General features: G+C 70.3%; 42 protein-coding genes and 6 pseudogenes. 26 read left to right on the top strand and 22 right to left on the bottom strand.

Going from position 1 to position 41357, the window contains the following annotated elements; all coding sequences use genetic code 11:
- Positions 1–118 precede the first annotated feature (118 nt).
- A pseudogene (locus tag GGG17_RS14030) lies at positions 119–403 on the bottom strand (heavy metal-responsive transcriptional regulator); the annotation flags it as partial.
- Positions 404–507: 104 nt separating this feature from the next.
- On the opposite strand from GGG17_RS14030, the pseudogene GGG17_RS14025 reads away from it, so the two are divergent.
- Positions 508–864, top strand: a pseudogene (locus GGG17_RS14025) (FAD-dependent oxidoreductase); the annotation flags it as partial.
- A 34-nt stretch (positions 865–898) separates the two neighbouring features.
- Here the strand turns inward: GGG17_RS14025 and GGG17_RS14020 are convergent.
- Positions 899–1384 (bottom strand): annotated as a pseudogene (locus GGG17_RS14020) (ISL3 family transposase); the annotation flags it as partial.
- Between the two features lie 44 nt (positions 1385–1428).
- A pseudogene (locus GGG17_RS14015) lies at positions 1429–1828 on the bottom strand (transposase); the annotation flags it as partial.
- A gap of 70 nt (positions 1829–1898) precedes the next feature.
- On the opposite strand from GGG17_RS14015, the gene GGG17_RS14010 reads away from it, so the two are divergent.
- Both GGG17_RS14010 and GGG17_RS14005 read left to right on the top strand, forming a co-directional pair.
- Positions 1899–3160, top strand: a protein-coding gene (locus GGG17_RS14010) for an IS3 family transposase (protein ID WP_154594329.1) whose coding sequence is annotated in 2 segments (ribosomal slippage) — positions 1899–2250 and positions 2250–3160 — 1263 coding nt in all. Because the reading frame shifts where the segments join, the coding sequence is not laid out codon by codon here.
- 35 nt (positions 3161–3195) lie between these two features.
- Positions 3196–4341 carry a glycerol-3-phosphate dehydrogenase/oxidase gene (locus tag GGG17_RS14005; protein ID WP_019310328.1) on the top strand — a complete coding sequence of 382 codons (1146 nt, stop codon included), beginning with the start codon at positions 3196–3198 and terminating at the stop codon, positions 4339–4341.
- A gap of 241 nt (positions 4342–4582) precedes the next feature.
- Here GGG17_RS14005 and GGG17_RS14000 read toward each other — a convergent pair whose 3' ends face one another.
- The 4 genes from GGG17_RS14000 to GGG17_RS13985 form a co-directional block, all read right to left on the bottom strand.
- Entirely contained in the window at positions 4583–5968 is a 1386-nt protein-coding gene (locus GGG17_RS14000; RefSeq protein ID WP_044496630.1) for a Dyp-type peroxidase, read from the bottom strand.
- Positions 5968–6684, bottom strand: a complete 717-nt coding sequence (locus tag GGG17_RS13995) for a hypothetical protein (protein ID WP_154594328.1) — start codon at positions 6682–6684, stop codon at positions 5968–5970. Before GGG17_RS13995 ends, GGG17_RS14000 begins: the two co-directional genes overlap by 1 nt.
- 24 nt (positions 6685–6708) lie before the next feature.
- Positions 6709–7788: a catalase family protein gene (locus GGG17_RS13990; RefSeq protein WP_154594327.1), complete on the bottom strand. Its 1080-nt coding sequence runs from the start codon at positions 7786–7788 to the stop codon at positions 6709–6711.
- 82 nt (positions 7789–7870) lie between these two features.
- On the bottom strand, positions 7871–9160 hold the full coding sequence (locus GGG17_RS13985; protein WP_311966712.1) for an ISL3 family transposase: 1290 nt from the start codon (positions 9158–9160) through the stop codon (positions 7871–7873).
- Positions 9161–9257: 97 nt separating this feature from the next.
- Between GGG17_RS13985 and GGG17_RS13980 the strand changes: the two are divergent.
- The 5 genes and pseudogenes from GGG17_RS13980 to GGG17_RS13965 all read left to right on the top strand — a co-directional run.
- Positions 9258–10334 (top strand): annotated as a pseudogene (locus tag GGG17_RS13980) (FAD-dependent oxidoreductase); the annotation flags it as partial.
- Between the two features lie 51 nt (positions 10335–10385).
- Entirely contained in the window at positions 10386–11042 is a 657-nt protein-coding gene (merB, locus tag GGG17_RS13975; RefSeq protein ID WP_115922097.1) for an organomercurial lyase MerB, read from the top strand.
- Positions 11043–11135: 93 nt separating this feature from the next.
- A complete protein-coding gene (merT, locus tag GGG17_RS17435) occupies positions 11136–11363 on the top strand; it encodes a mercuric ion transporter MerT (RefSeq protein ID WP_512698688.1) in 228 nt (75 codons plus the stop codon).
- On the top strand, positions 11360–11884 hold the full coding sequence (locus GGG17_RS13970; RefSeq protein ID WP_154594326.1) for a TlpA family protein disulfide reductase: 525 nt from the start codon (positions 11360–11362) through the stop codon (positions 11882–11884). The genes merT and GGG17_RS13970 overlap by 4 nt, the downstream gene beginning before the upstream one ends.
- A gap of 3 nt (positions 11885–11887) precedes the next feature.
- A complete protein-coding gene (locus tag GGG17_RS13965; protein WP_115922100.1) occupies positions 11888–12754 on the top strand; it encodes a cytochrome c biogenesis CcdA family protein in 867 nt (288 codons plus the stop codon).
- Positions 12755–12776: 22 nt separating this feature from the next.
- On the opposite strand, the gene istB is transcribed toward GGG17_RS13965, so the two are convergent.
- Together istB and istA are read right to left on the bottom strand one after the other, a co-directional pair.
- The gene (gene istB / locus GGG17_RS13960; protein ID WP_115922101.1) at positions 12777–13574 is read right to left on the bottom strand and encodes an IS21-like element helper ATPase IstB; all 798 of its coding nucleotides are present in this window, start codon (positions 13572–13574) and stop codon (positions 12777–12779) included.
- On the bottom strand, positions 13571–15286 hold the full coding sequence (istA, locus tag GGG17_RS13955; protein WP_115922102.1) for an IS21 family transposase: 1716 nt from the start codon (positions 15284–15286) through the stop codon (positions 13571–13573). The genes istB and istA overlap by 4 nt, the downstream gene beginning before the upstream one ends.
- 426 nt (positions 15287–15712) lie before the next feature.
- Here istA and GGG17_RS13950 point away from each other — a divergent pair.
- From GGG17_RS13950 to GGG17_RS13910, 9 genes and pseudogenes are all read left to right on the top strand, one after another.
- Positions 15713–16692: pseudogene (locus tag GGG17_RS13950) on the top strand (ISL3 family transposase); the annotation flags it as partial.
- Between the two features lie 152 nt (positions 16693–16844).
- Positions 16845–17207 (top strand): YciI family protein, encoded by a 363-nt coding sequence (locus GGG17_RS13945; protein WP_154594325.1) that lies wholly within the window; start codon positions 16845–16847, stop codon positions 17205–17207.
- On the top strand, positions 17204–17551 hold the full coding sequence (locus GGG17_RS13940; protein WP_288798695.1) for a YciI family protein: 348 nt from the start codon (positions 17204–17206) through the stop codon (positions 17549–17551). Before GGG17_RS13945 ends, GGG17_RS13940 begins: the two co-directional genes overlap by 4 nt.
- 4 nt (positions 17552–17555) lie before the next feature.
- Positions 17556–18848: an RNA polymerase sigma factor gene (locus GGG17_RS13935; protein ID WP_311966711.1), complete on the top strand. Its 1293-nt coding sequence runs from the start codon at positions 17556–17558 to the stop codon at positions 18846–18848.
- 51 nt (positions 18849–18899) lie between these two features.
- A complete protein-coding gene (locus GGG17_RS13930; RefSeq protein ID WP_154594324.1) occupies positions 18900–19760 on the top strand; it encodes an FkbM family methyltransferase in 861 nt (286 codons plus the stop codon).
- A complete protein-coding gene (locus GGG17_RS13925) occupies positions 19757–20248 on the top strand; it encodes a GNAT family N-acetyltransferase (protein WP_311966710.1) in 492 nt (163 codons plus the stop codon). Before GGG17_RS13930 ends, GGG17_RS13925 begins: the two co-directional genes overlap by 4 nt.
- A complete protein-coding gene (locus GGG17_RS13920; RefSeq protein WP_154594323.1) occupies positions 20245–21051 on the top strand; it encodes an NAD-dependent epimerase/dehydratase family protein in 807 nt (268 codons plus the stop codon). The genes GGG17_RS13925 and GGG17_RS13920 overlap by 4 nt, the downstream gene beginning before the upstream one ends.
- A gap of 288 nt (positions 21052–21339) precedes the next feature.
- Positions 21340–21732: a DUF2237 family protein gene (locus GGG17_RS13915; protein WP_154594322.1), complete on the top strand. Its 393-nt coding sequence runs from the start codon at positions 21340–21342 to the stop codon at positions 21730–21732.
- On the top strand, positions 21725–22588 hold the full coding sequence (locus tag GGG17_RS13910) for an NAD(P)H-binding protein (RefSeq protein ID WP_154594321.1): 864 nt from the start codon (positions 21725–21727) through the stop codon (positions 22586–22588). The genes GGG17_RS13915 and GGG17_RS13910 overlap by 8 nt, the downstream gene beginning before the upstream one ends.
- An 82-nt stretch (positions 22589–22670) precedes the next feature.
- Here GGG17_RS13910 and GGG17_RS13905 read toward each other — a convergent pair whose 3' ends face one another.
- The 4 genes from GGG17_RS13905 to GGG17_RS13890 all read right to left on the bottom strand — a co-directional run bounded on the left by GGG17_RS13905 (position 22671) and on the right by GGG17_RS13890 (position 24300).
- Positions 22671–23180 (bottom strand): metallophosphoesterase family protein, encoded by a 510-nt coding sequence (locus tag GGG17_RS13905; RefSeq protein WP_311966709.1) that lies wholly within the window; start codon positions 23178–23180, stop codon positions 22671–22673.
- 24 nt (positions 23181–23204) lie between these two features.
- On the bottom strand, positions 23205–23486 hold the full coding sequence (locus tag GGG17_RS13900) for a mycoredoxin (RefSeq protein WP_154594320.1): 282 nt from the start codon (positions 23484–23486) through the stop codon (positions 23205–23207).
- Positions 23487–23551: 65 nt separating this feature from the next.
- A complete protein-coding gene (locus GGG17_RS13895) occupies positions 23552–23779 on the bottom strand; it encodes a hypothetical protein (protein WP_154594319.1) in 228 nt (75 codons plus the stop codon).
- The gene (locus tag GGG17_RS13890; RefSeq protein ID WP_154594318.1) at positions 23770–24300 is read right to left on the bottom strand and encodes a DUF1697 domain-containing protein; all 531 of its coding nucleotides are present in this window, start codon (positions 24298–24300) and stop codon (positions 23770–23772) included. Before GGG17_RS13890 ends, GGG17_RS13895 begins: the two co-directional genes overlap by 10 nt.
- Positions 24301–24436: 136 nt before the next feature.
- Between GGG17_RS13890 and GGG17_RS13885 the strand changes: the two genes are divergently transcribed.
- Positions 24437–25474 (top strand): alcohol dehydrogenase catalytic domain-containing protein, encoded by a 1038-nt coding sequence (locus GGG17_RS13885; RefSeq protein ID WP_311966708.1) that lies wholly within the window; start codon positions 24437–24439, stop codon positions 25472–25474.
- 41 nt (positions 25475–25515) lie between these two features.
- Here GGG17_RS13885 and GGG17_RS13880 read toward each other — a convergent pair whose 3' ends face one another.
- The 4 genes from GGG17_RS13880 to GGG17_RS13865 form a co-directional block, all read right to left on the bottom strand.
- Positions 25516–25923 (bottom strand): VOC family protein, encoded by a 408-nt coding sequence (locus tag GGG17_RS13880; protein WP_154594317.1) that lies wholly within the window; start codon positions 25921–25923, stop codon positions 25516–25518.
- Between the two features lie 19 nt (positions 25924–25942).
- Positions 25943–26752, bottom strand: coding sequence for a helix-turn-helix domain-containing protein (locus tag GGG17_RS13875; protein ID WP_154594316.1), 810 nt, complete (start codon positions 26750–26752; stop codon positions 25943–25945).
- Positions 26753–27143: 391 nt separating this feature from the next.
- A complete protein-coding gene (locus GGG17_RS13870; protein WP_019286808.1) occupies positions 27144–27506 on the bottom strand; it encodes a DsrE family protein in 363 nt (120 codons plus the stop codon).
- Positions 27507–27659: 153 nt separating this feature from the next.
- Positions 27660–28748, bottom strand: a complete 1089-nt coding sequence (locus tag GGG17_RS13865) for an alpha/beta fold hydrolase (RefSeq protein WP_154594315.1) — start codon at positions 28746–28748, stop codon at positions 27660–27662.
- A 66-nt stretch (positions 28749–28814) separates the two neighbouring features.
- On the opposite strand from GGG17_RS13865, the gene GGG17_RS13860 reads away from it, so the two are divergent.
- The 3 genes from GGG17_RS13860 to GGG17_RS13850 all read left to right on the top strand — a co-directional run bounded on the left by GGG17_RS13860 (position 28815) and on the right by GGG17_RS13850 (position 33341).
- Positions 28815–30431: a molybdopterin-dependent oxidoreductase gene (locus tag GGG17_RS13860; RefSeq protein WP_311966707.1), complete on the top strand. Its 1617-nt coding sequence runs from the start codon at positions 28815–28817 to the stop codon at positions 30429–30431.
- Between the two features lie 240 nt (positions 30432–30671).
- Positions 30672–32606: a pectate lyase-like domain-containing protein gene (locus GGG17_RS13855; RefSeq protein WP_230083026.1), complete on the top strand. Its 1935-nt coding sequence runs from the start codon at positions 30672–30674 to the stop codon at positions 32604–32606.
- A 243-nt stretch (positions 32607–32849) separates the two neighbouring features.
- Positions 32850–33341: a GNAT family N-acetyltransferase gene (locus GGG17_RS13850; RefSeq protein WP_154594312.1), complete on the top strand. Its 492-nt coding sequence runs from the start codon at positions 32850–32852 to the stop codon at positions 33339–33341.
- Between the two features lie 57 nt (positions 33342–33398).
- On the opposite strand, the gene GGG17_RS13845 is transcribed toward GGG17_RS13850, so the two are convergent.
- The 4 genes from GGG17_RS13845 to GGG17_RS13835 all read right to left on the bottom strand — a co-directional run bounded on the left by GGG17_RS13845 (position 33399) and on the right by GGG17_RS13835 (position 36918).
- On the bottom strand, positions 33399–34355 hold the full coding sequence (locus GGG17_RS13845; RefSeq protein ID WP_154594311.1) for a hypothetical protein: 957 nt from the start codon (positions 34353–34355) through the stop codon (positions 33399–33401).
- Positions 34356–34482: 127 nt separating this feature from the next.
- A complete protein-coding gene (locus GGG17_RS13840) occupies positions 34483–35733 on the bottom strand; it encodes a hypothetical protein (protein ID WP_154594310.1) in 1251 nt (416 codons plus the stop codon).
- Positions 35675–36148: a DUF8821 family protein gene (locus tag GGG17_RS17430; protein ID WP_512698690.1), complete on the bottom strand. Its 474-nt coding sequence runs from the start codon at positions 36146–36148 to the stop codon at positions 35675–35677. The genes GGG17_RS13840 and GGG17_RS17430 overlap by 59 nt, the downstream gene beginning before the upstream one ends.
- A gap of 113 nt (positions 36149–36261) precedes the next feature.
- Positions 36262–36918 carry a FadR/GntR family transcriptional regulator gene (locus GGG17_RS13835; protein ID WP_154594309.1) on the bottom strand — a complete coding sequence of 219 codons (657 nt, stop codon included), beginning with the start codon at positions 36916–36918 and terminating at the stop codon, positions 36262–36264.
- Positions 36919–37076: 158 nt separating this feature from the next.
- Between GGG17_RS13835 and GGG17_RS13830 the strand changes: the two genes are divergently transcribed.
- Together GGG17_RS13830 and GGG17_RS13825 are read left to right on the top strand one after the other, a co-directional pair.
- On the top strand, positions 37077–37958 hold the full coding sequence (locus tag GGG17_RS13830) for a fumarylacetoacetate hydrolase family protein (protein WP_230083025.1): 882 nt from the start codon (positions 37077–37079) through the stop codon (positions 37956–37958).
- 39 nt (positions 37959–37997) lie between these two features.
- Positions 37998–38387 carry an alpha/beta fold hydrolase gene (locus GGG17_RS13825; RefSeq protein WP_154594307.1) on the top strand — a complete coding sequence of 130 codons (390 nt, stop codon included), beginning with the start codon at positions 37998–38000 and terminating at the stop codon, positions 38385–38387.
- Position 38388: 1 nt separating this feature from the next.
- On the opposite strand, the gene GGG17_RS13820 is transcribed toward GGG17_RS13825, so the two are convergent.
- Complete coding sequence (locus GGG17_RS13820) at positions 38389–38823, bottom strand: MarR family winged helix-turn-helix transcriptional regulator (RefSeq protein WP_115923189.1); 435 nt, start codon at positions 38821–38823, stop codon at positions 38389–38391.
- Between GGG17_RS13820 and GGG17_RS13815 the strand changes: the two genes are divergently transcribed.
- The 3 genes from GGG17_RS13815 to GGG17_RS13805 are packed head-to-tail and all read left to right on the top strand — an operon-like array spanning position 38799 to position 41187.
- Positions 38799–39953, top strand: a complete 1155-nt coding sequence (locus GGG17_RS13815; protein WP_311966706.1) for an alpha/beta fold hydrolase — start codon at positions 38799–38801, stop codon at positions 39951–39953. The two genes, GGG17_RS13820 and GGG17_RS13815, sit on opposite strands and share 25 nt — an antisense overlap.
- On the top strand, positions 39950–40660 hold the full coding sequence (locus tag GGG17_RS13810; protein WP_115923187.1) for an alpha/beta fold hydrolase: 711 nt from the start codon (positions 39950–39952) through the stop codon (positions 40658–40660). The genes GGG17_RS13815 and GGG17_RS13810 overlap by 4 nt, the downstream gene beginning before the upstream one ends.
- On the top strand, positions 40657–41187 hold the full coding sequence (locus GGG17_RS13805; RefSeq protein ID WP_115923186.1) for a DUF1697 domain-containing protein: 531 nt from the start codon (positions 40657–40659) through the stop codon (positions 41185–41187). Before GGG17_RS13810 ends, GGG17_RS13805 begins: the two co-directional genes overlap by 4 nt.
- The last annotated feature ends 170 nt before the right edge of the window (positions 41188–41357 follow it).

Raw genomic sequence — 41357 nt, 5'->3', positions numbered from 1 at the left:
AAGGGTCATCGGTGAGATCTCCTCTGGTGAGTACTTGGCGGTACACACCGAGCATCTCGCCGATGACCCCTCTACGTCAGGGAGCCACACCCACTCCCCAAACCCCACCACTCCACGGGACTCTTACCTCGATGTCGGCCAGGCGGGCATCAAGCAGGTCGCGCACGTGGCCACACGGCGCCTGGCCGCGGTCGCGGATGTCGAGGATCTGCTTGATCTGGGCGAGGGTCAATCCTGCGGCTTGGCCGCGGTGGATGAAGTCGATCCGGCTAACGGCCTCGGTGGTGTAGTCCCGGTAACCGGACATGGTGCGCTCGGTGGGTGGCAGCAGCCCCTGCTCCTCGTAGAACCGCAGGGTCTTCGTGGTCGTCCCCGACGCCTCGGCGAGTTCCCCGATCCGCATCCAACCTCCCGTGTGTCACAGGTCTCGCTTGACCTTCCCCTGTACTGGAAGGTCCATTGTTGCTGCATCAGGAGCTTTTCCCAACACTCCGGGGAGGAATCGGGATGCAGAGCAGGTACGACCTCGCGATCATCGGGTCCGGTGGAGGCGCGTTCGCCGCCGCCATCCATGCGACCGCACTCGGCAAGTCGGTGGTGATGGTCGAGCGCGACACGTTCGGCGGCACGTGCGTGAACACCGGCTGTGTGCCGTCGAAGGCGCTCATCGCCGCTGCCGAGGCCCGCCAGACCGCCGCCGACGCGGGCAGCCGATTCCCGGGGATCGCCACCACCGCGGACGCCGTGGACATGCCGGCTCTGATCGGCGGCAAGCAGGACCTCGTCGAGGAACTGCGCGGCGAGAAGTACGTCGACGTCGCCGATGCCTACGGCTGGCAGATCCGACACGGGAACGCTGCGTTCGCGGCTCTTCAACTTTGAGCGTGGTGCTGGGTGTTCACGCCGCGATCGGTCGGGGCGCATAGCCAATGATGCGGCATCTGTAGTTCCGATGGTTGCGGTACCCGCGCCCGACCCTCTTGATCGTCTTGGCGGTCAGGTTCGCCGCCTCGGTGCGAGCGTTCGTGACCCTGGTTCGGCAGAAGGTGAGCAGCTCACGACGCCAGGCCAGCAGGGTCCGGAACAGCGCGGCCGGCTCGGGCAGGTGGGTGGCTCGCACGGCGCTCTCAAGGCGGGCCCAGTGCCGCTGGAAGGAGGGCGTGTCGGTGGCGGTGAGGACCTGGCGGACGTGTTCCTTGATGCCCCACGCGACGGCCAGCTCGACGTCCTCGGCCAGGATCTGCTGCAGCTTGGTGCGCTGCCGGACGGTGAGCCGGTCACCGGCGCAGGTGAGCAGCTTGCGGTACTTCCACGGGGTGTCGGTCGCCCGCCCTCGGCGCTCGCGCAGCTCCCACACCCGGCGCCTCCTCACCTTGGTGACCATCTCGTGGGACTGTCCGCCTAACGGTGTAAGTGGCGTTTTCATGGTCAGCGGTCTTCGGCGGCCGGCATGCGGTCGGCGAAGGTGATAGCAAAGGCGTTCAACGCTGGCTTCCAGCGCATGGTCCATCGTGTCTGTCCGGTGCCCTTGGGGTCCAGACTCCGAGTGACGAGGTACAGGGTCTTCATCGCGGCCTGCTCGTTGGGGAAGTGGCCCCGGGCGCGGATCGCCCGGCGGTAGCGGGCGTTGAGGGACTCGATCGCGTTGGTCGAGCAGATCACCTTGCGGATCTCGATGTCGTAGTCCAGGAACGGGATGAACTCCCGCCCAGGCGTTCTCCCACAGCCGCACGATCGCCGGGTAGGGCTTGCCCCATTTCTCGGCGAACTCCTCGAACCGGTCCCTGGCCGCGGCCGCGGTCGGGGCGGTGTAGATCGGGCGCACGTCGGGGCTTGACCCCGGTTCTTGGACACGCTGAATCCAGCACCTGCTGGGGAAGCGAGATGATCCAGGAATCATGGCCAGGAAGAACTACTCCGAGGAGTTCCGTCGTCAGGCCGTCGACTTGTACGAGTCCACCCCGGGCGCCACGGTCCGCGGCATCGCCGAGGATCTCGGCATCGTGCGCGGCACGCTGCGGCACTGGCTCGCGGTCTACGGGACCGGCAAGAAGACCGCCGCTGACGGGACATTGACCTCCAGCCCACTGCAGTCCAAGCCGTCGCCGACAAGCCCTACGGGTCCCGCCGGTGAGACGCCTGAGCAGAAGATCGCCCGGCTCGAGGCCCGGGTCAACGAGCTCGAGGTCGAGACGACGAAGCTGACCACCGAGCGGGAGATCCTCCAGCGGGCGGCCAAGTATTTCGCTGGGGAGACGGGCTGATGAGTCGCTTCCAGTTCGTCGCCGACAACTCCGCCACCTTCGAGGTGAAGCGACTGTGTGAGCCCGTCGAGATCGAGCGCTCGTCCTACTACGCCTGGCTCAAGGCTGCCCCGGCCCGAGAAGCCAGGGCAGCTGACGACGCGGCGCTGGCAGAGCGGATCAGGGCTGTCCATGCCGAGGACAACACCCAGGGTGCGCCACGGATCACCGCCGAGCTCAACGACAGCGCGCCTGCCGGTGAGCGGGTAAACCACAAGCGCGTCGCCAGGGTGATGCGGCTGCAAGGAATCCGGGGCTATGTGAAGAAGCGGCGGGTGCGGACCACGATCCCCGAACCGTCTGGCCAGAAGTACCCCGACCTGGTCAAGCGCGACTTCACCGCCCCGGCGCCAGGGCTGCGCTACGTCGGCGACATCACCTATCTGCCGATCGCCGACGGCACGAACCTCTACCTGGCGACCGTGATCGACTGCTACAGCCGTCGGCTTGTCGGGTGGGCCATCGCTGACCACATGCGTACCGATCTCGTCGAGGACGCGTTGAAGGCCGCCGCCGCAACCCGGGGCACCCTCAAGGGCAGCGTATTTCACAGCGACCACGGGTCGGTCTACTGCTCGAAGGACTACGCCAAGCTCTGTCGCAAGCTCGGCGTCACCCAGTCCATGGGCGCCGTCGGGTCCAGCGCGGACAACGCGTTGGCCGAGTCGTTCAACGCCACCATGAAGCGCGAGGTTCTCCAAGACGCCGCCTGCTGGAGCAACGAACTGGTCTGCCGCCGGCAGGTCTTCAGGTGGCTCGTCCGCTACAACACCAAGCGACGCCATTCGTGGTGCCGCTACGTCCCGCCGGTCCTCTACGAGACCGGCAACACCGCTACGCTGCCGACGGCTGCGTAATCACACCCCGTGTCCAAGATCCGGGGGTAGGGCCCTTGCGCGGTGCCGTCTACTACACCGACGGTCAGCTCGAGGACGACGCCCGCCTCGTGATCGCGCTGGCCCGCACCGCCGCGGCGCACGGCGCGGACGTCCTCACCCGGTGCGCCGCGACCGACCTGCGTGAGGACCGACTCACCCTCACGGACGAGACGACGGGCGAGAGCGTCGAGGCTCGGGGCACGGTCGTCTCGGCGACCGGCGTGTGGGCCGGTGAACACGACCCGTCGTTGCGGATCTCGCCGAGCCGCGGATCCCACCTGGTCGTGCGGGCCGAGGCGCTCGGGTGTCCCAGCGCCGTGTTCACCGCGCCGGTGCCGGGTCACTTCGGCCGGTTCGTGTTCGCTCTGCCACAGAGCGACGGCCTCGTGCTCGTCGGCCTCACCGACGACGCCGCTCCCGGGGTCGACGGCATCGCTCCGCCGGTGCCGGAATCCGACGAGGACTTCCTCCTCGCCACGATCAACCGCGCGCTGGAGCGCCCCCTGACCAGGCAGGACGTGGTGGGCCGGTTCGCCGGGCTGCGGCCGTTGGTGCTGCCGACTCCGTCGGGCGGGTCGACGGGAGGGACGAAGAGGCGGATCGGGAGGCACGGGTTCGGGGAGAGGCGCGAGCACGGCGCGTCGGGGGATCTGTCGGAGGGCGCGGAGCGCGCACTCGTCGAGGCGGGCGCGACCGCCGACGTGTCCCGACGGCACCTGCTCATCGACGAACCTGGCCGGCCCCTGACGATCGCCGGGGGCAAGCTCACGACCTATCGCACGATGGCCGAGGACGCCGTGGACGCCGCCTGCCGTCGTCTCGGGACGGACCGGGAGTGCCGGACGAGGACGCTCCCGCTCGTGGGCGCGGCGCCGCGGGAGGTGCTGGCCCGTCTCGAGGAACCGACCCGTCTCGTGCGCCGTTACGGCACCGAGGCCGGTCGTGTCGCGGAGTTGGGCCGTCGGTACCCCCGGTTCGCGGGCCCCGTCGCCGAGGGCGTCGCCTACACCGGTGCGGAGATGCTCTTCGGCGTGCTGGCGGAGGGCGCCCTCACGGTGGAGGACCTCGTCGAACGCCGCACCCGCACCTCCTTCGTCGAGTCCGCCGTCCCCGCCGCCCGCGAGGTCGCCGCCCAGGTCCTGGAACTCGCGACCACCTGACCCCCGCCCCCCGGATGACGTCATCGATGACGTCATGCGGGGTGAGGAAGGGGGCAGGGGGGCCATCGACACGGCTGAGCGCGTCGAGCGCGTGCTCGCCCTCGTGAGGTCCGAGGGCGCGGACGGCCCCAGAGCCACGGCGTTCCAAGTCGAGAGGCCCCCTCCCGGGTTGGGAGGGGGCCTCTCGTTCATCGCCGGTGCGGACGACCGGGCGAGCACCGGTCTCGATCCGCCGGCCTGGTCAGCTCTCCCAGCCCGCGTCGGCGATCCAGCGGAGGGCGGTGAGGGAGGGCATGAACATGTATTCGCCGCCGCGGAGGCGGTTGAACGTGGTCACGCCGTCGACGCGCTTGCGGACGGGGCGGTCGGGGATGGTGAACCGGCCCGGTTCCTCGTGGAGTCCGACGACGGGGTCGCGTTCGGTGCCGAGGTCGACGAAGTTGCCGCGGTTGATCCACTCCTGCTGGAGGAACTCGACCGTGTCGTAGGCGCGGGCGCTGATGAAGATGAAGAACAGGCCGCGCTCGTCGTCCTTGTCGTCGGCGGCGGTGAGGTCGGGGTCCCATTCGGGGCCGAACGTCGAGGAGCGGCGGATGATCCGGTGGATGTTCTCGTCCGTGAGGATCGTCAGCTCGCTGCCGCGCGGGTTCATGCGGCGCACGTGCGCCGAGTGGGGGCACATGAGGCCGCGGCGGTCGTCGGAGTAGTCGAAGTCGTCGTTGCGGGACTGATCCATGCCGAGGTCGACGTCGTCCTTCTCGGGGGAGAGGACGAGCGGCGCCCCCGACCGCCACCGGCCGACGAGCTTCGCGCCGAGGGCGTCGCGGGACTCCTGCGTGTCCTCCTCCGCGTGCTCGCGGAGGAAGTCGTTCCAGGCGCCGACACGGCTGTCGTACTTGCGGAGCACGACGAACGAGCCGTTACGACCCAGCACGTCCGGCGAGGGCATGGCGACGGGCGAACCCGTCTCGCTGTCCTCCCCGAGGATGAACTCGCCCGCGGCGATGGCCCGCTCCTGCCCCGGGAGGGCGTCGACGCCGGCGCCCGCGACGAGCGGCTGGCTGAGCGAGTCGTGGTAGCCGAACGGGTTGGCCGCATCCGGCGCCCCGAACGCGTGCGTGCCGAGCAGGGTGACCCCGTCGATCTCCTCCAGGTACCCCAGAGCCTTCTCCACGGCGTCCGCCAGGGACTCCTCCGAGTCGGCGTAGATCGTCACCGCGACGTGCAGGGAGTCGTCCTTGTAGAACTCCTCCCACGTCTCCGGGGCGTTCTCGCCCGTGTCCATGAGCTGGCCCGCGCGGGCCGCCATGCCCTGCCGGAACGGCAGCGGGAAACTCGCGAGGGACTCCTCCGGCAGGCCCATCGCCTTGAGGCCGGCGTGGCTGATCGCCACCCCCGTCCACGCGTGCATGTCCGCGGTCCAGTCCTGCGCCGAGGGGACGTACTCGACGAGCCGCCCCAGCAGGGCACGACCCCCCTCGGGGGTGTCGACCCGCAACCCCGCGTGGATCCCGACGTAGGGCTCGGGCCGCGACCGCAGGATGAGGGACTGGATGTCGTCGAGCTGCAGCGTGACGCTCTCCCGACGGAACCGCTTGCGCAGCTCCCTGAGGTGCTCGAACGGCATCAGTAGTCCACCCCCTGCGGCGTCGCCACCGCGTCCGACAGCGCCGACAGGGCCTCCCGGGTCGTCGCGTCCATCGCGGTGTTCGCCGCCATCGCGTCGAAGAACGTGTCCAGGGCCTGCTCCATGCGCTGGTACCGGCGCACGTCCACGACCGTCACCTGCGGGTTCGCGACGAACCACGCGGCGGCGTCGATCTGGTGGTCGGCGATGAAGTCCTTGACCTTCGGGGAGTCGATCCCCGGCCAGCCCTCGACGTTGGCGAACAACAGGTCCATGAGCTCGGGGATCTTCGTCGCGAAGTCGTCGATGTAGGTGTCCCAGTCGCCGTCGTAGGCCGTGGCGAACAGCACACGCGTGTCGTCGTCGAGGAACACGAACCGCATGTTGTGCAGCGTCGAGACGCGCTTGGCGCCGTCGAAGTCGCCGCCGGTGAGGCCGAAGATGCGGCGCAGCCGGTCGGCGCCGCCGGGCCTGAGGTCGGCGATGGCGGTCAGCTCGGACACGTTGCCGGAGCGGGCACCGGCCCGGCCGGCCGACTCGTACGTGCCCTCGTGGAGCGGGTTCTTGTCGGTGAGCAGGGAGTTGATCGCGATCCGGGAGATCGTCGGCGCGTCGGCCGCGACCTCCTTGACCACGCGGCGGAACTCCTCCATGCGGCTCTCCTCCGAGAGGCGCGGGTCGATGCGGGTCTGTTCGGACGTCAGCTTCTCGTTCATGGGGTCCTCCAAGGGGGTGAGGGGTCAGGCGGTGAGGTCGGCGAGGGAGTCCGGCTCCCGGCGGGCCACGGCGTTGAGGTCGTGCCGCTGCCGCGAGGACGACTCGTAGGCGAGCTTGCGCACGCGCATGATCGACCCGAGGGGCCGATGGGCCTCGACTCCGTTCCACGGGTTGAACGCGAGGTGGTCGTCACCGGCGACCCGACGGGCGGGTCCGCCGACGTCCTGCGGGTCGAAACGGACCGTCGCGACCACGCGGAACGGAGACTCGTCCTCGTCCCAGAGCACGGCGGCGTCCTCGACGGGCATGGTCTTCAGGTCGGTGCACAGCTGCGCCCGCAGCTCGTACGTCGCGCCCTTGGTCATGAAGTGGCGGACGACCGCGGTACGCATCGCGTCGAAGTCGTCGCCGACGTCGACGCCGGTGAGCTCGGCGACCTCCCCGGTCGGCGCGAGGGACATCTTGGCGACGTGGTCGCCGTAACGGATCGCGGCCTGGGTGTAGAAGGTCTCACCGAGCATGTGGGAGTAGTCGTTCGCGAGGCCCTGGACGGTCGCGCCGGGGGTGCGACCGAGTTTCTCGGTGATCGAGGCGATGCCCCGGGCGGCGGCGGAGACCGCCTTCTGCGCGGCGGCCGGGTTGCTCGCGTTCTTCTCGAGGATGTCGAGCATGTCCTCGTACTTGGTCACGGTGCCGAACGCGAGCGTCGGGAAGTTCACCATGAGGAAGTCCTGGTTGGCGCCACCGAGGTCGGGGGACAGGCGCTCGCCCTCCACGCCGATGATCTTGAGCGCGAAACCCCGCGGGGCAGGGATCTCGTCGGAGTGGATGTCGCCGGGTGCCGACGAGAGGCGGGCGACGACCTCGTGGGTGCCGGGGGTGGCGAAGATGCCCTGCGCGAGCTCGTGCGGCAGGTCGTCGTGGACGGTGAGTTGCCCGGTGATGATCGCGTGGCTCTTGGCGTGCGCGTCGCGGTGGGCGTGGCGGTGACGGTCGGCGTTCTCCGCCTGGGTGGCGGCCATTCGTTCGACGATTCGCTGGGAGATCTCGGCCTCGTTCTCGACGGGGACCTCGATGTCATCGTGGTAGCGGATGGGGTTCATCGGTATGCCTCCTCGACATCGTGACAACAATATTGTATTGGACTCAATTTGGCTCTTCAGCTTTGAGCGTGGTGCTGGGTGTTCACGCCGCGATCGGTCGGGGCGCATAGCCAATGATGCGGCATCTGTAGTTCCGATGGTTGCGGTACCCGCGCCCGACCCTCTTGATCGTCTTGGCGGTCAGGTTCGCCGCCTCGGTGCGAGCGTTCGTGACCCTGGTTCGGCAGAAGGTGAGCAGCTCACGACGCCAGGCCAGCAGGGTCCGGAACAGCGCGGCCGGCTCGGGCAGGTGGGTGGCTCGCACGGCGCTCTCAAGGCGGGCCCAGTGCCGCTGGAAGGAGGGCGTGTCGGTGGCGGTGAGGACCTGGCGGACGTGTTCCTTGATGCCCCACGCGACGGCCAGCTCGACGTCCTCGGCCAGGATCTGCTGCAGCTTGGTGCGCTGCCGGACGGTGAGCCGGTCACCGGCGCAGGTGAGCAGCTTGCGGTACTTCCACGGGGTGTCGGTCGCCCGCCCTCGGCGCTCGCGCAGCTCCCACACCCGGCGCCTCCTCACCTTGGTGACCATCTCGTTGGCCAGCCGCACCACGTGCCAGTGGTCCACGCTGACCTTCGCCCGCGGTAGTGCCTTGCGGACCGCGGCCCGGAACTCACTCGACATGTCCAGGGCGACGACCTGCACCCGCCGGCGCCACCACCGCGGCCGCGCCGCGAGCCAGGAGGTGACGACCTTGCCGCGGCGGCCGTCGACGACGTCCAGGATCGCGCCGTCGTCCAGGTCGGTGAACACGATGGACCACGGCTCGACCCGCTTCACCGCGTGCGTGTCCGGGTCGCGCAGGTAGCGCACGGTGCGGAACCGGTGCTCATCGATCCCCAGGTGCCGCACGTGCCGGCGGTCCACGCCGGTGTCCAGGTCCAGGGTGGTGGTGAGCATCCGCATCACCGTGGGCCAGGACAGGTGCGCCTCGTGCGCGACCCGGGACACCGCCCGCGGCTCGGCCCGGCAGGCGGATATCACCTGCTCGGTCAGCCGGGTCGTGACCCTCGCCCGCGCGGGCAGCTGCTCGGTCTCCTCGGTGAACGACCGCCGCGGGCACAACGACTCACGGCAGGCGTAGCGGCGCTTGCGCACGAGCACGTCGAGCCGCTCACCCCCGCACGGCACGTCCTTCACGCGCTGGGTAGGTCTTGCCTGGATCCGCGAGGACAGCACCCCGCAGGAGGGGCAGGCGCCCTCGCTCGTGGTCGTCTCGATCAGCACCTGCCGCGGTTGCTCAACGCCGACGCCAGGGGTGGCCGAGACGACTCGGTAACCGGACAGGTTGAACAGGATCGACGCCGCATCGACGTCGAACGTAGGCTTGTGCACGCTCGCGGTCCTCGCTCATGAGATGTCTAGACAACACCCATGCTGGCGTAGGGCCGCGAGCCCTACTTCAGGGCCCCACCACGCTCAAAATTGAAGAGCCGCGTTCGCCGGCACCCCGGACGCACCGCTCCTCGAAGTCACCGCGACTGACGGCACCGTCGAGACCATCGCGGCTGAGCATTACCTGGTGGCCACCGGCGCCCGCCCCTGGGCGCCGCCGATCGACGGGCTGGACGAGGTCGGGTACCTGACCTCGACCACGGCGATGGAGTTGACCGAGGTCCCCGACTCGCTGCTGGTGCTCGGCGGCGGCTACGTTGCCTTGGAGCAGGCCCAGTTGTTCGCCCGTCTCGGGTCGAAGGTCACCGTGCTGGTTCGTTCCCGGCTGGCCTCGAAGGAGGAGCCGGAGGTCTCCAAGGCGCTGCAGGAGGTCTTCGCCGACGAAGGCATCCGCGTGGTCCGCCGCGCAGCACCGACTCGCGTTGCCCACGACGCCGTCACGGGCCAGGTTGTTGTCACCGCTGACATCTCCGGCGGCGAGCAGGAATTCCGCGCCGACCAGGTCCTTGTCGCCCTCGGTCGACGGCCGGTCACCGACGGGCTGAACCTCGATGCGGTGGAGGTGAAGACCGGTGACGCGGGCGAGATCGTGGTCACCAACCAGCTGCTGTCCTCCAACCCTCGGATCTGGGCGGCCGGCGACGTGACCGGGCACCCGGAGTTCGTCTACGTCGCCGCCCACCACGGCAATGTGGTCGCCGAGAACGCGTTCGCCGGTGCTGAGCGGCCTGTGGATTACACCCAGCTACCGCGGGTGACCTTCACCAGCCCCGCGATCGGCGCTGTCGGGATGACCGAGTCCCAGGTGCTTGCAGCCGGGATCCGTTGCGACTGCCGGGTGCTGCCGCTGGGCTACGTGCCCAGGGCGCTGGTCAACCGCGACACCCGCGGGTTCATCAAGATGGTCGCCAATGCCGACACCGGCGAGATCCTCGGACTCACCGCGGTCGCCAAAGACGCCGGCGAGCTCGCCGCTGCCGGGGTCCACATCCTCGGCAAGACCCTCACCGAGGTCGCCGACGCATGGGCGCCCTACCTGACCATGACCGAAGGCATCCGGATCGTCGCCAAGGCCTTCACCACCGACGTCGCGAAGCTGTCCTGCTGCGCCTGACCCGCACCCAGACAGTCCCGACCCCCCACTCAAGAAGGGAACGCATCCGCAATGTCAGACCTCAGTACGCAACTTTCCCAACGACTCACTGGGACTGAGGAGACCGGCCTCGACGCCGGCCTGCTGATTCCGCTGCTGCGGCTACTCGTCGACGGCGACCCCGTCACCGTCGAGCAGCTCGCCGCCGTCGCGGGCTGCACCCTCGACGAGGTACGGCGCGGTCTCGCTGCGGTGCCGGACACCGAGTACGACGAGCAGGGCCGGATCATCGGCCAGGGGCTCACGCTGCGCCCCACCCCACACCGGTTCACCGTGGCTGGCGAGGAGCTCTACACCTGGTGCGCCTTGGACACCCTGATCTTTCCCGCCCTCCTTGACCGCCCGGCACGCGTGGAGTCGGTCTCCCCGACCAGTGGCGAGCCGATCCGGGTCACCGTCGACCCCACCGCAGGGGTGACCAGCGTCGAGCCGGCCACCGCCATGGTGTCCCTGGTCAACCCCGAGAAGATCACCTCGATCCGCTCGTCTTTCTGCAACCAGGTGCACTACTTCACCGCCCCCGAGGACGCAGCAGCATGGCTGGCTGTACACCCAGCCGCCGAGGTCGTCACCGTGGCCGAGGCCTACGGGATCGCGGCCGATCTCACCGCCGCCTTCCTCAACCAGACCGATGCCGCCGTGGCCGACGACTGCCACTGCTGCTGTTAATCCACCGAAGGGAATCAGAACAGCAATGACCCCCCACCACGACGACCAGCCGGGACGGGCCGGCCTGCTCTGGGAGCGGGAGCCGCGTTCCTCATGGTCGCCTGCTGCGCCCTGCTACCCCTGCTTGTCGCCGGCGGAGCCCTTGCCGGTGTAGGCGCATTCCTCCGCAACCCGTGGGTGATCGGCGCCGGCGTCGCGCTTCTGGCGTTTGGCGGGGTCGCGGCCACCAGGCGCCCCAACGGCGGCGACAACGCCGGCCACGACTGCTGCACGCCCATGCGCACCACCGAACACGACCCGAAGGACGAGCAGAACCGATGACGACCTCCCGCACCCGCCGTACCCCGCTCCTGATCGCAGGCGGCCTGCTTGCCGGCCTGTTGACCCTGACCGCCTGCGGCAGCACCGACACTGACCCGTCGGCCGCGGTAGGCACGCCCACCACGGTGACCAGCATCAACGGTCAGCAGATCAACCTGCCCTCCCCCGGCAAGCCGACCGCGGTGTTCTTCTTCTCCGTCGGCTGCGGCGAGTGCGTGAACGGCGTCCGGTCCCTCGGCGTGGCCGCCACCAGCGCCGACGAGGCCGGATCCGAGGCGAACTTCCTCGCTGTCGACATGGACCCCGGCGAGTCGAAGGAGACGATCGGCGACTTTATGGAGTACGTCGATGCCGAGCACGTCCCGGCCGCGATCGATCAGGGCGCAACGCTGTCCCGGCGATTCGGCGTATCGGCGCTGTCCACCCTCATCGTCGTCGACGCCGACGGCACGGTGACCTTCCGCGCCACCGACCCCGACGCGAAGACGATCACCGCCGAACTGCAGAAGGCCGGAGCCTGACCCATGGGCGGACTGCTCACGCTCGCCTTCGCCGCCGGCATGGTCGCCCCGGTCAACCCCTGCGGTTTCGCGCTGCTGCCGGCCTGGCTCACCCAGACCCTCGGCGAGGGCGACGCCTCCCCGACTCCGGTGCGGTTGCTGCGCGCCCTGCGCTCCGGCCTCGCGCTAACGGTCGGGTTTGCCGGCACCCTCGCAGCTGCCGGCCTACTGGTGAGCGCCGGTGCCCGTGGGCTGATCCAGGCCGCGCCCCGGCTCGGCCTCGCCGTCGGCATCGTGCTCATGCTGCTCGGCCTTTGGATGCTGGTCGGCCGCTCGATCTCCCTGAAGTTGCCCCAGATCCCCGGCCGGTCAACCGCGGGGCTCCCGCCCACCGCCCGAATGGTCGTCTTCGGCGTCGGCTACGCGTTGGCCTCTCTGTCATGCACCTTCGGGGTGATCCTCGCGGTCATCGCCCAGGCCCAGGCCACCGCCAGTTACGCCGGGCTTCTGCTGGTGTTCGCGGTATATGCCGCCGGCTCGGCAGCCGTCCTGTTGCTTCTCGCGCTGGCCACCGCCGCAGCCGGCACGGAACTCACCCGCCACGTGGCGCGACTGGCCCGCTTCGGTCCACGGATCACCGCCCTTGTCCTGCTGCTCACCGGCGCCTATCTGGCCTGGTACTGGTTTCCGGCCGCGACCAGCGACGCTCCCGTGGCGGCCGGCCGGACCGGCGGGCTGACGGGACTTTCCGCAACCGTGTCAAGCTGGGTTCAGGAACAGACCTCACTCCTCACCCTACTCGCCGCTGCGGCCGTCGTGCTGGCGCTGGCGCTCGGCATCCTGCAGCGAAGGCGAATGCGCGCACCGCGCAGGGATGAGACCGTCAAATGAACACCCCTGACCATCCCGGTGCTCAAGACGAAGCACGACTGGCCAGACGGTAGGAGTCGGTGCCGGTTTCGATGATGTTGCCGCCGAAGGTGAGTCGGTCGACGATGGCGGCGCAGAGTCGGGGGTCGGTGAAGGTCTTGGTCCAGCCGGCGAAGCCCTCATTGCTCGCGATAGCGACGGAGTTCTTCTCTTCACGTTCGGTAAGCACTTGGAAGAGGAGTTCGGCGCCGCGGCGGTCGAGTTCCATGTACCCGAGTTCGTCGATGCAAAGCAGGTCGACGCGCCCGTAGCGGGCGATCGTGCGTGCGAGCTGCTTCTCGTCGGCTGCTTCGACGAGCTCGTTCACCAACCGGGTGGCGAGGGTGTACTTGACCCGGAATCCCTTCTCCGCGGCGGCAGTACCCAGCCCGATGAGCAGGTGGGATTTGCCAGTCCCGGAGTCCCCGATCAGACAGAGCGGCTGGCCCTTCCTGACCCATTCGCCAGTGGCAAGGGTGTGGATGGTGGCGGGGTTGATGTTCGGATTGGCGTCGAAGTCGAAGTCCGCGATGTACTTCTGTCGCGGGAACCCGGCCCCGTTGACCCGACGGATCGTGGAGCGTCGGTCGCGGTCGTCGCACTCGGCCAGCAACAGCTCGGCGAGGAACCCTGTGTAGGTCAGCTGGTCCTTGTTCGCAGCGGCGACCGCGTCGCCGAGCAGGGCCCGCATGGTCGGCAACCTCAGCCGGCGGCAGGCTTGGTCGACCGCGGTGGCGGCGGCTTCTTCGGTTAGGCCGCGTCGGCGGCGCAGGGTGGTGGTCACGTTCGTGGCTGTGCTCATCGGGGTGCTCCGCTCTCATTGGGACTGGGCTGGTTGTCGGTGCCGGTGCGGCGGCCGAGGAGTTGCTGGTACTTCTCCATCGACGGCAGTGGCCGGTTGTCCGGCGGCAGGCCGGCGATGACGGCTTCGGGGTCGAGGAGCAGCCGTTCGGTGAGGGAGACGACTTTCCGCCTCTTGTCGACGCGCTGGTCGGCATCGCGTTGCTCGACACCACTCGCCTGAGCAACGAGGTGACGCTCCGACCCGGACCCAGCCGCGGCATCGCGGACCGCCTGCAGGCGGGCTTCGACCGCGACCACGTCCGCAGAGACCGCGCCGACGCTGACCGCTGCGAGGAGACCTGCTTCGACTTCGTCGGCGGTCATGGAGCGGTGCAGCAGGAGCACGTCGATGAGTTCGCGGGTGCCAGCGGCGTCCCCGAGCCTCCTGCGGGCGTTGGCCCAGAACGCCTCATGGGCCGGGGTGAATACCCCAGATTCGCGGGCTTGCGCGAGGACGGTGGATCCGGGCAGTGCTCCAGGCTTGCCCTTGAGCACCTCGAGGTAGTGGTCGAGGCTCACCGACTGTCCGCCGCGGGTCACGACACGGGGGTGGCGGGCGATCTGGGTGCGGCCGTCGAAGACGACCACTTCGCTGGCGCGCAGGGAGACGCGGACGCGGCGGTGGATGAACCGGGCCGGGACGGAGTAGCGGGCCATCCGAACGGTGATCATGGCGGAGCGGTCGACCATCGGGTGCAGCATCAAACCGGGATCGAACCCCTCCACCGGGAGCGGCGCGAGATGTGTTTGTTCGGTGGCGAAGTCTTCGCCGACGGTCCGGATCCGGGAGGAGATCCGGCGCTTGTCGTCGGAGGTGTCCCAGGCGCGGACCTTCTCGTTCAGCTCATCGAGGGAGTCGACGACTGGCATCGGCACGAGGTGTTGGCGACGGAACCGGCCGACGTCGCCTTCGACGCCGCCCTTCTCGTGTGCACCGGCGATGCCGGGCTGGCAGTAGAAGGGGTCGAACCCGAAGTGGGAGCGGAACAGCACCCAACGGTCGTTCTCTACCCGCTCCCGACCATGCGCGTTCACCACCCGGGTGACAGCGCTCGTGAGGTTGTCGTAGCGGATGTGTCGGGTGGGGATGCCGCCAATCTCCTGGAAGGCGGCGATGTGGCCTTCCAGGAACGCCTCCTGGCCCTGGGTGGCGTAGATCCGGTGCACCGCCTTGCCCGAGTAGGAGAGGCGGAAGGTGAACAGGAAGACCTTCGTCTTCACCCCAGCGAGGATGACGAAGAGCTCGCCGAAGTCGACCTCGGCTTCCGCACCCGGTGCGTGCTCCTGGGGGACCATGACCTCGACCCGTCGTCCGGCTTCGAGGTCGATCTGTGCGCGGCGGATGCGGACGTAGTCCCGAACCGTCGAATACGAGACATCGGTCGCGGCGTGTTCCTCGATCAGGCGGACGTGGATGCGGCGGGCGGTGTGCCGCTGTTTGCGTGGCGCGTCCAGGTCGGCGCGGAGCATGTCGTCGATCGCGGCCTTGAACGGGTCCAGCCGCGGCGAAGCGCGTACCGGGGTCTTCCGAGCTGGTGGCTCCGCGCAGGCAAGGGCTTGGCGGACCGTTGCCCGGCCGACCTGGTGCTTGCGCGCGAGCGCGCGGATCGACATGCCCTCGACCCTGGCGTCCCGGCGGATCGCAGCGAACACTTCCACACGCACCCTCATCCCGAAACCCACTTCCGGTGCCGCGAGCCCCGCTGGATGCGGGAACTCTCGACGCCACGGAAGTGGGTCCAGATCAAGCCGTCACGACGCCACGCCGACGACCGGGTGGGTCCGAATCAGACCGTCACAGTGGTCCCGAATCAGACTGTCATCGCCAACAAGCCTGCAATCCACAAGAAGCATCGAGGGCCAAAGCGGCTTGCCCACGGTCCGGAGCGCGCAGACGTGCGGCGCGCGCTCATAGGCATGACTGCGAGTTGCGGGGCTCGCGAGATCCCAAGGCCTGCTCTCGCGGGGTCGTCGGCCGTCCATAACGGGCTCATCACAAATGAGGGTGTACGTCAGGTCGGCGAGTCGGTGGCCGGGTAGGGGTCGAGGTCCCCTGAGGATGGAAGTTCTCACGCTGCCCATCCGGAGGACCTCGACATGGCTGACGCTACCTTCGATTGCCCCGACCTGACGACGTTCGCGCGCCTCGATGAGCTCGGGCTGGTGGTGACTGAGCAACGCCTCGCGCCCGACCGGGCGGTGCTGGCGTGCCGGGTTGTCGAAGATGACCGCTGGTGCCGACGCTGCGGTTGCGAGGGCATTGCCCGTGACAGCGTGACCCGGGAGCTGGCGCACGAGCCGTTCGGGTGGCGACCCACCACGCTGTTGGTGACGGTGCGCTGCTACCGGTGCGGCGGCTGCGGGCACGTGTGGCGCCAGGACACGAGCAAGGCGGCGGACCCTCGGGCGAAGATCTCCCGGTCCGGTCTGTCTTGGGCACTGACCGGCCTGGTCGTCCAGCACCTGACCGTCGCCCGGGCGCCGAGGCTCTTGGCGTCGCGTGGAACATCGCCAACAAGGCCGTCCTGGCCGAGGGGCGCCGGGTCCTGATCGCCGACCCGGCCCGGTTCGAGGGCGCGGCCGTGATCGGCGTGGACGAGCACGTGTGGCGGCACACCCGGCGTGGCGACAAGTACGTCACCGTGATCATCGATCTCACCCCGATCCGCGACGGCACGGGCCCGGCACGCCTGTTGGACATGGTCGAAGGCCGCTCCAAGGCCGCGTTCAAGACCTGGCTCGCGCACCGCCCAGCAGCGTGGCGGGAGAAGGTGGAGGTGGTGGCGATGGACGGGTTCAGCGGCTTCAAGACCGCCGCCGCCGAGGAGCTGCCCACCGCGACCGCGGTGATGGACCCCTTCCACGTCGTCCGATTGATCGGCGAGGCCGTCGACGTGTGCCGGCGCCGGGTGCAGCAAGAACTCCACGGTCACCGCGGCCTCAAGAACGACCCGCTCTATCGGGCTCGGCGGACCCTGCTGACCGGAGAGTCGTTGCTCACCGACCGGCAACGCGCGCGCCTCGTGACGCTGTTCGCGCCCGAGGAGCATGTCGAGGTCGAAGCGACCTGGGGCATGGTGGGCTTGACCGTGCACGTACCCGCAGCGGCGGGGGTCTCACACGGGACACTCGGCGAGATTTCCCCCCGGACGGCTGTCGATCTCTGGCACGCCCGGCCGTCACAGTGGTGAGGTCGCGCCGTGCGGCCCGCAACCCGAGAGGACGTTCCATGGCTGACTACACCGTGCTCATCAAGGGAGACCCCGACCGGTGGTGGACCTCGATGAGCCTGCAGCAACGCAAGGACGGTTACGCGCAGTACGCGAGGTTCAACGAGGCCCTGGCCGCGGGCGGCCACCGCATCCTCGGCGGCGGCGAGCTGACCCGCCTGTCCGAGGCCCGCTCGATCCCGGCCGGTGGTGGCCCGGTCACCGAGGGGCCGTTCGCCGAGACGGCCGAGCAGGTCGGCGGTTACTACCAGATCGCCACGGACGACCTCGACGGGCTCCTCGAGTGCTGCCAGATCATCGCCGCGACCGGGGACGGGATCGAGGTCCGCCCGAACGTCGATCCCACGGATCGCCCGTCGTGACGCGCTATCTCGTGCTCATCGCCTATGACCCGGCGACCTGGGCGTCGGCGACGCCGGAGGAGCAGCAGGAGTATGCCGACGCGCACGCCGCCTTCGAGGCCGCCGTCGATGCGCGCGGCCGCCGCGTGAGCTCGGCGCCCCTCGCGGACGCCGACACGGCCACGACCGTCCGCCACGACGGCGAGCACGTCGTGGTGACCGATGGTCCGTTCGCGGAGACGGCGGAGATGATCGCCGGCTACTACGACGTCGAGCTGCCTGACCTCGACGCGGTCATCGCGGCGGTCGCTCTGCTGCCGCGGTCCTACGCCACGGAGATCCGTCCGACCATCGAGCTCGGCTGACGTGGTGGCGAGCGGCGTCCCGCCGGACGGTGAGGCGGCAGCGGCGCTGCTCGCCGACGTGGTGCGCGAGGAGTGGGGGCGCCTGATCTCCCTGCTCCTCGCGCGCTTCCGGCGACTCGACCTGGTCGAGGACTCCCTCGCCGACGCGGTCGAGGCGGCGGCGAGACGGTGGCCGGCCGACGGAGCTCCCGACAACCCGGCAGCCTGGCTGCACACCGCGGCAGCGCGCCGCGTCCTGGACCGGTTGCGGGCCGAGGCCATGCACAACCGTCGTATGCCGTTGCTCGCCACCGACGTCGCGCGAACCGCCGGCGCAGGTGGCGCCATGGCCGACCCCGGCGGCCTCGTCGAGGACGACCGGCTGCGGCTCGTCCTCATGTGCACCCACCCGGCGCTCGCGCCGGAGGCGGCGAGCGCCTTGGCCCTGCGCCTGGTGGTGGGGGTCAGCACGCACGACATCGCCCGGCTCTTCCTCGTGCCCGAGGCCACGATGGCGGCACGCCTGACCCGCGCCAAGAAGAAGATCGTCACGGCCAGGATCCCCTTCGCCGTGCCGGGGTCCGACGAGCTGCCGAGCCGGCTGTCCACGGTGGCTCAGACCGCCTACCTGGCCTTCACCGCGGGGTACGCGCCGGGCAGCGGCCCGGATCCGCTGCGCGTGGACCTGGCCGGCGAGGCGGTGCAGCTCGTCCGTGCGGTGCTGGCGCTGCAGCCCGATGACCCCACCCTCACCGCCCTGCTCGCCCTCGTCCTGCTCCAGCACTCGCGCAGGGATGCCCGCACGGATGACGCCGGACACCTCGTGCTGCTCGCCGACCAGGACCGGCGGCGCTGGCACCACGACGAGATCGCCGAGGGGGTGGCCCTGCTCGCCTCGCCCGTGCTGCGGTCCGACCTCCCCCCGCAGGCCCTGTCGTACCTCCTGCAGGCGCGGGTCGCCGCCGAGCATGCGTCGGCGCCCCGCGCCGAGGACACGCGGTGGGACCGGGTCGTCGCGCACTACGACCTCCTGGTGGGCCTGCAGCCCGGCCCGAGCGTCGAGCTGGCCCGCGCCGTGGCGGTGGCCGAGGCGTTCGGTCATGAGTCCGGCCTGGCTGCGCTGCAGCACATACCCCGCCGGAGCAGCCACCGCCTGGAGGCCGTGCGCGCCGAGCTCCTGACCCGGGCCGGACGCGTGGCGGCGGCGAGGACGGCATACGATGCAGCGATCTCCTTGTGCCGCAACGAGGCCGAGCTCGAGCACCTGCGCGGCCGGCGCGCCGCCCTCGACCACCTCACGGGACAACCCCCACCGTGACGGCCACCACCTCTAGGGTCGACGGACCGTCGGCGCGACACGAGGAGCAGCATGCCCGGGACGATCCCCCCACGACGCGAGTCCGACCGCCTCGCAGACCTGCTCGGGCCCGCGCGGCTCACGGAGGTCGTCGACGTCGGGGCCAACCCGCTCGAGGACGAGCCGCCCTACCTGGCGCTGCTGCGCGAGCCTGCCTGCCGGATCACGGGATTCGAGCCGCAGCCCGCGGCGCTGGCCCGGCTGCGTTCCGCCGCAAGCGATCACGAGCGCTACCTGCCCTATGCCATCGGTGACGGCGGCACCCACACCCTGCACCTGTGCGCCTCCTCGGGCTTCTCCAGCCTCTACGAGCCCGACCCCGCCCAGCTGGAGCTGCTCGTCGACTTCCCCCGGCTGGCAACGGTGGTCGACCGTATCCCGCTCACCACGACCCGTCTCGACGACGTCCGGGAGATCGAGCTGCTCGACCACCTCAAGATCGACGTCCAGGGCGCCGAGCTCATGGTCTTTCGCGGCGGCCGCGAGACGCTGGCCCGCGCCACGAGCATCCAGGTGGAGGTGGGCTTCCACCGCCTCTACCGCGACCAGCCGACCTTCGCCGACATCGACCTCGAGCTGCGCGAGCAGGGTTTCGTGCCGCAGGGATTCGTGTCGACCAAGACCTGGCCCCTGGCTCCCGTGCAGTGGGCCGACGCCGACGAGGGACTCGCCCGCCAGCTCGTCGAGGCCGACGTCCTGTACGTCCGAGACCTCACGCGCCTCGACCTGCTCGACGACGAGCAGCTGCGCCACCTGGCGCTGGTCGCGCACGTCGTCTACGACCAGCGTGGGGTGGCGCTGCACGCCATAAGGGAGCTGGTGCGCCGGCGCGCGCTGGACCCGTCGACCGAGTCGCGCTACCGAGCGTCGTGACCGAGCCCACGACCGACCGCCTGGTGCGCCCTGCCGCCGCGGCGGACGTCGAGGCTCTCGTGACGCTGCGCGGGAGCATGTTCGAGGCCATGGGGGTGGCCGCGGACGACCCGCGGTGGCGGGCGGCCGCGAGACGGTGGTTCGTCGAGCGGCTGGCCGATCCGGCATACCGGATCGTGGTGGTGGAGGTGCGGGGCGGCGTCGTGGCGTGCGCGATGGGGGCGCGACGCGACGCCGCCCCGTCACCGGGGGTGCCGGACGGCGGGGACGTGCTGGTCAGCAACGTCTGCACGCTGCCGGACGCCCGCGGACAGGGGCACGGCAGCGCGGCGTTCGACGCGGTGATGGCCTGGGCCCGCGAGACCGGCGTGGCCCGCGCGGAGCTGATGGCGACCGCTGACGGGCGGCAGCTCTACGAACGAGCAGGCTTCTGCGTGACCGCCTTTCCCGCCATGCGGGCCGACCTGCGGGCGATGATGGAGCCATGACCGACACCGACACCGACACCACCCAGACCAAACGACGGATCCTCATCACCGGCGCGACCGGTGGCATCGGGCTGCTGCTGGCCGACCGCCTGCGCGACGACTACGAGGTCGTGCAGCACGGCCGCACCCCCAGGAACGACGAGCAGGAGCGCGTGCTGCAGCGCGCCGACCTCGAGGACCTCGACGAGGTCCTGCCCCTCATGCAGGGCGTCGACACCGTCCTGCACCTCGCGGGTTCGGCTTCCCCCGAGTCCGACTGGGACGACGTGCTCGCCGCCAACATCGTGGGCTACCGCAACGTGCTGGAGGCCGCCCGCCAGGCCGGGGTGCGCCGCGTGGTCTACGCGTCGTCCAACCACGCGATGGGGATGTACGACCGGCTCGAGCAGTGGCCCGTCTACCCCCACCAGCTGCCGCGCCCCGACTCGCTCTACGGCGTGTCCAAGGTGTTCGGCGAGACGCTCGGGCGCTTCTACCACGACGAGCACGGCCTCGACGTCATCGCGTTGCGGATCGGCTGGATGTCCGAGGACCCGTTCGAGGCGGACGAGGACGTGCTCCACGCCATGTGGCTCAGCGAGGACGACTGCGAGCAGGTCTTCCGCCGCGCGATCGAGGCCGAGGTGAGGTTCGGGCTCTACTACGCGATCTCGGACAACCCCAACCGTCGCTGGGACCTCACCAACACGATGCTCGAGCTCGGCTACCGGCCGCAGGACTCGTGGACCGAGCGCACCGACGAGCCGGAGGACGTGGTCGAGGGCGGCGCCCCGGTGCGCGACGACTGGCCGCTCAACTCCTGACGCGCCCCGCCGTGCCCTCGGGGCGCGCCATACCTCCCGGGCACCCCCGAGGATCGTGAGGGTTTGCGGGGCGCTGAGTGCGCTATCCCTTGCGGAGGTGCAGGAAGCGAAGTCCTCGAACCGCGCGGGCGTCAACGGGTGTGTCGACCAGGTCGGGTCGTCCTCCGTCAGGCCCTCGCCTCCCGTGACCAGGGTGGCAGAGGACCCCGCGCCCGGGAACCCCTCCTGACGGTGACCCGGCGTCGGGCCCAGGCCCCACCGACCGTCGGGCCCCGGCATACTGGCCCCATGACCCAGCTCAACGTCCTCGGCGGTCCGCTCGACGAGTGCGGGCAGGACCCCGTGACCGGGTTCTATCGCGACGCGACCTGCACCATCGGCCCCGAGGACCTGGGGCACCACTCGATCTGCGCGGTCGTCACCGTCGAGTTCCTGGCGCACCAGCGGTCGATCGGCAACGACCTGTCGACGCCACGCCCGCAGTACGGCTTCTCGGGGCTGCGGCCGGGCGACACCTGGTGCGTGACGGCGCGCAACTGGCTGATGGCGCACGAGGCGGGCGCGGCGGCGCCGGTGCGGCTCGCCGCGACCAACCAGGCGGTGCTGGGGATCGTGCCGCTGGAGGTGCTGCGCGGCTACGCCGTCGACGTGCCGGACGACACCAGCTCGCTCGATGGGTGACGCCCCCGACGGGGGCGCGCGGGCGACCGCCACGCTCGTCGGGTGCGGCGACCTCGGGTCCCGGATCGGGCTGCGCCTCGCGTCGGCCGGCGTCGACGTGCGCGCGGTGCGTCGCCACGCCGACCTGGTGCCGCCTCCGCTGACCGGCCTCTCCGCCGACATCACCGACCCCCGGGCTCCCCTGCCGGACCTGTCCGCCGACCTGCTCGTGGTCTGCCTGACCGCGGACGAGCGCGACGAGGCCGGCTACCGGCGCACCTACGTCGAGGGGATGTCCCGTGCCCTCGAGGCAGCCTGCCGGGCGGGCCGGTCACCTCGCCGGGCGGTGCTCGTGTCCTCGACCGGGGTGTATGGCGACGCCACCGGTCTTGTGGACGAGGCCACCACGCCGGAGCCGTCACGCGCGACGTCGCGGGTGCTGCTCGAGGCTGAGTCGGCGTTCCGGGAGGCGGTGCCGCACGGCACGGTGGCCCGGCTCAGCGGCCTGTACGGCGACCGCGAGCCCCGCATCGTCGCGCAGGTGCGCCGCGGCGAGGACCCGCACCCGCACCGGTGGACCAACCGGCTGCACCGGCACGACGCGGCGGCCGCCGTCGTCCACCTCCTGACCCGCCCCGAGGCGCCGGACCCGCTCTACGTCGTCACCGACGACGAGCCCTGCACCAGCGGCGAGCTGAGCGCGTATGTCGCTGCGTTGCTGGGGATCTCGTGGTCGGTCAGCACACCTGGTCGATCCGTGGCCGAGGGTCGCTGCCTGTCCAACGCGCGTCTACGGTCGACCGGCTTCACGCTGCAGCACCCGACCTATCGCGAGGGCTACCGCGCCCTGCTGACCGGGCTCGGCCTCACCGTCTGACCCGGATCGGGTGAGTCTGCTGCTCGTCGACGAGCAGCGGACTCACCCGATGACGCGCGCCAAGCGCAATGACGCCTCAGCCTCAGAGGGCCACGATCTCGTGGCGGACGAGCTCGCCTGCGGCGATCTCGAGGATCCCGGCCGTGTGCCGCGGCTGCCGCCTCTTGTCGGTCGGCGACCCGGGGTTGAACAGATGCGTCCCGTCCTCCACGAGGTCCATGGGGATGTGGGAGTGGCCGTAGACGACCACGTCGGCCTCCGGGAACCGCCGCCGCATCCGCCGCCCTCGCCCCTGCCGGGGACCGGCGTCGTGGATCATCGCGAGGCGGACGCCGTCGACCTCGAGCGACAGCGTCTCCGGGACACCGCCTCCCCACGAGGCGACCTCCGGGCCGTCGTTGTTGCCGAGGACGACCCGGACGGGCGCGAACGCCGACAGCTCGTCGAGCACCGCCGGCACGCACACGTCACCCGCGTGCAGCACGACGTCCGCCCCCTCCAGCAGGGGAACGAGCCTGGGCGGCACGGACTTCCAGCGCCGGGGCGCGTGCGTGTCCGCGACCACCAGCAGCCGCGTCAGACGGCTGACCACGGCGAGGTCGACGTCACGGCAGACTCAGCCGAGCCGCGAACGGACCTCGGCCAACGAGGGATTGGTGGCCGAGCTGCCGTCGGGAAAGAGCACGGTCGGCACCGTCTGGTTGCCGTGGTTGATGGTCTCGACCAGCTCGGCGCTGGCGGACGAGTCCTCGATGTTGACCTCCGTGTAGCCGATCCCGGCGCGGTCGAGGTCGCCCTTGAGGCGGCGGCAGTAGCCGCACCAGGTGGTGGAGAACATCGTGATGGTGCCGGCCGGCGGCAGGGCGACGCCGGGGGGGAGGATCTCGCTCACGTTCATGCCCTCCCCAACACCGGGGCGGGCCGGGCGATTCCGCAGCCGCGCCCCGCCCCGGCTCGAGCCGATCAGCGCGTCGGACGCCAGGGCTCTGCCTTGCCTGCGTCACCCACGCACCTGTCGACGATCGAGGTGGGCATGCCCGGCGCCCTGGACCGCAGGGTCGCGCAGGTCGGCGTGTCCTGGCCGCTCCACACCTCGGACCAGCCGTTGGCGCCCTGGGCCCACAGGGCGGCGGCGCCCTCGCACTCCGGCGCGAAGTAGCTGCCCCATCCGGGGACCCGTCTCAGCACCACTTGGCCGCGATGGCCTCGACCACGGTGCGGTTGCGGTTGGTGGCCATCCCTGCGACGCGCTCGACGGCCGTGTTGGTGAGTCGCGACCGGTGGTAGTCGGGGCCGAGCAGCAGGTGCACGGCCCGCCCACGGGGCACGACCCGCTCGCCGGGAGCCTCGAGGGCGTGCAGCGCAGTGACCACCTCCGCGGACGGCTCCTGCGGCAGGAAGGACACGTAGTGCCTGCCCTCGTGCCCCTCGCCGACCTCGTCCAGCTCGTCTGCCACCGCGCGGACCTCCGCCGGCGTCAGCAGCGCCACCGGCACCTCGAATCCCCGGTCGTCCAGGAATGCTCGCTCCATCGCGGCGACGACCTTGTCGCGCGAGCGCGTCGTCGTGGTGAGGCGCACGTTGCCGGTGTTGATGTGGGTGGCGACGTCGGTGAACCCCGCCGCCTCCAGGCACGCGACGATCTGCTGGGGCGAGAACGTCCGCTTGCCGGCGAGGTTGATCGCCCGCAGGAAGCCGATCCAGGTGCTCATGACGCCATCCTCCCCCACCACCCGCCGAGACGCCCCCGCCCACCCCGTCGAGAGGCGCCCACCCACCCGTTGGGAGGCGGGAGGGCGGGCTCGACGGGCGGGCACCTAGACTCGCGGGCAGTCGAGAGGAGCGAGCGTGCGTGCTGTCGTGATGGACGAGCTGGCCGGGCCGCTGCAGGTGCGGGAGGTGGCCGACCCCGCGCCGCCCGCGGGCGGGGTGATCGTCGACGTGCACGCCACGGGACTGTGCCGCAGCGACTGGCACGCCTGGGCCGGGCACGACGACGTCGCGCTGCCCCACGTGCCAGGGCACGAGCTGGCCGGCGTGGTCAGCGTCGTCGGCACGGGCGTCTCGCGCTGGCGGGTCGGCGATCGCGTGACGGTGCCCTTCGTGTGCGGGTGCGGACGCTGCGACTGGTGCCTCACCGGTCAGGCGCAGGTGTGCCCCGCGCAGGAGCAGCCCGGATTCACGCACTGGGGATCCTTTGCCGAGCGGGTGGTGCTGCACGCCGCCGACACCAATCTCGTCGCCATCCCCGACGGCGTCACGACCGAGGCGGCGGCCAGCCTGGGCTGCCGGTTCGCGACGGCCTACCGCGCCCTCACCGCTCGTGCCGACGTGCAGCCCGGCGAGTGGGTGTGCGTCGTTGGGGCCGGGGGCGTCGGGCTCAGCGCGGTCATGGTCGCGAGCGCGCTCGGGGCGCGGGTCGTCGCGGTGGACCGGTCGGTCGGGGCGCTCGAGCGCGCCGCCGCGATGGGCGCGACCAGCACGGTCCTCAGCGAGACCGGGGTGGACGTCCCCGCCGAGGTGCAGGCCCTGACCGGCGGGGCGCACGTCAGCGTCGACGCGGTGGGCAGCGAGCAGACCGCCGCGAGCGCCGTGCTCAGCCTGCGCCGACGCGGGCGACACGTGCAGGTCGGTCTGCTGCCGCCCGTGGACGGCCATCCGCGCCTCCCCATGGACCGCGTGATCGCCTGGGAGCTCGACCTGCTCGGCAGCCACGGCATGGCGGCCGCGGACTACCCCGGGATGCTGGCGCTGATCGAGGGCGGTGCGCTGCGACCGCAGGACCTGGTCGAGCGGGTCGTCGGCCTGGCGGACGCGGCGCGGCTGCTGCCCGCGATGGACACGGCCGCGCCCGCCGGCATCACGATCATCGATCCCCGCCGCTGACGCGCCCGGGCCTGGCACGGCTGCACGGCCCCGGCCCGCCCTCACGCCCCCGCGTAGGACCCGATGGAGTACTGGTTGCCCTCGGGGTCGGCGACCGAGGCCGATCGGCCGCCGTAGTCCTGGTCCGACGGCGCCATGATCGAGGTGCCGCCCGCCGCGAGCGCGCGCTCGTGGACCTCGTCGACCTGCTCGTCGGTGGGGACGACAAGATAGCAGGTGGCGACGCCGACGCGCCGCTGGTAGTCGCTGCCGGATGGGACGGCCCGCCCCGCGGAGCCGCACATGACGCCACCGGCAGCGCCCCAGGCGAGCTCGGCGTGCGCGACCGTGCTCGGGTCGTCGGGGTCGCGGTGGACCGCGCGCTCGTCGAAGCCCAGCGCCCGCAGGAAGGTCAGGCCCGCGTCGGCGTCGTCGAAGTGGATGCTGTGGAACAGGGTTGGTGTGGTCATGGCTCCAGCCTCCTGCGGCTCACGCCGGATCGTCTTGAACGATGGGGAACACCTCGGACCGCCACTGCGTGGGCGTCTGCCCGGCGAGTGCACGGAACTCGCGGCTGAGGTGGGCCTGGTCGGCATACCCCGCGCGGGCGGCGACCTCGACCCACGGCTGCCCGGCGCGCGCGAGGCGCATCGCCGCACCGAACCTGTGGAGCTGCCGGACCTCCTGCGGCGGCAGCCCGAACTCGCCGGTGAAGCGGGTGACCAGGTGGCGCCGCGACCAGCCCACCTCGGACGCGAGGCCGGACACCGTCACCCGCCCGCCCCGGCGGTCGAGCAGCCGCCACGCGTGCGCGAGATCGTCTGGCACGACGGACCGTTCACGTGCGGCAACCTGCAGCAGATGCTCCTCGAGCAGGGCGAACCGCGCGTCCCACCCCCACCGATCCAGCCCCGCCAGCCGCTCGTGCAGGTCGTGGGGGATGCCCGTGGGCAGGTCGGCGTGGGCGACGAGACCGCGGGCGATCGCCGCGGCCGGCACCCCCAGCAGCGCACGGCAGCCGGCCGGCGTGAGGTCCAGCTGGATGCCGTGCTGCACGCCGTGGGTGCGGATCAGCGCCGGGCGGGTGTGGAGCCCGGAGGCGAGCAGCCACTGCCGCGAACGCGCGTCGGGCTGGTCGCACCAGGTCACGTCGAGCGGCTCGTCGAAGCTGATGATGACGGTCGCGCTCGGGCCGGGCACACCGTGGTGCACCGCGCGCGGGTCGAGGCGCAGGTCATAGCCCGACATCCGGTGGACCAGGCCCGCCAGAGCGGGGTGCACCCGCCGGTCGTGCTGCATGGCGTCCAGGCTGGCACGTGCAGGACGGCCCGTCGAGGGTGGCGGCAGCATGCGGGTGCGAGGGCGGACCCGGGATGACGAACCGCCCGCACGACGCGGCCGCGGGCGAAGGCCATGTTGCCGAGGGTCCAGGCGGCCGGCCCCTCCATGGCGGGGTCGTGGAGCCGGGCGAGGCCAGCCTCCAGGTCCGCGGTCAGCTGCTCGACGGCCGGGTGGCGGGCCGCGAGGGCGGCGATGAGGGCCGACCCGACTCGAGGTGGGAGATGTCGCTCACGGAGAAGCGAGCGTCGGCGAGCGTGATCAGCGAGTCCCGCGGACGGGCCGCTCACCCCCCGGTCATCGGGCGGATCGCGGGTGATGTCCCGCGCGACGGCGCCTGCCGCCCCGAGTCTCAGTAGCTGAAGGTCGTGGCCCCCTCGTCGCCGATCCACTCCCACAGCTGGACGGACCCACCCTTGCGGGCGTTGTCGAGGAAGGTCGACGGGTCGAGCCCCTTGGCGTCCACGCAGATCCCGCAGACGATCATGGTGCCGCCCGCGGCGGCATACCGCGAGAGCAGGGTCGGCAGGGGCGGGCACCCGTCGCAGGCGACCCCCCGGGCGACCCCGTCGACGGCGAGGCGCACGGCCTCCTTGGTGAGGAACATCGTGGTCTCTCGGCCCGACTCCGCGGCGCCGACGGCGACGAGGAACGCGACGGTGACGCGCTCCGGGTCCTCCAGGCCGGTGGTCAGGCTGATGGCTGCCTTGCTCATGGTGCGCTCCTCGTGGTGGGGCCGCTGCTCGGCCCGACAAGCCGACGCTAGGCCGGCACGCCACGGGATCGCATCGGTGCCGCCACCCAACGCGAGGCCGCGCGCCCAGCCCGCGCGTAGTCGCCCCCGCCCGCCCCGCCCGCTCGTGCTCGCTCAGCCCTCGCGGACCCACTGCGCCACGGCGGCCGCGCGTGCCGTGGGGCCGCCGACGCCGAGGCGGGCATAGGCGTTCTGGAGGTGCCGCTCGACGGTGCGGACGCTGAGCGACAGGGTGGCGCCGATGCCGGCGTTGTCGAGCCCCTGCGCCGCGAGCGCCAGCACCTCGCCCTCGCGCGGGGTGAGCAGCTCGCGCGCCGAGACCGCCGGCGCGACACCACCGTCCGCGCCCTCCGCGAGAAAGGCCGACACCTCGCGGAGGAACACCGGCCAGGCCGGCTCGTCCTCGAGCAGGATGTGGTTGCGGCTGTCGAGCAGCACCAGTCGGGCGCCCGGGATCCCGCGGGCGAGGATCCGCGAGTGCTCGACGTCGTTCATCCGCTCGTGCCGCGAGTGCACCACCAGGGTCGGGACGGCGAGGGTCGCCAGCAGGTCGGTCGCATCGGCCTGACCCCGCTGCCGGCGGGACTCGTAGGCCGTGCGCGCGCTCACCGCGCGGCGTTGCAGGTCGTCGAGCCAGCGCATCTGCTCCTCGGTCGCGTCCGGGATCATCATCGACGTGAAGACCCGGCGAAAGACGGGGTCGCGGCGGTCCCAGCCCGCGCGGATCATCGCCTCGAAGGCCGCCTCCAGCTCGCGGTCGTCGTCGGTGACGTGGCGCAGGGCGCCGGCGTAGGTGCTGGCGCACACCAGGTGCGTCACTCGCTCGGGATGCCGCGCCGCGTAGTGCAGCGCCACCGGGCCGCCCTGCGCCATCGCCATCAGCGCGAACCGCTCCAGCCCCGCATCCTCCACCACCGCGACGAGGTCCTCGATGCGCCGCTCGAGCCCGAAGTCGGTGACCTCGCGGTCGGACAACCCGTGCCCGCGCTCGTCGAACCGCACCACCGTGCGCGTGCGCCCCAGCTCGACGAGGTAGTGGCGCCATACGGGCGACTGCCAGTCGAACTCGAGGTGGCTCAGCCAGCAGCTGTCGAGGACCAGCGGTGGCCCCGCGCCGTGGACGGCGTAGGCGATCGTCGACCCGTCGGACGATCGGCAGAACCGCACTCGCTGAGGGCTGTCGCGAGAACCCTCGTTCCTCATGGGGCGATGCTAGCCGCCGTCGTCCGTGCCGCCCAGGACCACAGCCGGGGGCGTACCGTCGTCAGGGTGAGCCTGAACCGCGGTGCGGCACCGGACCGGCCGGGCGACCGGGTCGGCCCGGCCGCCCGTGGGGCGCTCGTCGGGCTGGCCGCAGGGGCGGTGACCGTCGGCGTCGCCGAGGTGCTGGCCGGCGTCGCCCAGCGAGCCGCCTGGACGGGCGGGACGCCGTCCCCGATCGACGCGGTGGGGGGTGCCTTCGTCGACCGGACTCCCCCGTGGCTCAAAGACTTCGCGGTGACGACCTTCGGCACGAGCGACAAGATCGTGCTGTATGCCGGGATCGTGGTCACCCTCGTCGTGCTCGCCTGCGGCGTCGGGCTCGTGGCGGTCCGCACCGTGCGGGGCGCCCTGGTCGCCCTCGCGCTGCTCGTGGGCGTCGCCCTGGCGGCCGTGCTGTCCCGCCCGCACGCCGCCGTCACCGACCTGGTCCCGCTGCTGCTCGGCGGCCTTGCCGGGATGTGGGCGCTCTCGCGATGGTCGGCAGGCGGCGTCGGCACCGGCGTCGTCGGCACGGGGGTCGCCGGCTCCGCCTCCCGGACCGGGACCACGCCGGGCACGGTCTCGCGTCGGGTCCTGGTGGGCTCGGGCATCGCCGCCATCGTCGGAGGGGCCGCGGCGGTGGCCGTCGGTCGCCTCGTGGCGGGCAGCGCGCGAGCCGGGGCGGCGGCCCGGGCGGCGTTCGTCGTGCCGAGGGTCGCCACGCCGGTGGTCGTGCCGGCGGGCGCTGACCTGGGCATCGCCGGCGTCACGCCGTTCGTCGTGCCCAACGCCGACTTCTACCGCATCGACACGGCGCTGGTCGTCCCGCAGGTCGACCCCGCCACCTGGTCCCTACGCGTGACCGGCCTGGTCGACCGCGAGATCACCCTCGACTGGCCGACCCTGCTGGCCAAGCCCATGCAGGAGTCGATGGTCACGCTGATGTGCGTCTCCAACGAGGTGGGTGGCACCCTCAACGGCAACGCCGTCTGGACGGGGTGGCCCGTGCGAGAGCTGTTGCGCGAGGCCGGGGTTCGCGACGGCGCTGACATGGTGCTGTCCACCAGCGTCGACGGTTTCACCGCCGGCACCCCGCTGGAGGCCCTGACCGACGACCGGAACGCCCTGCTCGTCGTCGCGCAGAACGGCCAGCCCCTGCTGCCCGAGCACGGCTTCCCCGTGCGCCTGGTCGTGCCTGGCCTCTACGGCTACGTCAGCGCTACGAAGTGGGTGACCGAGCTCAAGGTCACGACCTTCGCGGCGGACCAGGGCTACTGGACACCACGCGGCTGGTCGGCGCTCGGTCCGGTCAAGACCCAGTCCCGCATCGACGTCCCCCGCGACGGGGCGACCGTGGCCGCCGGCACCGTCGCCGTGGCGGGCGTCGCGTGGGCGCAGCACCGCGGGATCGCGGGCGTGCAGGTGCAGGTCGACGGCGGCCCCTGGGTCGACGCCCGGCTCGGCGCGGACGCCACGTCCGACGCCTGGCGCCAGTGGGTCTACGAGTGGCCGGCCACGTCGGGGCGGCACACGATCGGCATACGAGCGATCGACGCGACCGGGCAGCCGCAGACCGCAGAGCTCGCCCCGCCGGCGCCGAACGGCGCGACCGGCCACCACACCATCACCGTCACGGTCTCCTGACCGACCCGCCCCGGGCACGGCTCGTCCAAACGCAACCGGTCGTCGACCCCGTCAGGTCCGAGCAGGCGGCGAGACGCACGAACAACGTCCCCGTCATGGCCACCACCGCATCCTCGCGAGCGGGGCGAGCACCACGGCGAGGCAGGGGCCCGTCCGCGCCCATCGCCCCACCGGGGAGCGCTTCGTGAGGGAATGGGCGCACGCACGTCCCCCCCCCCGCCTCATCACGAAGGAGTCATGATGCGAACCCCCACCACCCGTCCCCGAGCCCGTCGAGCGATCGGCGCAGCCGCCGTGACCATCGCCCTCTCGGGGGCGGTGACCGCGCCTGCGGGTGCGATCACGTATGCCGCGAACCCCGCCCACCGCTCCAGCGTCCCCGCCCAGCTGACTGGCGCAGCCCCGGCCGCGCTGGCGGCTGCGGCCGTCGACCTGCGCGCCTACGCCGACCCGCAGCTCGGGCCGAACGTGCTCGTGATGAAGCCGACGATGAGCGTCGAGCAGATCCGGAGCGTGTTCGACACGGTGGCGCAGCGACAGGTCCCCAACCACTTCGGGCCGCAGCGGTACGCCATCGTCTTCGAGCCCGGCACCTACGGCTCCGCCGCGAACCCGCTCGTCGTCCAGGTCGGCTATGGCACGCAGGTCGCCGGGCTGGGGCGCACTCCCGCAGAGGTCGTCGTCCACGGCTCGATCAACGTCTACAACCAGTGCGACGTCAACGGGTGCATCGCGCTCAACAACTTCTGGCGCTCCCTGTCCAACCTCACGATCGACGTCGCCGGCGGCGAGGGCTGCCGCAAGGACACCGAGTTCTGGGCGGTCTCGCAGGCCGCGCCGATGCGCGACGTCGTCATCAACGGCCGCACCACGCTCATGGACTACTGCACCGCCGGGCCGCAGTACGCGAGCGGCGGCTTCATCGCGAACTCGACCCTGACCGGCCCGCCCGTCGTCAACGGCTCCCAGCAGCAGTTCTTCGTCCGCAACACCGCGCTGCCGGGGTGGAGCAACGGCGTCTGGAACCAGATGTTCGTCGGGTCGCCCGGCGCGCCCGCGTCGACCTTCCCGAGCACCGCCCCCGGCCCCTACACGACGATCGACCGCACCCCCGTCGTGCGAGAGACCCCGCGGCTGGTGACCCAGCCGGACGGCACCCGCGGCGTCCTCGTGCCGGGCGTCCGCACGGACAGCGCCGGCCCGTCCGCGACCTCGGGACGAGTGATCCCGCTGGACCAGTTCGTCATCGCGACCCCGTCCTCGACGGTGCCCGCCATCAACAAGGCACTGCGCGAAGGGAAGCACCTGCTGCTCACCCCGGGCACCTACTTCCTGCAGCAGACCATCAGGGTGAGTCGCCCCGGCACGGTCGTGCTGGGCCTGGGCCTGCCCGCCCTGTCGCAGCGGACCGGGCAGCCGGTGCTCGCGACCGCCTCCGTGCCGGGGGTGACGATCAGCGGAGTCATGCTCGACGCGGGCGCGAAGCGCTCGAAGACCATCCTCCAGGTCGGTGACGCGCACGGCGACGCGGGCTCCACGCGCCGGTCCGGCGGGTCCGGGGACACACCGACCCTCGTGTCGGACGTGTTCCTGCGCGTGGGTGGCGCGGCGGCCGGGTCCACGACGACGGCGATGACCGTCGACGCCTCCAACGTCATCCTCGACAACATCTGGGCCTGGCGCGCCGACCACGGCGAGGGTGTCGGCTGGACGGTCAACCCCGCTGACCACGGCGTCGTCGTCAACGGGGACGACGTCACGGCATACGGCCTGTTCGTCGAGCACTTCCTGCGCACGGAGGTGGTCTGGAACGGCGATCGCGGTCGCGTCTACTTCTTCCAGAACGAGAAGCCGTACGACGTGCCCTCCCAGTCGGCCTGGATGATGACCCCCACCTTCAAGGGCTACCCCGCGTTCCAGGTCACGTCCGACGTGCGGTCCTTCGAGGGCTGGGGCATGGGCAGCTACAGCTTCTTCAACCAGCACCAGGGCATCCACCTGAGCACGGCCTTCGTCGCGCCGACCAGGCCGGGCGTGCGCCTCAACCACCTGCTCACGAGGTGGCTCGACGGCGACGGCGGTATCGACTCCGTGGTCAACGGCGTCGGCGCCCCGGTCGACGCCACGAACCCCGGGCCCTCGACGGTCGTCAGCCACCCCGTCGCGACGCGCTGACCGCTCCGTGCGGCGCCCCGACCCTCCTCTCGGGGGTCGGGGCGCCGACGTGCTGTCGCACGGCGTCCGTGGTCGCGAGGCGTGAGGGGTGGGAGCGGTGCGTGAGCGTGGCGTCGGGCCATCGATTTTCGTAGCGTCAGGCGCGTTGACGGGATCGGTCCAGGCTCCTGACGATCGGCCGAGAGACTGTGTCCGGCGGGGATCGGGGTTGCGGACCTCGCGGGGTGCCGATCAACTGGCCGTATGCCGCCCGCCCTGTCCCTGCGGTCGCTGCGCGTCGCGGACGCCGACGCCACGGTCGAGGTCCTCGCGGACCCGTCGCTCCATCTGTTCACGGGCGGCGAGCCGCCCACCCGCGAGGAGCTGGCCGCCCGCTATTCCCGGCAGGTCGTAGGACGCTCGGCGGACGGCTCCGAGCAGTGGCTCAACTGGATCGTGCTGGCAGGCCCCGACCAACGGCCGGTGGGCTACGTGCAGGCGACGGTGCCGGTCGACGGCGACACCGCCGAGATCTCCTGGGTGATCGGGACGCCCTGGCAAGGCCGCGGCCACGCCACCGGCGCCGCCCGCCTCATGGTCAAGGAGCTGGCACGGCGCGGCGTGCACCACCTCGTCGCCCACATCCACCCCGACCACGAGGCATCTTCACGTGTCGCCACACACCTCGGTCTCGTTCCCACGGACGTGATGATCGACGGCGAGATCCGGTGGACGGGTTCAGCCGGCCCGGCCTGACAACGTGGGTCGCGTCAATCATCGGGCGCGCAGGACCCAGGCCACCTGTGGCCAGTGCTATCCCACGTCGTCGTCAGGCTGGGTCGCGACGGCGACGATCTCTCTGACCTGCGCTGTCACTGACTCGATCAGCTCGACCCCAGCCACACCTTCAGGCACGGTCAGAGGGAGCCACAGAGATCCGTCATCTTGCCGAGCATTACTCCCAGCGACGCTGCTCAGGATCCGAGCGCGGATGAGGTGGAACAGATCCGTTTGTTGGTGGAACAAGACCCAGAGGGGTGTACCACCCACGGCGGCAAGCCTCGGAACGACGGCCACAGCGTAGTAACTATCGCGGCCCGGCCAGACATAGACATATCTCCCCCAGAATGCGCCCATGTCCCGCGCGGGCAAGAGACGCGAGCTGGGATCCGTCAAGCCCCTGGTGACCTCCCTCACCAACTGTTGCAGGTCGCCCTCGCGCTCGCGCCAACCCACGAGATCGGGACCAGAGAAAGGGGCGATGAAATTGCCGGACAGGCTGGCGCACATGGCACGTAGCTGGGCCACGTCAGCGGCTATCGACTGCGGTCCCCAGGGCACTGTCGCAGCAGCGTCGTCCCAGACATCGAGCCACTCGTCCCAGGTCACCACCGCATGGCCCACGTCCCTGTCGACGAGACCGCCCTTCCACAGGTCGAGGCTGGCGGCGAGCACACGCTCCGCCTCGGCGCGTCTCTGTCGCGGAACCAGAAGGACGATGGCGCCAGGGGAGCTCCCAAGCCGGGCGTCTTGGTTGCGCAGATAGGCCACGATCTGCTCGGTGCCGAGACCCGCTCCGAACTTCATCTCGACGACTACCCGGGGAACGGCTTCGCCCTCGACCACCTGCATCCCCTCCAGATCCGGGCGAGCACGATCCAGATGCACAACCTCCGGCACGAACCACTCGACGCCAGTGAGATCGACCTGGGTTCGTCGCCCCAGGTACTCGACCATCGCCTGTCGCAGGAGGGGATCGTCGAGCAGCATCCACACGGCCTGGGTCGCTGCGGGTTCTCCCATCTGGGTGAACCATCCCAGCCCGGCGAGGCGGCCGAGCAGGGGCCGATGGGCCCCACCGTCTAGCGGTTTGTGCGCCGCCGAGGGTGCCCACCGCTCAGGACTTGTCATCGGCATCCTTGTCGGCGTCGCGCCGGCGGGGTGCGCGCTCGACAACCGCGCGCGAGACCCGGCCGCCGATCAGCCGCGCTCGAGTGAACGCCTCGTCACCGCGGCGCCGGGCGGCATCGACGCCTTCCGCACCTGACTCGAGTGCCCGGTCACGTACCTGCGATGCAGCGTCGCTCCATCGCCTGGCCTCAAGGGATTGCCTGTCCCCCTGGACGCCGAGCAGCTCGTGAAAGTCGTTGACCGTGGCGGCGACCGCATTGCTCGACCGAACCACGGCACCTGAGGCCGCCGGGTGCAAGAGGACCTTGCTGTTGGCCAGGTTTGCGGCCATGTCCATGCGTGCGATCAGTCGCTCGGTGCTCTGGGCGATGAGCGTGCGCCGGTCTTCACGTGCTGCGTGAATGCCGAGTCGGTGTGCCTCCAGGTCGTCCGGGGCTGCTGCGAGCACTCGATCCAGCTCGAGGACGGAGATCGCGTCTTGCAGCTGGAAGCACCGGGCCAGCACGGCGAGCCACTCGCGCACGGCCGACTCGGCGTCGCGCGCCGTCTTGGCCAGGTCGCCAACGGCCTTCTTGCGCTCCAGCCTTTCAGCGATCCCATCCAGCTGGCGCAAGGCGTAAGCCTGGGTCTCGGCGATCGTGCCCGGCACGGCCTGCACCTTGGACCACGTGACCTCGTTGACGCGACCACCGTGCTCCCGGATCGTCATGGCTTCCTGGATCACGAGGCCGGCGCCGATCATGCGCGCCACAACCGCGTCCGTCTGCCCGCGCAGGATGTCATCGACCTTTTCGTCGATCGTCGCGAGGTAGTCAGTGATCTCGTCCATGGTCTGCTGCATCGCCAGCTGGGCCATGATGCCGGCGGCTCCCGCCAGCACAGCCGGGTTGGCCAGCAGTGCTCCGGGGCCCGTCGTGAACTCCAAGATCTGCTTGATCTTGCCCTCTTGTGTGAGAACGGCTCGACTAACGCCAGCGCTAGAGCCCCGCATGGCCTCGAAGGTGTGCAGCGCCTTGGCGGAGTCTGGCGTCAGCTTCACCCAACGCCCGGAATTGGCGGCGATGACGGAGGTCATCTGACTGGCAGCTCCCCCGGTTGCGAGGGCGCTCGTGAGCCGCGGCAGCCCGAGGTCCCTGGACTCCAGACCTTCCGCGGCCAAGAAGCGCTCGACGGCAGCCTCATCTCCGATGACTGCCACGCCATCGCCGTCGCTCACCAGGTCGATCTCGTGATCCATGTGCTCCCCCGTCCGTGCAGGCGTGTCCCACCCTCGCTGACCGTAGTCGCGATGGCCAGGGAGAGGACGGTCTTTGGGCGCATCCAACCCTGACACTCGTCAGGAATCGACAGCTTGAAGCCCACCGCGCGCTTCCCGCCCGGCTCGACGGTCCAGAGCACGGACTCGTAGAAGACATGCGCCCAGTGGATCCGTCGACGTCGCAGACGGCCACCTGCAGCGGGCGCGAGGCGATGACGATGCCGCGCTCATCCTCGAGGATGCCTGCCACCCACGCGACGGTGTCGGGGGCGTCGTCGGCCTCGCTGACCGTGAACTCGTGCCCGTACTTCGTGTGGAAGTAACGCGCCTCGTTCGCCCTCAGCCCGGCGAGCGCATCGCTGACCGCGGAGGACTCCAGGCCCTGGGCGGACACGTTCGTGAAATCGACGCGTTGACTCACGCAGGCTCCTCGAGTCGGGGTGGATGCTTCCAGTGTGCCGGTGGAAGTCCCGACGGGGCCCTGAACGCATCACCGCGCGACCGCGGTCAGGCGTTGCCGATCAGGTTGTCCGTGACGGACTTCAGGTGAGCGCGCATCGCGCGCTCGGCCCCAGCAGGGTCACGGTCGTTGAGGGCCTCGAGGATGCTGACGTGCTGCTGGTGATAGCAGCGTCGTCGCTCCGGTGTGGAGGTGCGCCGTTTGAGGCTTCCCCACACGGGGAGCGCGCGACCAGCGTTGATGACGTCGAACATGGCCAGGACCAGACCGTTGTGCGTCGCCTCGCCGATCGCCCGATGAAACTTGCTGTCCCACGTCTCGAAGCTGTCGAAGTCCGCCGACCTGCCTCCTTGATCGGCGAAGCTGGCGATGCGGGCCAGGTCCGCCTGGGTCGCCGCATGCGCCGCGAGGACTGCGACGGAGGGCTCGAGGACCATGCGCGCCTGCATGATGTCCGCCGGACTGGCGTCCCTGGCCACCCCCTCCGCCACGTAGCCCTCCCGCAAGAAGGTCCCCCGGCCCACCTCGCGCACCACCATCCCCTCCTGCTCGAGGCGGGACAGCGCACGGCGGACAGCACTTCGCGGCAGCTGCAGCGTCGCAACGAGCTCACGCTCCGTCGGCAGCTTGGAACCAGGCGCCAGCTCACCACGGGAGATCCCGTCCTCGACGAGGGCACGCAACGCGCGATCCGGGCTGAGCATGCCCAAGTCTAACCCGATGAACCAATTCAGACCAATAGGCCAGCGCGGTCGTGACGATACCCGCGTGGATCCAGGGGTAGACGGCAGAGGACGAGCCGCCTACTCTGGAGATGGTCTATATTGGTCGTAATGGTCTCGATTGGAGCAGCATGAAGTTCATGACCTTCACCCACGGGGACTCGGTCCGTCGAGTCGGTCTGGTCACGGGGGAGGGTGACACCGCCGTCGTCCATGACCTCACCGACACGCTGCCGGGGGGAGCCGATCTCGTCGACCTCATCGAGCACTGGTCGACGCTGGCCCCGCAGCTCGCCCAACCGGCAGACCTGCCCTCGACAGCCGTCTCGTCGGTCCGGGTGCTCGCACCCATCCCGGTGCCCCGGCGAAACATCTTCTGCGTCGGCAAGAACTACCGGGAGCACGTGGTCGAGTTCGGACGATCTGGCTACGACTCCCCCGACCGTTCCGAGGCCATCCCCGAATTTCCGGTGGTGTTCTCCAAGGCTCCCAGCTCGGTCACCGGACCCTACGACGACATCGACCCCCACCCCGGGGTCACCTCAGAGCTGGACTACGAGGCTGAGCTGGGCGTCATCATCGGCGTGGGCGGACGCGGCATCTCGCGAGAGCAAGCAGCGGAGCACGTGTGGGGTTACACGATCATCGACGACTTCACCGCCCGCGACCTGCAGCGCAAGCACAAGCAGTGGTTGATCGGGAAGTCCCTTGACACCCACTGCCCCATGGGGCCACTGGCGGTGACCGCAGACGAGATCCCGGACCCGACCACCCTCCGCGTGGAGAGCTTCGTCAATGGTGAGATGCGGCAGTCCGCCACCGTGGCTGACCTCATCTTCGACATCCCCACCCTCATCGAGACGATCTCGGCGGGCATCACCCTCCAACCGGGAGACATCATCGCGACCGGCACGCCGGCCGGGGTCGGGATCGGTTTCGAGCCACCAAAGTTCATGACCAGCGGCGACGTCGTCGAGGCCTCCATCACCGGGCTTGGCTCCCAGCGCAACAGCGTGGCCTGAGCCCTCAGACATGCCCCAACCCGAAGGAGCTGGAACACAATGAACATCAACGGACACGAACTGGCTGTCGAGATCAGCGGCAGCGGACCGGCCGTTCTCATGGTCCATGGTCTGGGTGGCACCTCGAACTTCTACCAGGTGCAGGCCGACGCGCTGCAGGACAACCACACGGTCATCCGTGTCGACAGCGCCGGCGCCGGTCGGTCAGAGCTCGCGGCCGACATCAGCATCGAATCCCACGCCGACGACCTTGCAGCCGTGCTCGGGGAGCTCGACTGCGGGCCGGCTGACGTGGTCTGGCTTGGGAGGTTCCGTTCGACACCAGTTGTAGGCGAGTTCGAGCACCGACGAGGATCCATCGGGTCAGCATGTTGGCGAGAGTCGACACCACCAGACGCCAGCACATATGCTTGGCCGTGCATGCCGTGACTTAGCCAGGCTGCCGTGCGTGGTGCCCAACGGCCTGCGCGATGCGGCCAAGGTCACCGTTGAGGCGTTCCCAGTCGAGCTCGCCGACTGTGGCTACCACTTCCGCGACCCACGCGCGGTGAGCGCTCTGGATCGCCGCGAGTGCGCTCTTTCCGGCTGCCGTCGTGACGAGGAGTCGGGACCGCTGGTGGCGTGGGTTGTCCTCGTAGCGCGCAAGACCGTCTGCTACGAGTTCGTCGGCGACGCGCTGAACGCTCTGCCGCTGGAGCCCGAGCCGGCGGGCGATGTCCGGGACGGTGGCGCGATCGCCGGCTTGGAGGACCATGCGCCGGGAATGTGTTTGACTTGCCGCCGCGGACACTCGCTCCCCGGCGTCGCGCAGGAGCCGGTTGACCTCGAAGATGGCATGCAGTGCCGCGTCGGCGTCGGGGTTCACGCAACTCTCCTTTGACAGCAGACTGTCATGTGCCTAGGGTTGGCAATGTGACAGCATGCTACCAACTTCTCGTGGGTGCACTCGGGGCCGATGCGGGTTTCGAGTCGCTCCGTAGCCGCTTGAGTCAGACGCGGTGGCCGGTGCTGCCATCGTTGGGCGAGGGGGCGCGCGGTCTTGCGCCGTCGATCGTGGAGCACTATGCGACTGAGTGGGACCACTGGCTTCAGCAGAAGAGCCACGACGGATTGGGTGAGCACGTCGACTTCAGGATCGCGGGCACCCGCGTCCATGCCGTCAGGGTCCGCGGATCAGGGTGCGTGCCAATGTTGCTTCTGCACGGCTGGCCCACCTCTTTCCTCGCCTTCCACCGTGTGATCGAGCCTCTCCGGACTCTCGCCTCCGAGATCGTGCTTGCTTCCCTTCCCGGGTTCGGCACCTCGACTTTGCCACCAGGTTCCTGGTCGATCACCGACTCAGCGCGCGCACTGGCTGATGCCATGCGGGCGATGGGCCACCACCGGTTCCTCGTCCATGGACAGGACTGGGGGTCCGTCGTCGCTCGAGCCATCGCCGCAGTCGAACCCGAGCGGGTTATCGGTGTCCACGTGAGCGCAGGGCTACGAGGCTTCATGGCCGAGAGCGCGGACGACGAGCCTGCTTGGAGCAGGCTGCAGAGGTTCGCCGTCGACGGCGGCGGATACCTTCAGCTGCAGAGTCGCCGACCGGACTCGCTGGCATTCGCGTTGTCGGACTCTCCCGTAGGGCTGCTCGCCTGGCAGCTTGACAAGTACCAGCTTTGGCAGGCCCCACTGGGGGACGACTTCGGCCTAGGAACCGACTTCATCGTGGCCAACGCGACTCTCTACTGGCTGACAGCGAGTGCCGGCACCAGCATGCGGATCTATTCGATGGACGCTCCGGACGTGGATGCCGCGGCCGGGGGCGTGCCGACCGCAGTGAGCGTTTTCGGTCATGGCGACTTCGCCGCCCGCTCGGTGTCGTCCCGAGCGAACAACCTCGTGGCCTGGTACTCACACGACAGCGGTGGCCACGTCGCCTCACTCGATTCGCCCGCCGAGCTCGTCGACGACCTGACCGACTTCATGAACCGCATAGGAGCAGACACATGACCGCAAGCAGCCCCATCGTCCTCATCGGAGGTAGCGGCCTTGGCCCTTGGGCCTGGGAACGCGTCAGACCGATCCTGCACGACCACGGATTCCACACCATAACGCCGCAACTACGCACGACGGGCGATGACGCGACGCCCGCGAACGCCGTCAGTCTGGATAACTGGATCGAGGACATCGACGAAGCCCTCAGCGACCAAGCGGATGCCACTCTCGTCGCTCACTCATTCGCCGGCTACGTCGCGGCAGGAGTGCTCGAAAGACGACCACAGAGCATCCGCCGACTCATCTTCATCGATGCCGTTCTGCCGCAGCCGGGCAGGTCGTGGTTCGACGTGATGGGGGCCGAGGTCGCCGGGTTCATGACGAGCCTGGCCAACGACGGGGCGATCCCGTGGTTCTCCCGGGATCAGCTCGACCAGCTCTACCCGGACAACGGGATCGGTGACGCCGACTTCGCGTGGATGCAGCAGCATCTGACCGCGCAGCCGATCGGCACCTACACGCAACCTGCGATCAACGAGCCACTGAGCGCAGCCGGCGTGCCCGTAGCGTACGTTCGCTGCCTCCGGACCAGTCCTCCAGTCGCCGAGGTGTCAGCGGAGAAGCTCGGATGGAGCTACCGCACGCTCGACGCCGGCCACTGGCCGATGATCACCCACCCGGCGGAGACAGCGTGCGTCACCATGGAGCTGGCCACATCATGATCACCGTCGCCTTGTTCCGCAACGTCAACCTCGGCCACCCAGGCAGTCCCACTGGTGATGAACTCGTCGAGGCGTTCGGCGGCCCGGCGGTCGCCCGCAGCTTCCAAAGCAACGGCACGGTCGTTTTCGAGGCCATGGATCCGGAGAATGCCTCGGCCGCGGCGATCATCAGATTGCGGGCCACCGGGTATCAGCCAACTGTTGTCATCCGGGCGCTGGAGCAAATTCGGCGCGCGGTAGAGGATGTGCCTCCGGTAGATCCCGGGGAAGGTGTCTATCGCTCGATGATCTCGTTCTTTGACGTGCGCCAGTTCCCGACTGTCCGCTTACCGTTCCGAAGCCCAGATGGCCTCGTAGAGATCCGCGCCATGGGGCCCGACTGCGCCCACAGCGTCTGCTGGAAGCCGCGCCAGACCGCAGGCAACGTCACCGGGTGCCTCGAGCAACTGCTGTCCGTGCCGGTCACGACGCGGACCGTAGCGACGATGCAGCGGCTTCTCGCGACAATTTCGGCCAGCACCCACTGAAGCCGCCATCGCGGATGCCGGCAGTGAATCGAGTCGAGTTGTATGAGTCGCCCCGGGTGTGGTGGAGGGTCTGATCTGCCGAGAGGATGCAGACATGCCCGCTCCGAGGAAGTATCCCGATGAGATTCGTGACAGGTCGGTCCGGTTGGTGCGTGACCGGCTGGCTGATG

The sequence above is a fragment of the Arsenicicoccus cauae genome (assembly GCF_009707125.1).
In the GTDB taxonomy this organism is placed as follows: Bacteria; Actinomycetota; Actinomycetes; order Actinomycetales; family Dermatophilaceae; genus Arsenicicoccus; species Arsenicicoccus cauae.
This window is presented reverse-complemented; position numbering and strand designations above follow the sequence as displayed.

Coding starts and splice junctions, on each gene's coding strand:
- GGG17_RS13970 (WP_154594326.1), top strand. CDS start 11,360: ATGACGACCTCCCGCACCCGCCGTACCCCGCTCCTGATCGCAGGCGGC.
- GGG17_RS13835 (WP_154594309.1), bottom strand. CDS start 36,918: ATGCTCAGCCCGGATCGCGCGTTGCGTGCCCTCGTCGAGGACGGGATC.
- GGG17_RS13855 (WP_230083026.1), top strand. CDS start 30,672: ATGCGAACCCCCACCACCCGTCCCCGAGCCCGTCGAGCGATCGGCGCA.
- GGG17_RS13840 (WP_154594310.1), bottom strand. CDS start 35,733: ATGGATCACGAGATCGACCTGGTGAGCGACGGCGATGGCGTGGCAGTC.
- GGG17_RS13890 (WP_154594318.1), bottom strand. CDS start 24,300: ATGAGCACCTGGATCGGCTTCCTGCGGGCGATCAACCTCGCCGGCAAG.
- GGG17_RS13875 (WP_154594316.1), bottom strand. CDS start 26,752: ATGCAGCACGACCGGCGGGTGCACCCCGCTCTGGCGGGCCTGGTCCAC.
- GGG17_RS13880 (WP_154594317.1), bottom strand. CDS start 25,923: ATGACCACACCAACCCTGTTCCACAGCATCCACTTCGACGACGCCGAC.
- GGG17_RS13995 (WP_154594328.1), bottom strand. CDS start 6,684: ATGAACGAGAAGCTGACGTCCGAACAGACCCGCATCGACCCGCGCCTC.
- GGG17_RS13945 (WP_154594325.1), top strand. CDS start 16,845: ATGGCTGACTACACCGTGCTCATCAAGGGAGACCCCGACCGGTGGTGG.
- GGG17_RS13990 (WP_154594327.1), bottom strand. CDS start 7,788: ATGAACCCCATCCGCTACCACGATGACATCGAGGTCCCCGTCGAGAAC.
- GGG17_RS13900 (WP_154594320.1), bottom strand. CDS start 23,486: ATGAACGTGAGCGAGATCCTCCCCCCCGGCGTCGCCCTGCCGCCGGCC.
- GGG17_RS13850 (WP_154594312.1), top strand. CDS start 32,850: ATGCCGCCCGCCCTGTCCCTGCGGTCGCTGCGCGTCGCGGACGCCGAC.
- GGG17_RS13920 (WP_154594323.1), top strand. CDS start 20,245: ATGACCGACACCGACACCGACACCACCCAGACCAAACGACGGATCCTC.
- istB (WP_115922101.1), bottom strand. CDS start 13,574: ATGAGCACAGCCACGAACGTGACCACCACCCTGCGCCGCCGACGCGGC.
- GGG17_RS13810 (WP_115923187.1), top strand. CDS start 39,950: ATGACCGCAAGCAGCCCCATCGTCCTCATCGGAGGTAGCGGCCTTGGC.
- merT (WP_512698688.1), top strand. CDS start 11,136: ATGGTCGCCTGCTGCGCCCTGCTACCCCTGCTTGTCGCCGGCGGAGCC.
- GGG17_RS13930 (WP_154594324.1), top strand. CDS start 18,900: ATGCCCGGGACGATCCCCCCACGACGCGAGTCCGACCGCCTCGCAGAC.
- GGG17_RS13830 (WP_230083025.1), top strand. CDS start 37,077: ATGACCTTCACCCACGGGGACTCGGTCCGTCGAGTCGGTCTGGTCACG.
- GGG17_RS13805 (WP_115923186.1), top strand. CDS start 40,657: ATGATCACCGTCGCCTTGTTCCGCAACGTCAACCTCGGCCACCCAGGC.
- istA (WP_115922102.1), bottom strand. CDS start 15,286: ATGAGGGTGCGTGTGGAAGTGTTCGCTGCGATCCGCCGGGACGCCAGG.
- GGG17_RS13865 (WP_154594315.1), bottom strand. CDS start 28,748: ATGAGGAACGAGGGTTCTCGCGACAGCCCTCAGCGAGTGCGGTTCTGC.
- GGG17_RS13825 (WP_154594307.1), top strand. CDS start 37,998: ATGAACATCAACGGACACGAACTGGCTGTCGAGATCAGCGGCAGCGGA.
- GGG17_RS13910 (WP_154594321.1), top strand. CDS start 21,725: ATGGGTGACGCCCCCGACGGGGGCGCGCGGGCGACCGCCACGCTCGTC.
- GGG17_RS13870 (WP_019286808.1), bottom strand. CDS start 27,506: ATGAGCAAGGCAGCCATCAGCCTGACCACCGGCCTGGAGGACCCGGAG.
- GGG17_RS13845 (WP_154594311.1), bottom strand. CDS start 34,355: ATGCTGCTCGACGATCCCCTCCTGCGACAGGCGATGGTCGAGTACCTG.
- GGG17_RS14000 (WP_044496630.1), bottom strand. CDS start 5,968: ATGCCGTTCGAGCACCTCAGGGAGCTGCGCAAGCGGTTCCGTCGGGAG.
- GGG17_RS13915 (WP_154594322.1), top strand. CDS start 21,340: ATGACCCAGCTCAACGTCCTCGGCGGTCCGCTCGACGAGTGCGGGCAG.
- merB (WP_115922097.1), top strand. CDS start 10,386: ATGTCAGACCTCAGTACGCAACTTTCCCAACGACTCACTGGGACTGAG.
- GGG17_RS13965 (WP_115922100.1), top strand. CDS start 11,888: ATGGGCGGACTGCTCACGCTCGCCTTCGCCGCCGGCATGGTCGCCCCG.